The organism is Sulfitobacter sp. (assembly GCF_036960155.1).
GTDB lineage: Bacteria > Pseudomonadota > Alphaproteobacteria > Rhodobacterales > Rhodobacteraceae > Sulfitobacter.
Genome location: NZ_JBALWB010000007.1, coordinates 55,537 through 113,207, shown reverse-complemented (window position 1 = coordinate 113,207; position 57,671 = coordinate 55,537). Strand labels below are relative to the sequence as shown.

The window sequence follows — 57,671 nt, the reverse complement described above, 5'->3', positions numbered from 1 at the left end:
GTAAAAGGATCAACGAGATTGATTTTCCCGAAGGCGCATTGGTAGGAGCCGTGCGTAAGGGTGACAAAATAATCCGCCCCATGGGCGATACCCGCATTGATGAGGGTGATGTGATTGCCGTCTTCGTGCTGACCAAAGATGTTGCTCAGCTTGAACAGCTGATGCAAGTCTCCATCGACTTTTTCTAAAAAGGGGCCGCTGTGCGCCGTCCGAATAAACTCAGTCGTGATTTGACGCAGCTGCCGCTGTTTTTGCTGATGTTTGGCATTGGCACGGCGTCGATGCTGGTCCCTGCGGGATATGCGCTGGCGACAGACGCGCATGGGCCTAGTCAGGCATTTTTTTACGCAGGTTTACTGGGTGTTGTGACGTTTCTGCTGATTGGAATGGCCCATGCAGGGCGCGCCCCGCGTGAAGGCGCGTTGGGGCCATTGTTATCGCTCTTTTCGGCATTTGTGTTTCTGCCTGTCGTTTTTGCAATTCCATTTGTCGAAGCATTACCGACAACGAGATTTTTCAACGCCTATTTCGAAATGCTGAGTGCGCTGACCACCACAGGTGCCACGCTGTTTGAGGACCCAACACGCCTTAGCCCGACATTACATTTGTGGCGCGCGCAGGTCGGATGGATGGGCGGTTTGTTGATGTGGGTGGCCGCTGTTGCGATCCTTGCGCCGTTAAATTTGGGCGGGTTTGAGGTGACAGCGCAGGCTGAACCAGGTCGGCGTGAAACGGGCATGTATAGCACTGCACCGCTTGCGCCGCGTGAGCGGATTAAGCGCGCACTTGATACGCTTGGGCCGCTTTATAGCGGGCTGACGCTGCTGTTATGGGTCCTGTTGGTGTTTGCGGGACAGGAGCCCCTTGATGCGCTGTGTCATGCCATGTCTGTTATGGCGACATCTGGCATAACAGCCGGCGGTGACCCCGCATCAGGAGGCATCATTGCCGAAATAGTTATGGCAATGTTCATGCTCTTTGCGCTGTCTCGGCTCACATTTTCATCGGATACAATGACCGCAACTCAAGGTGGGTTATCTACCGACCCTGAATTTCGGATTGGCCTTGGGATTATCTTGCTGGTGCCATCGGTGTTGTTTGCCCGCCACTTCTTTGGCGCGATTGAGCTCGACAATGGCGAAACTATCACAGGGGCGATCAAAGCATTTTGGGGGTCGGTATTTACGGTAGTGTCCTTTCTGTCCACAACTGGGTTTGTGTCCGAATACTGGAGCGAGACACAAAGCTGGTCAGGTTTGGGCACGCCGGGCCTGATTTTGATGGGGCTCGCGTTGGTGGGGGGCGGCGTGGCCACGACAGCAGGCGGCGTAAAGCTGCTGCGCGTGTTTGCGCTGTATCGCAATGGCGTGCGCGAAATGGAACAACTGGTGCATCCTAACTCCGTTTCTGGGGCAGGGATCGCGGGCAGGCGGCTTCAATCGGGTGGGGCCTTTATTGCATGGATATTCTTTATGCTTTTTGCCTTGGCGTTTGCCGCTGTTACCCTTGCGTTGACGTTTGTTGATGTCCCCTTTGACGAGGCACTTGTATTGGCGATTGCGGCCCTTTCCACCACGGGCCCACTAACTGAAATGGGCGGTGAAGGTCCTATTGCGCTGATGTCGCTCACAGATGCCGCTAAGGCTATTCTGGCTGGTGCTATGGTTTTGGGGCGCCTCGAAACCCTCGCTATCATTGCACTGCTTACACCTGATCTGTGGCGCAGCTGACACGGCACCGCACGACACAGTGCAATTGCCTGTTTTGGGGGTGGAAACTTCCCCAAGGGCACTACATACTTAAAATATTATCGCCGACTGCGGCAAAAAATAAGAATAATGAGAGATCAAACTATGGCGTCTGACAGACAGAACCTTCAGGATGCGTTCCTGAATCACGTGCGTAAGACCAAAGTACCGGTCACAATCTTTTTGATTAATGGTGTTAAACTACAGGGTGTTATAACCTGGTTTGACAACTTCTGCGTTCTGCTGCGCCGCGATGGTCAATCGCAACTTGTTTATAAACATGCGATTTCGACAATTATGCCGAGCCAGCCGATCAGCTTATATGAGGGCGAAGACGCTTCTTGAGTAAAGAACAGTTCCAGGTAGATGAAACCGACGGCCCTGCGCAGACGCGTGCGTGGGTCCTTCACCCTGACATCAAAAATAACAATTCTCGGCGGGATTCCGCACCTGCTTTGGCAGAAGCTATTGCATTGGCCGAAGCCCTGCCAAACCTAGAGGTCGTTGGTTCTGACATTGTGCCATTGCGTACTGTGAACGCAGGCCATCTGTTTGGATCGGGCAAAATCAAAGAAATAGGCGTCCTGTTGCACGACAACGAGGTTGAGCTTGTTCTGGTAGACGGTCCTGTCACGCCCGTTCAGCAACGCAACCTTGAAAAAGCGTGGGATGTAAAACTGTTGGACCGTACGGGTCTGATTCTCGAGATCTTCAGTGACCGCGCTGCAACCCGCGAAGGCGTGCTGCAGGTCGAGATGGCCGCTTTGAACTATCAACGGACCCGCCTTGTGCGCGCTTGGACCCACCTAGAACGCCAGCGTGGCGGTTTAGGATTTGTTGGTGGCCCGGGTGAAACGCAGATCGAGTCGGACCGCCGCGCCATTGACGAGCAACTTGTTCGGTTGCGTCGTCAGTTGGACAAAGTGGTCAAAACTCGCGCGCTACACCGCGCGGCACGGGCCAAGATACCTTATCCAATTGTCGCACTTGTTGGCTATACAAACGCCGGAAAATCGACGCTGTTCAACAAGTTGACAGGCGCGAATGTCTTGGTGAAGGATATGCTTTTTGCGACACTTGATCCGACCATGCGCAGTCTTGAGCTGTTGGATGGTCCAGAAATCATTCTAAGTGACACGGTTGGATTTATATCTGACCTTCCAACCGAATTGGTTGCATCGTTCCGCGCCACGCTTGAAGAAGTGCTGGCAGCAGACATCATCTTGCATGTACGTGATGTGTCCCATGCGGGGACTGAAGAGCAAGCGCGCAATGTGCGCGACATCATGACATCCCTTGGTGTGCCCGAAGAGACCCGCAGTTTTGAAGTGTGGAACAAGCTTGATCTGCTGCCCGAAGAAGCGGCCGAGGCCATGCGCGAACGTGCTGCTCGCGATGATGGCGTGATTGCTATTTCTGCGATTACGGGTGAGGGCCTTGAAACGCTTCAAGAAATTGTGGCCACCACGTTGCAAGGCGCGATGCGCGTGGCTGATTTAACGCTTGGCTTTTCAGAGGGGCGCAAACGGGCGTGGCTGTTTTCACAAGATATCGTTGTGAATGAAAACCAAACCGAAGAAGGTTTTGAGCTGACAGTTCGTTGGTCTGCTGATGTTGAAGCCGCCTACCAGCGGCTTTAACTCAGACGCTTATGCGCCAGTAGCAGATGCAAACCGCCAAACGCCTGGGCGCAGCTTGTTCAGTCCCCAATCCCCAACCTGAATTCGGATCAACCGCAGCGTCGGCAGGCCAACATGGGCCGTCATGCGGCGCACTTGGCGGTTACGCCCTTCCGAAATTGTAATGCGCAGCCACTCATCTGGTACGGATTTGCGAAAACGCACAGGCGGATCACGCGGCCATAGATCTTCGGGTGGGTCGGTTTGCTCAACCCGCGCAGGTCTTGTCATGCCGTCCTTAAGGCTGACGCCTTTGCGCAATGCCTCCAACGCTTGTGCGTCGGGTGTGCCCTCAACCTGAACCAGATAGGTCTTTTCCAGCTTGTATTTGGGGTTGGATATCCGCGCCTGAAGCGGGCCGTGATCGGTCAAGACCATCAACCCTTCGCTGTCACGGTCCAAACGGCCTGCTGGGTAAAACCCTTTTTCATCGATGAAACCCGATAGGGTCGGGCGCGGCGATCCTTCGCTGCCCTTATCGGTGAACTGCGACAAAACCCCATAGGGTTTGTTGAATATGATGACGCGGTTGCTCATGGTGCTTGCGGGATCAAAAGGGTGACACCCACGGCGGCGGCCCGCGCAAGGTCTTGGTCTAGCGACATGGGGATGTATTCTCCGCGCCGCCACAGCTGGGCTAGATCATCGTAATGGCGTGACAGGAAATGCCCTGATTGCCCTGTAGAAGAGATAAACACCGAACTGTCAGGATCGGCAAAATCATACACGCCGCGGTATCCTGCTCCGTGTACGTTTTGGAACGGATCGGGGTCTGTGCCTTTTGTCAGGCCGCGCATCAATGTGTGATCTCCCCCTGAGGTGCTTTGACGGATGTTCACAAAATACCGCAATACGGGCATTGATCCTAACACTGGGTGGTCATGGGTTGCTTGGTGCGCATCCCCCCACCGCAAAGATTCGAGCGCGGTGCCGTATCTTTGAGAGATTTGCAGGAGTGCGTCATCTAATGCCAAGCGGGCCATATCTGCACAGGTTTCTAAAGGTGCCGACTGAAATACGTCACACCATGCTGATGCACCTCCGACATTGCGGAAAACCCGTTCGATGAACAGGGGTTCGACGTGGTTGAATTCTGATGTCAGTGGTCCCAACTCATCGCGCACTAGTCTGTCTTGGAGCATGCGCAACCATGTGGCATAGATCAGGGGTTCGGGCAGATGTTCGTTCATCTCACCGGACCAACCTGCCAACAAAGTCAGCGCACGTTGGCGCAGTGCTTCGGGTGTGCCAGCAGGAGCAGCTTCGCCAGTGAACCACAGTTCAGACCCAATAAGGGGTAACAGCGAGCGGGCGGTATAGCTGACAGTGTCCAGTTGCGCCTCGATAAAGCTGTCTCTGGTATGCACCTGACGGCCTTGCATCAAACGCTGCCAGCGTTGAATGCGCTGCGTATCACCCCAAAGGTATGAAATGTGGTTGGGAAAGGGGCGCTCAACCATTTTGTTGTTTGTATTCCCTAGGATGCCACCGGCCGGTGCCACAAATCCGGGGTTAGATGCATATGGCATCGTGCCTTGCCAGCGGTTGGTTGCGATCCATCCGGGGCTGGGCATACGGCCTTTGCTTTGGTGCATAGGATCGCGTTTTGGCACCGCTCCGATGGTTTTCATCGCTATCGTTGTATGGTCCACCAACGTAAGGTTCTGGGATGGGGCGGTGAATTTCTCTGCCGCGGCAATCCCTTCGCTAACGGTCTTGGCACGCATCAGCTCTATCGCGGCCTGAAGCGTCGTATCACGTTGGCTAAGCACCGTCCAATTCACCGATGCCACATGGCCGGGGGGCGTCACACTGGCGAGATTATAGTGGCTACCGGGCAGAACGGGGCCATTGTCCGTCCACCGCAACGTCAAGGTGACGGGATCAAGGTCTTTGACATTGATGATAGAGGCCCGCGTGCGGAATTTTTTGAAACCATCCGGCGTGCGATATTCTTCGCGGTTTGCGGGGTTTAACTCTTCGACATATAGGTCTTGGTCATCCAGATAGGAGGACGTCAGCCCCCAACCCAGATCGGCAGATCGCCCTGTAAGGATTGCAGGTACACCAGGAATGGTCGCACCAATCACGCCACCAGTCTGCAATTCCAGCCGCGCAAGATACCAGATCGAGGGGGCCGTGAACCCCAAATGCGGATCATTGGCCAGCAAGGTTCCGCCAGATGCAGAACGGGAAGGGGCCGCAGCCCAAGCATTCGATGCTCCCGCAAGGGCAGTACGTTTAAATGGGGACAGTGGATGGGGTTCATATGGCATCGTCTCAGCGAACCGCTGCGCGGTTGGAAACAGGCCTGCATATTTGGGCAAAGCCGCTACGCCTGTACCGGGGGCGTCCGGTAGGATGTCGCGGATGCGGGCCTCATCGGGCAGCGCAAGGGAGACGCGCGCGCGCAGCACTTCGGCATCCAAATGGCCCGACAACTGCATGCCCATAAGTTTCACAATGGCGATACTGTCGGCTGGTCGCCACGGCGCCATCGGTGCATTGAATATGAACATTTCAGGCGCACCGCGCCCCAATGCGTCAGCGTTGATTTGATCCAGTCGGGCATTCACACCAGAGGAATAAGCACGCAGCGCATTCTGTGTGGTTGGGTCCAGTGCCTCCATTGATGCCACAGAAAGCGCATAGATATCAAAGCGACGCATCAGTTTATCAACATCCAGCGTGCTTGCGCCAAACACCTCTGACAATCGCCCCTGCGCGGTTCTGCGCATGGTGGTCATCTGCCACAAACGGTCTTGGGCATGGGCAAACCCTAGGCCAAAGAACACGTCTTCATCCTGTGCTCCAAAGATATGGGGCACGTTCGCGTTATCACGCACGATCTCTACGGGACGCTCAAGGTTGGGCACTTCGATTTCGGCGTTGTAATCGGGCAATGACCGTGAGGCTAGCCAGTAAATCAGGCTCACAACCACTACGCTAAAGACCAAAAGGGCTGCGGCCAGACGAATAAGCCAGCGAAATACTAATGCCATGTAATAACCCTCCGAAAACGCCTAACCTACAGTTTGACCCAGCGGGCCACGGTGTTAGGTATGGGCAGCAATAGCGCAACATCAAAGCAAGGAAAAGCACATGGCGAAGCTGGCGTTTTTAGGTCTAGGCGTAATGGGTGGGCCGATGGCTGCTCATCTGCAAAAAGCGGGTCATGAGGTAACCGTTTATAACCGGACAACCTCCAAATCCGAAGAATGGGTCAAGGCCAATGGCGGCGCATTTGCAACAACACCGCGCGGCGCGGCTGCTGGTGCAGATTTTGTGATGGCTTGCGTGGGCAATGACGACGATTTGCGCTCGGTTACGTTGGGGGATGATGGCGCATTTGCGGGCATGCAGGCGGGTTCGGCGTTTGTCGATCACACTACAGTTTCTGCCGCAGTTACGCGTGAACTTTATGCGGCTGCTGCTACTGCGCAGATCAGTTTCATTGATGCTCCGATTTCAGGCGGACAAGCGGGCGCTGAAAACGCTGCATTGTCGATCATGTGTGGCGGAGACAGCGACGTGTTTGAGCGCGCATTGCCGGTGATGGAGGTTTATTCCAAAATTTGCCGTCGCATCGGGGACAGTGGTGCAGGCCAAATGACCAAGATGTGCAACCAGATTGCCATCGCTGGCGTTGTTCAGGGCTTGTCTGAGGCGCTTCATTTCGCTGAGAAAGCTGGCCTTGATGGCCGCGCCGTTGTTGAGGTGATCTCTCAAGGGGCTGCGGGCAGCTGGCAAATGGCCAACCGCTATGAGACGATGCTGGACGATGAATTTGAACACGGCTTTGCCGTTGATTGGATGCGCAAAGATTTGGGCATCTGTCTGGATACCGCCGATGAAACCGGCGCAAGCCTGCCGCTGACGGCATTGGTGGATCAATTCTACAAAGATGTGCAGAAATTGGGTGGCGGCCGTTGGGACACCTCAAGCCTGATCCAGCGTTTGCGCAAGATGGGCTAAGGTTATAGCCTTGTTACAGAAAGTGGCGCCACCGATGAGTGGCGCCATTATCGTTTAAGGGATGATGCGGGTGTATTTGCTGCCCTCTAGGGTTGCGCCGAGACGCAAACCTGCGCGGCCAAACACAACTGCCAGAACAGGCGATAGGATCGTATTGGTATCTGCGTTCACGCTGTCACCGCGATCTGAGATGACATATTCAACGTTTGCACCAGCGGCCCAACCCGGTGAGCGGCGGAAGTCGCCTAGAGCGTCATTGGTCATGAAAAACAAGACATGTGCATATTGCTGCGCACCAATCTGAAGGCCGCCAGTCGCTTTGGTGACCGAGTAATAGTCAACCGTCGTATTATTCACGCGTAAAGCGCCACGCCCGTATCCGCCGCCAAATCCAAGACCCGCTTCGGTCACAAGCGGCATGACCAGCATACCGTTAGATTTATCAGCCAAAGTGCGCGTATTAGGGTAGGTGCGATACATCTCTGCCAGCGTGGTAGCCACGCGCGCGTCGATAGTGCCTGCACCCTTTGAGCCAATGCCGTTGCCGCATGCGGCCAAAGCGCCAGTAGATGCCGCCGCACCCAACGCAAACGCGCGGCGCGATAAAGTTTTATTTGTCATGTGTCTGCCTGTAATAAATGTCACTGCACTGATGCCAGTATTGTCTGACTTGGCTATACAGTAGGCGTTTTTTCGCCCTGTGTCATGGGCTTTTGATCCATGCGCGAAAAGATGCTGTGTTTATGGGATCACTTTCCAGTTACCACTTGAGCCTCGTAGAGGTCCATGGGAGCTTATTATGATTACACATTATAAAGACGTTCGCCTTTTTGAGTGGTTGCCCAATTTATGCCGCGTCATATCCGCGATGTTCATCTGTTCGGTAATATACGTATCTTCGGCACTTTCCGATCCTCATGCTCTAGCCACATTAGAGACAACCGTCCTCGAGCTAGAAGAAAGACTTGATGCGCGCATAGGCGTTTTTATCCTTGAAAGTGGGTCGGATTGGCAATGGGGGCATCGTGAAAACGAACGTTTCCTAATGGCCAGTACCTTTAAATCCGTACTCTGCGGTGCTGTCCTTGATCGCGTAGATCAAGGCGACATCTCATTGAATGAACGGATCGAAATCCATGCCCAAGATATACTGTCCTATGCACCGATCACCGAAAAGCATTTAGGTGCGTCTCTTTCTATTGGTGAACTGTGTCTGGCAACGCTCAACATGAGTGACAACACAGCCGCCAATTTGTTGATAAACCGCTTGGGTGGCACCGATAAGATCAACGCATTTTTACGCAAGGCAGGAGATACCGTGACGAGGCTGGACCGGATCGAGCCGGACCTGAATACCTTTTTGCCTGAGGATCCACGCGATACTACATCCCCAGCAGCAATGCTCTCTACTTGGAACAACATGCTATTGGGGGGCGGTTTGACCAGTGCGTCTGGTGCGCAGTTGGCAGAATGGATGAGTTATGGAGGCGTTACGGGCGCACTCATTCGGACTAGCGTTCCTGAGGGGTGGCATGTGGTAGACAAATCCGGTGGAGGACGAGAGTACACTCGGAATCTTGTAGCGATGATCACTCCGGCTGACAAAGCACCAGTATTTGTTGCAATTTTTGTTTCGGACACGGCGGCCGATTGGTCAACGAGAAACGCAGCCGTTCGAACAATTGGTGCTGCTGTGATAGACGTTATTCAGGCGCGGTAACTTCCCAATTGAGGCACACGGCGAATATCTAACGGAGTGAAAGCCGAGCCGTCGCAATGAAATTTTCTGTGTCCACTTATTGCCTCTAGGTGAATTTGCGAAACAGCTTTGTCTGATCAAACATATCCTCCAGTACTTCCATGCGGTCTTTTGTATCGCCCCACGTCAGGTTTTGTACGGTCGAAATCATAGTTTCCAGCAGCAGCAGGGGGGTAACCGCAGAATCCCACGCTGATGGAACAACAATTCGGTGCCCAAAACTGATTTCGGCCAACTGATGCACGGGCGATTGCCACTGGTCTGTAAACAGGATCACGCGTGCACCTTTTGCATGAGCCATTTCAGCCAGCTTTAGGGTGTTATTCTCGTATCTGCGCATGTCAAAGATGATGAACACATCGCCTTCTTTCACATCCAGCAAATAGTGTGGCCACGCGTTTGATGTGGATTGGATATGTGTGATCTGGGATCGAATGACCTGCATATGGAGAAACAGGTATTCTGCCAAAGTATGCGTCACACGGCCCCCAACAATGTAAAGATGGCGGGTGGTGTCTGCGGTCATTTCGCAGGCTTTATCAAACTCTTTGGGGTCAATCTGACCCAATGTGTTGCGAATATTATCGAGCACCGCGTCGGTAAAACGATTGAGCAGATGTTCTGATGGCGCGCCCTCGGCCCATGTATCATGTTTGGTGATTGGGTTTTGGGCCTTGGCCTTCAGCTCCTCACGCAGTTCCGCCTGAAATTCGGGATAACCGTTAAAGCCAAGTTTTTGCACGGTTCGCGCAACTGTTGGCACGGATACCTGTGCGCCTTTAGCCAGCGCGCTGAGTGTCCCCAAGCCTGACGCCGGATAGTTTTCAAGGATAGATTGCGCAAGTTGACGCTCTGCTCGCGTGAGGTTTTCGAGCTGGTTTTGGATACGATCCGAAATCGTAAGGTTCGTTTCAGTCATTGCGCGCCCTCACATTTGGTTAAAAAAATAACAACCAAGGTGTAGTTGGTAAATATTTGTCACAATTTTGTTGACAGAATCTAACTTTGGCAAGAAGATTATCTAAATGGGGGTGCTATGTCGCAAAATATTATTGATCTGTCAGAAAACTGTGTCTCGGTAGACAATGCGGCAGGATCATCTTCTGTGATACTGGTTTGTGAACATGCATCGCACCACATCCCGGATGTGTTTGACGGGCTAGGGCTGCTTGATACGGATCGACAAAGCCATGCTGCTTGGGATCCGGGGGCATTTCCTGTAGCGCAAGAACTGTCGCAGCGTTTGGATGCAACGCTGGTTTCTAGCCGCGTTTCCAGATTGGTCTATGATTGCAACAGGCCGCCCTCCGCAGCAGATGCGATGCCAACCCTCAGCGAGGTTATTGAGGTTCCCGGCAATAGAAACCTGAGTGCGGATGAACGTGCGGCGCGCATTGAAAACTATTACCAACCTTTTTTCAATAAGTTGCAAGGTGTTGTTCAGGCAACTTCGGACCCGATCATTGTGACTGTGCACAGCTTTACGCCTGTTTATCATGGTGATCTTAGATCAGTCGAAGTCGGTATATTGCACGACAGTGATACGCGGCTTACCGATGCTATGATGCAAACTGCCAAGGCGCATACGTCGGCAAACGTGCAGATTAATCAACCCTACGGACCTGAGCACGGCGTGACCCATACGTTGAAAGAGCATGCAGTGAAATTTGGCCATATGAACGTGATGCTAGAGATCAGAAACGATCTGATAGAGACACCTGAGCAGCAAAGAGACATTGCTGCCGTTCTGTCGGGGTGGATCGTTGATGCCATTGCCCATACGGGCATGGGAGGGGACGTAGAATGTCAGGCATGATGCGAGGCTATATTCGAGCGGTGGATGGTGCAAATTATCGCCTCGGACGGATCATGATGTACGGCATCTTTGTTCTAATGGCGATTTTGCTGTGGTCCTCGGTGAGTAAGACCTTCTTTCTGCCGTCTTTGTGGACGTTGGAGTTGGCCCAGTTCACCATGGTCTCTTATTATATTCTTGGCGGGCCGTATTCGATCCAACTTGGATCAAACGTACGGATGGACTTGCTGTATGGCGAATGGTCTCTGCGCAAAAAGGCTTGGTTTGACCTGTTCACCGTCTTATTCCTGATCTTTTATCTCTGTGTTTTGCTGTACGGCGCGGTAGCCTCAACCGCCTATTCGCTGGGGTATTGGGGATCTGAACCATTTTCGTTCTTTGGTGGATTGATCACTGGTTCAGAAGAGGTCGGCCGGATGGAGCGCTCATCTACCGCATGGCGCCCGTATATGTGGCCAGTCAAAACAATCATGGTCTTGGGAATGTTCCTGATGCTGCTCCAGTGTATTTCGGAACTCCTCAAGGATGTTCTGCGCCTGAAAGGTGAAGCGATCTGATGTCGTATGAATTGATCGCCACGCTCATGTTTTCGTCCATGATGCTGATGTTGCTGACTGGGCAGCGGGTGTTTGGGGCCATTGGATTTATTGCCGTGGTCGCGGCGCTGCTGCTTTGGGGCGACAGGGGCGGATTTGACATTGGCTTTTCGGCTGCGATGAAGCTGATGAAATGGTACCCGCTGCTGACATTGCCGATGTTCATTTTTATGGGCTACGTGCTGTCGGAAAGCAAAATCGCGGATGATCTGTACAAGATGTTCCATGTCTGGATGGGGGGGCTGCGCGGCGGTCTGGCCATCGGGACTATTGGCCTGATGGTGCTGATTTCTGCGATGAACGGCCTTAGCGTGGCGGGCATGGCGATTGGCTCAACCATTGCGCTGCCAGAGCTGCTAAAGCGTGGATATGACAAGCGAATGGTCACGGGGGTGATCCAAGCGGGATCAAGTCTGGGTATTCTGGTACCACCCTCTGTTGTGCTGGTCCTTTATGCGATGATTGCGCGCCAACCTGTGGGCCAATTGTGGCTGGCGGGGGTAATTCCTGGCTTGATGATGGCAAGCATGTTCATCATCTATATCGTTGTGCGCTGCCGGATTAATCCTGTCCTTGGGCCTGTTCTGAGTGAGAGCGAACGCAATATCCCGCGCGCAGAAAAGATGCGGCTTTTGCGGGCTGGTTTGCTGCCGATTATCATCTTTGCGGTGATGATGGTGCCGTTTGTGAAGGGCTGGACCTCCCTTGTCGAAAGCTCGGCTATTGGGGCGATTGCTGCCTTTGTTGCTGCAGTTCTTAAGGGCCGGATGACGCGTGAAGTCTTTGAAAACTCGGTGCGTAACACGTTGGGCATCACCTGCATGTTTATGTGGATTATCCTTGCAGCATTGGCCTTTGGCGCGGTGTTTGATGGGCTAGGGGCGGTAAAGGCGATCGAGGGCGTATTTACCGATCGACTAAACCTCAGCCCGTGGATGATCCTGATCATCATGCAGCTTAGCTTTATTCTGATGGGTACATTTTTGGATGACACAGCCATGCTGGTTATCGTGGCACCGCTCTATGTTCCGCTGGTCGGCGAGCTGGGCTTTGATCTGATCTGGTATGGTATCCTCTATACGATCACGACCCAGATTGCCTATATGACGCCGCCGTTTGGCTATAACCTGTTCCTGATGCGCGCCATGGCCCCACCCGAGATTACGCTGCGCGATATCTATTCCTCGATCACACCTTTTGTGCTGATTATGGTCGGCGCTCTCATTTTGGTCATGGCCTTCCCGGGCATCGCCACATGGCTGCCGGGGTATGTATATGGCAACTGAGTCTCGCCTCATCCCCCTCGGTCCCGATATCTGGATCGTGGAGGGTACAACGATCAACTTCTACGGAATCCCGTTTCCCACGCGGATGACGGTGATTAGGTTGCAAAATGGCGATCTGTTCCTGCATTCACCGATAGAATACAGCGCCGCACTGGCCGCCGAGCTTTCGACGCTGGGGCGCATCCGCCATTTGATCTCGCCCAATTGGATTCACTACGCCTATATCCCGCAATGGGCCACGGCACTGCCCGACACCCTCGCTTGGGCTTCGCCAGGCGTCAAAGCACGGGCCGCAAAGCACTACGTCGAAATTGCCTTTGATCACGATCTGGGTGACGATGCGCCCGATTACTGGACCGACGAAGTTGAACAAATGATCGTCTGGGGCAGCCGGTTGCACAATGAAGTGGTGTTCTTTCACCGCAGCTCCGACACGCTGATCTTAACCGACCTGATCGAAAACATGCAGGCCGATAAAATGCCGCTTTGGCTGCGCCCGCTGGCCTATCTGGGCGGGATCGTCGCGCCCAACGGCAAGATGCCACTTGATATGTGGTTTTCGTTTTATGGCAACCGAGACAAGCTGCGCGCCGCTTTGGCGCAAATGCTGGCTTGGGCTCCCGAACGCGTCGTGCTCGCGCATGGCGATCTCCTTCGTAAGAATGTGCCGCAAAGGCTCCGCGAAGGATTCCGAAACCTTGAGCCATCGCCCAAGGCCGACCTAAAATCCAACTGAGGGAATTACACATGACAACCAGACGCAAGTTTATCCAAGGGGCCGCCGTTGCTGCCCCCGCCGCCGCCCTCGCCGCACCGGCGCTGGCCCAAAGCACAATCAAATGGCGGATGCAGACCTATGCAGGGGCCTCATTGGCCGCTGAGGTAATTGTTCCGGCGATCAAAATGTTCAACAAAATTGCGGGCGACCGCATGCAGATTGAATTGTTCTTTGCCGACCAACTGGTCCCAACTGGTGAGCTGTTTCAGGCAATGCAGCGCGGCACAATCGACGCGGTTCAGTCTGACGACGATTCCATGGCGTCCCCAACCGAAGTCACCGTTTTTGGCGGCTACTTCCCGTTTGGTTCACGCTATTCACTCGACGTGCCTGTCTTGTTCAACCAATACGGCCTGAACGAAATCTGGGATGAAGAATACTCCAAAGTCGGCGTAAAACACATTTCTGCCGGCGCATGGGATCCATGCCACTTCGCGACAAAAGACCCGATCCGCAGCCTGAAAGACCTTGAAGGCAAGCGCATCTTTACCTTCCCAACTGCCGGCCGCTTCTTGACCCAATTCGGCGTTGTTCCGGTGAACCTGCCATGGGAAGACATCGAAGTTGCCATGCAAACAGGCGAGTTAGACGGCATCGCGTGGTCCGGCATAACCGAAGATTACACTGTTGGCTGGGCCGACGTGACCAACTACTTCCTGACCAACAACATCTCTGGCGCATGGGCGGGATCGTTCTTTGCCAATATGGAACGCTGGAACGAGCTGCCAGATGACCTGCAAACACTGTTCCGCGTCTGTTGTGACCAGTCGCACTATCACCGTCAGTGGTGGTATTGGGGTGGCGAAGCAGACCTGCGTGTTAACGGTCCAAAACTGGAGCTGACAACCATCCCAGACGAGGAATGGGCAACTGTTGAAGCTGCTGCACAAGATTTCTGGGAAGAGATCGCGGCAGAATCCGAAACCAAACGTCGTGTTGTTGATATCTTCAAAAAATACAACGCGGACATGGTTAAAGCAGGTCGTCCGTACCGTTACGGCTAAATCTAATGCGTTGAGGGCGGGATATGCCCGCCCTCATCCTATCTAACAAAAGTGGAAATGAAATGCCCGGATTACTAAGTTTTGACGACCTGAAGGCACGTGTAGCAGACGGGTCAATTGATACCGTTCTTGCGTGTTTTGTTGATATGCAGGGTCGCTTGATGGGCAAGCGTTTTCATGGGGTGAACTTTGTTGAAACCTCATTTGAGGAAACCCATTGCTGCAACTATTTGCTGGCCACCGACCTAGAGATGGCAACGCCTGAGGGCTATGCCTCGACCAGTTGGGAAACAGGGTACGGCGACTATGTGATGAAGCCCGATCTGGCGACGATCCGTCCCGTGCCATGGCTGGAAGGCACTGCATTGGTGCTGTGTGATATTCTGGATCACCACAATCATTTGCCCGTTCCACATTCGCCGCGCGCCATTCTGAAAAAACAAATCTCGCGCCTTGAGGCGTTGGGGTTTGAGGCCAAAATGGCGACCGAGCTTGAGTTCTTTTTGTTCGAGCAAAGCTTTGATGAAATCCGCAAAAGCGGCTTTCGCGATCTAAACCCGATCAGCGGTTACAACGAAGATTATCATATTTTCCAAACCACCAAAGAAGAAGGTGTGATGCGGCCGATCCGCAATCACCTGTTCAACGCTGGCATACCCATCGAGAATTCCAAAGGCGAAGCCGAGGCTGGCCAAGAAGAGCTGAACATCCGGTATTCCCCCGCACTTGATTGCGCTGATTATCACTCAATCGCGAAACACGGGATCAAGGAAATATCTTGGCAGCACGGCCGCGCGGCTAGCTTCCTGCCCAAGTGGCACAAGGACCGTGTTGGCTCTTCTAGCCACGTGCATCAATCGCTTTGGAAAGACGGCGAAGCGGCATTTTTTGACAAATCCGCTAAACACGGCATGTCCAACTTGATGTCGCATTACATGGCTGGCCTGATCAAATACGCGCCTGATTATACATATTTCCTGGCGCCCTACATCAACAGCTACAAACGTTTTGCCAAGGGTACCTTTGCCCCAACCAAAACTGTTTGGTCCGTTGATAACCGCACTGCTGGTTTCCGTCTGTGCGGCGAAAACACTAAAGGCGTGCGCGTAGAATGCCGCATTGGTGGCTCTGATTTGAATCCCTATTTGGCGCAGGCGGTTATGCTGGCGGCAGGTATTAAGGGGATCGAAGACGCGCTGACATTGCCCGAGCCATCAACAGGCGATGTATACGCAGATGCAAAAGCTGCCGATATTCCACAAACCCTGCGCGCAGCAACTGAAACACTGCGCGGCTCGGCCTTCCTGCGGGAAGCCTTGGGCGAGGATGTCGTTGACCATTACACCCGTGCGGCAGAGTGGGAACAAGAAGAATTTGACCGTGTGGTGACCGATTGGGAAATCGCACGCGGCTTTGAAAGGGCCTAATAGAAATGACTATTCAATGTATCTCGCCCATCGATGGGTCGATTTATGCCACGCGCGAAACCTTGTCGCGCTTGGATGCGGACGCTGCTGTTGCACGTGCCAAAACTGCTCAGGCTGAGTGGGCAAAGCGCCCGTTGTCTGAACGCATTGCGTTGGTTCAAGCCGGTGTTGCAGCGGTCGGTGCCATGAACGACGATATCGTTCCTGAAATCGCATGGCAGATGGGCCGTCCCGTACGTTATGGCGGCGAATTTGGCGGCTTTAACGAGCGCGCCAGCTATATGGCGGACATCGCGCAGGACGCGTTGGCCGATATGGTTGTTGAGGACAGCGACGCGTTTCGCCGCGTGATCAAACGGGTGCCGCATGGCGTTGTGCTGGTCGTTGCACCGTGGAACTATCCGTACATGACAGCGATCAACACGGTTGCGCCTGCATTGATTGCAGGCAACGCTGTAGTGCTTAAACACGCGTCCCAAACCCCTCTGGTGGGTGAGCGGATGGCGCAAGCGTTCCACGTTGCGGGCATTCCTGAGGAAGTGTTTCAGAACGTATTCCTTGATCACCAAACGACATCCGATCTGATCGCGGCAAAATCATTTGGTTTTGTGAATTTCACAGGCTCTGTAGGCGGCGGCAAAGCGATTGAAGCAGCGGCAAGCGGGACATTTACAGGCATCGGTCTGGAGCTGGGTGGCAAAGATCCTGGCTATGTCATGGAAGACGCCAATCTGGACGCGGCCGTGGATACGCTTATTGACGGCGCGATGTTCAACTCAGGCCAATGTTGCTGCGGGATCGAACGGATTTACGTACACGAAAGCCTGTTCGACGCGTTTGTGGAAAAAGCAGTGGCGATTGTGAATGGCTATGTTCTGGGCAACCCGCTGGAGGCTGAAACCACGTTAGGGCCAATGGCGCATGTGCGTTTCGCAGATGAGGTGCGCGGCCAAACGGCTGACGCGATAGCAGCAGGTGCCAAGGCGCATATTGATCCCGCTGCTTTCCCCAAGGATGGCGGCGCGTATCTGATGCCGCAAATCCTGACAAACGTAACCCATGACATGCGGGTGATGCGCGAAGAAAGCTTTGGTCCGGTTGTTGGTATTATGTCTGTCAAAGACGACGCTGAGGCATTGGCATTAATGAACGACAGTGATTTTGGCCTGACCGCATCCTTGTGGACGCAAGATGCTGCGCGCGCCGAAGCAATCGCTGATCAAGTTGAGACAGGTACCGTGTTTATGAACCGCGCGGACTACCTTGATCCCGCGCTATGCTGGACCGGCTGCAAAGACACGGGACGCGGGGGCGGCCTGTCGGTAATCGGCTACCACAACCTGACCCGACCAAAATCATACCACTTCAAGAAAGCTTGACCCTATGAGCATCACTGCAAACTGGTCCTACCCGACCTCTATCCGCTTCGGCGCTGGCCGTATTTCCGAAATCGCAGATGCCTGCGTCACCGCTGGCATGAGAAAACCGTTGTTGGTCACGGACCGTGGCTTGGCCAACATGGCAATCACAACCAAGACCCTCGATCTGCTTGAGGCGGCGGGCCTTGGGCGTGCAATTTTTGCGGATGTAGACCCGAACCCGAATGAGAAAAACGCCGAAGCAGGCGTTAAGGCCTATAACGAGGGCGGTCATGACGGCGTTATTGCGTTTGGCGGCGGCTCTGGCCTTGATTTGGGCAAACTGGTTGCCTTCCTTGCAGGGCAAACGCGCCCGTTGTGGGATTTTGAAGATGTGGGTGATTGGTGGACACGTGCAGATGCTGATGCCATCGCGCCGATTGTTGCCGTGCCAACAACTGCGGGCACAGGCTCCGAAGTGGGCCGCGCATCTGTCATCACAAATTCGGTGACCGAAGAGAAAAAAATCATCTTCCACCCCAAATTCCTGCCGGCCGTTGTGATCTGTGATCCTGAGCTGACAGTCGGTATGCCAAACTTTATCACCGCAGGCACGGGCCTTGATGCCTTTGCGCACTGCGTTGAGGCGTTCTGTTCGCCGCATTACCACCCAATGTCCCAAGGTATGGCCCTTGAAGGGATGCGTTTGGTCAAAGAATATCTGCCACGCGCGTTTGCGGATGGCACTGATATTGAGGCGCGCGCGCATATGATGTCAGCCGCCGCGATGGGGGCCACTGCATTTCAAAAAGGATTGGGCGCCATTCACGCGCTGTCCCACCCGATTGGCGCGATGTATCACACGCACCACGGCACAACGAATGCGGTCTGCATGCCTGCGGTATTGCAGTTTAACAAACCGGCGATCACAGACGTGATTGGACAAGCCGCAAGGTATCTTGATATCGCAGGCGGTTTTGACGGCTTTTGTGCCTATGTCGATGATCTAAATGCATCCTTGAATATCCCAAAAAACTTGACCGAACTAGGAGTGAAAAACCCAGACATTGACCGCATCGTTGCAGGCGCGCTTAGCGATCCCAGCACAGGCGGCAATCCGGTTGAGATGACAAAAGAGAATACTACGAAGCTATTGCTTGCGTGTATCTAAAACTTTGGGGATGTCAGTTTTCTGACATCCCCATAGCTATGTTTATGTTATTTATCATAATGCTAAAGCTTGCTTTTGATGTAAGAAAAAACCTCAGCGCTGCCTGAGTATTCCGCCCAGACAACAGCGGGCGCGTTGTGATGGATATCTCTGATCTCCAGATCGGCACCAGCCTCAACCAGCACCTTTACGGCCTCTAGATGCCCTTCAGCGATGGCTGATTGAAGGGCTGTGCAATGAGAATGTCCGCCCGGTGGGTTGTACCGATTAGGATCAGCCCCTGCAGCCAGCAGCGCGGCCACAGCATCCGCGCGGTTGTTCTGCGCCGCCAGCGCCAGACCCAGCTGAAGTTGCCCAACATCCGCCGTTTCCAAAAGCCGTGCGACATCCTCCATCCGGCCGAGTGCCGATGCGGTTGATAGATCAAGCGGCGCACCACGGGCCAACAACGCCTCAACAGCGTCAGTTTCACAGTGGGCGAGCGCAGATTGAATGCCCGCACTGGGATCAGCGCCATAGTCACACAGCAGATCAATCAGTGCGCCTTGAACGCCGTGTTCGCGCACGATCCGGCCAGACGCGACCAGCATTACCGTTTCATCAAGTGACTTTTGGTTTTCCTTAGCACCCGCATCCAAAATGATCCGCGCGATTTTGACGATGTTGTCTGGCAGAGTTTCATTTCGAAAAGGGTTCTCTGCGATGAACTCAATCAAGGTGGGTTCAGAGAAATAGTTACCGCCTTCAAATATCATCTTCTGGTGAACAAGCTGGGGATGATCCGCCAGATGTTTTTGCAGCAACACCTCGTGGCCTTCGTCCAAAAAGTCGAGGGCTTGGCGGAATGTATCGTCCGTTATCCGCTCGTTGTGGTTCAGCGGGGCATCATGACCATTGGCCTCGGCCACAACGGCCTTTAGGCGCGGCCAACTTGGATACCCGTATTCACGGGCAATCGACAACAGTGCATCGCTCAAGCTGAAGGTTTGTTTAGATATCACAGCGTCGGTTAGGCCAGCCATTTTAGGATGGAATTCGCGTATCCGCTGATAAGCGCTCAACTTTCCTGTCCGGAAATCAGATAGCAGGTCTTTTGCTTGATGCTTTAGGTGATTGATATCCGCAGATGCGGGGAGCCATTTTGTAGGCATGGAACTTTCCTTTTTAAAAATGCTCAATGCCTGCATAGCGAGCTAAAAGGTCAGTTCATCTGACAAGTAGATTTTATGAGTGAACTTCTGTTCTTTCCGCAGACTGGAGGCATCTCAAACACCAAGGCAAGATTTGCACATCTATTTGAAAAAGTAAATCAGGCGCATTGTCAGCTCAATGCGCCCGCATTCCACCATTTATGTATTCATCAACTTGGCAGCAGCAGGCGCGAAATACGTCAGGATGCCGTCACAGCCTGCGCGTTTAAACGCCATGAGGCTTTCCATCATTACGCGTTCCTCGTCGATCATGCCTTGGGCGGCTGCGGCTTTGATCATGCTGTATTCACCAGACACCTGATAGGCGAATGTTGGCGCGCCGAAGGTGTCTTTTACTCGGCGGCAGATATCCAGATAGGGCAGGCCGGGTTTGACCATAACCATATCCGCGCCCTCAGACAAATCACGTGCCACAAGGCGCAGGGCCTCGTCGCTGTTAGCCGGATCCATCTGGTATGTCTTCTTATCCCCAGTTAGGGCGCCCGACGCACCCACGGCATCGCGGAACGGGCCATAAAACGCCGAGGCGTATTTTGCCGCATAGCTGAGGATCATCACGTTTTGGTGTCCACCGGCTTCTAGGGCGGTGCGAATGGCACCAATACGCCCATCCATCATGTCAGAGGGGCCAATGATATCTGCGCCAGCACGCGCCTGTTCGACCGCCATCTTCACCAGTGCTTCAACTGATTTATCATTGACGATTTCACCGTCCACAACAAACCCGTCATGGCCGTTGATATTATATGTATCTAGCGCGACATCCGTCATGACGACCAGTTCCGGCACAGCTGCTTTGATTGCACGAATTGCGCGGTTGGTGTGGTTGTCAGGATCCCATGCGCCCGCGCAATCCTCTGTGCGCTCTTCAATACCTGTGTAGGGAAACAAACATATCGCCCCAATTCCAAGATCATAAGCCTCAATCGCGACCTCAACGATCTTATCCACCGAGCGGCGCATGACGCCGGGCATTGCGGGGATTTCCTCAACGATATTTTCGCCCGCACGTACAAACACTGGCCAGATCAAATCGGCTGGCGAAAGGTGGTTTTCCCGCACCAATCCACGCACGCCCTCGTTTTGACGGACACGGCGCAAACGAGTTGCAGGGTAGGGCGCTTGGATGGGCTGCATGGGAAATCGTCCTTTGGAATAATCTCTTTCAGAGTTCGCATGTATCTTTGATTTGCTCAAGAGGCATCAAGGGGTAGGAATCGCTGGCTGGCCCCGCTATGACACGTAAAACGAGTTATGCGGATTAAACATTGGACTGGTATCAAACCCTCTTTGAGCTGATCGACATGCGCTCCTTCTCGAACCTCTGGTTCTGGATTGTGCTGGCGGTTGTGTGGTCAACAACCAGCCACTATGGCCTTGGTGTTCCGTTTGATATGGTGCTGCGTGCAAAGCGGCATGGTGGCCAGTCTGAGATCGATCTCGAAGACCTTGTGCGCATCAACACAAACCGTTTGCTGTTTATTGCGCAGATGTCTGGGTTGTGGATTGCGGGCTTTGCCTGCTTCTTTCTGACTATCCTTGGATTGCTTGGATTTGTGTATGGAAATGAATTCGCCCAATCGGTGGTTTTATTGGCGCTCCCGCTGTCTGTTGTGGGATTGCTCAGCCTGTCGACCGCGCGTCTGATCCAAGAAGAAGATGCGCGCGGCGAGCAGTTGTTAAAACGTTTGATGCGTCATCGTTTGTATAGCCAGATCATTGGCATGATCTCGATCTTCGTGACTGCCATGTGGGGTATGCTGCAGAACATAGGCGGCGGTATCTTTGGCGGTTGACACTTTACTGCTGAACGCCACATCACATATCTTATGAATTCATCTTCACACATTACGCTGTCGGGTGCTCCCGAAGGGTTCGACGCCAAGTTGCTTTTGGCCGAACTTGAAAAATCAGCAACGCCTCTGATCCATATTGCGCGCGATGATAAACGCATGGCCGCGATGCAAGAGGCCTTGCGGTTTTTTGCGCCAGATATGCCCGTGATCGTTTTTCCGGGGTGGGATTGTCTACCCTATGACCGTGTCTCACCCAATGCGGATATTTCTGCTGCGCGCATGGCGACATTGGCAGGCCTTGTGCATGAGATGCCCAAGCGTTTCATTCTGCTTACCACTTTGGGGGCCGCCACACAGCGCGTGCCTGCACGTTCAATCCTACGCGACGCCGCATGGAGCGCCCAAGTAGGCGCGCGTGTTGATGAAAAAGGTCTGCGTAATTTCCTTGTGCGCATGGGGTTTGTCCAAAGCCCCACAGTGATGGAGCCGGGCGATTATGCCGTGCGGGGCGGTATTATTGATATCTATCCACCCGGTGATATGGGGCCTGTACGCCTTGATCTGTTTGGCGACGTGTTAGATGGCGCGCGCCGTTTTGATCCTGCAACCCAGCGCACCACTGAAAAGCTGGAGCTGGTCGAACTTGCGCCCGTCTCCGAGGTTATCTTAGACGAGGCGGCGATCACACGTTTTCGCCAAAACTACCGGATCGAATTTGGTGCGGCGGGTTCGGATGACCCTCTGTATGAGGCAATCTCGGCTGGGCGCAAACATCAAGGCGCCGAGCATTGGCTGTCGCTTTACTATGATGAGCTTGAGACGCTGTTTGATTACCTGCCAAAGGCGAGTGTTTCGCTGGATGATCAGCTGACTGCGATGCGACTTGCGCGGTGGGACAGTGTTGCGGATCAATACGAGACACGCAAAATCGCCATGACGCACCGCTCTAAGATGGACAGCGTCTATAAACCCGCGCCTGCTGAAGGGCTGTATCTGGATGATGAAGCGTGGGAGCTGGCCATCGCGGACCGCCGCGTGCTTCAGCTAGCGCCATTGCCACAGCCGACGGGCCCGAATGTTTTGGATGCGGATGGCCGTATCGGGCGCAATTTCGCACCAGAACGCCAGCAGGAATCTATTAGCCTTTTTGGGGCCTTAGCGTCCCATATTAAAGCAAAGATGGAGCTGGGTCCGGTTCTGATCGCGAGCTACTCAGAAGGCGCGCGCGAGCGCCTGACGGGATTGATCGAAGACGAAGGCCTTGCCGAAGCCGTCCCTGTACCCAACGCAACACGTATCGGTAAACGTGGGCTGCATTTGGCTGTTTGGGCGCTGGAGCACGGGTTTGAAGCACCGCTCACTAAATCCACCGATCCTGCACGCCTGACCGTCATTTCTGAACAAGACGTTCTGGGGGATCGCCTGATCCGCCGTCCAAAACGCAAGCGGCGGGCCGAGAACTTTTTATCAGAGGTGCAAAGCCTCACGCCTAACGATCTGGTGGTCCACGTGGATCACGGCATTGGGCGCTATCTGGGCATGGAGGTGATCACCGCAATTGGCGCTGCGCATGAGTGCCTCGTTTTGGAATATGCCGAAAGATCAAAGCTGTATCTGCCTGTTGAGAACATCGAACTGCTCAGCAGATATGGCCATGAAGAAGGCCTGCTCGACAAGTTGGGTGGCGGTGCGTGGCAATCCAAAAAGGCCAAACTTAAAGAGCGCATTCGCGATATGGCGGACAAGCTGATCCGCATCGCCGCCGAGCGCGCCCTACGCCGCGCGCCTGTGCTGGAGCCACCCCCCGGTATGTGGGACGCATTTTCGGCGCGCTTCCCATATCAGGAAACTGATGACCAGCTGAGCGCTATTGGCGATGTGATTGACGATCTGACATCGGGTAATCCGATGGACCGTCTTGTGGTGGGTGATGTTGGCTTTGGTAAGACCGAAGTAGCGATGCGCGCGGCCTTTGTTGCGGCGATGTCTGGCGTACAGGTGGCCGTAGTTGCGCCCACCACGCTGCTGGCGCGCCAACACTACAAAAGCTTTGCCGAGCGTTTCCGCGGTTTCCCGATTGAGGTGCGCCAACTGAGCCGGTTTGTCAGCGCAAAAGACGCCACCCTGACGCGGGATGGGATCACAAAGGGCACAGTTGATATTGTCATTGGCACCCATGCGCTGCTGGCAAAAACCATCAAATTTAGAGACCTAGGCCTGTTGGTTATCGACGAAGAACAGCACTTTGGGGTGGGGCACAAGGAACGCTTGAAGGCCATGCGCACCGATGTGCACGTGCTGACGCTGACCGCCACGCCGATCCCGCGCACGTTGCAATTGTCCCTCACTGGGGTGCGTGACCTTAGCATTATCGGCACGCCGCCTGTGGACCGCCTAAGCATCCGCACCTACGTGAGCGAGTTTGACACCGTCACCCTGCGTGAAGCACTGCTGCGCGAACATTATCGAGGTGGTCAGTCGTTTTATGTGGTGCCGCGCATCAGTGATCTCCCCGAGATTGAGGCGTTCCTGAAGGCACAACTTCCTGAATTGAGCTACGTTATTGCCCACGGCCAGATGGCCGCAGGTGAGCTGGATGACCGCATGAACGCCTTTTATGACGGCAGCTATGACATCCTGCTGGCGACGACGATTGTCGAAAGTGGCCTTGATATTCCGACGGCAAACACGATGATTATACACCGCGCGGATATGTTTGGCCTTGCGCAGTTGTACCAGATCAGGGGCCGTGTTGGGCGTTCAAAAACCCGCGCCTATGCCTACCTGACCACTAAACCACGTGCCAAGCTGACAACGCTTGCTGAGAAACGCCTGCGCGTAATTGGATCACTTGATACACTGGGTGCTGGTTTCACACTGGCATCTCAGGACCTTGATATTCGTGGTGCGGGCAACCTACTGGGCGAAGAGCAATCAGGCCAGATGCGTGATGTGGGCTTTGAGTTGTATCAATCCATGCTGGAGGACGCGATTGCCAAGATCCGCTCAGGCGAGCTGGAAGGCGTTGTCGATAATGACGGCCAGTGGGCGCCGCAGATCAACCTTGGCGTGCCTGTCTTGATCCCTGAGGCGTACGTGCCTGATCTTGATGTGCGCCTTGGCCTGTATCGTCGCCTGTCCGAGCTGACTACCAAGGTTGAGCTGGAAGGCTTTGCTGCCGAGCTGATTGACCGCTTTGGCAAGCTACCGCGCGAAGTGAATACACTGATGTTGGTTGTCCGGATCAAAGCGATGTGTAAACGGGCGGGCATTGCCAAGCTTGACGGCGGACCAAAGGGCGCGACGATCCAGTTCCACAATGACAAATTCGCCTCGCCCGAAGGGCTGGTTCAGTTCATTCAAGACCAACGCGGCCTTGCCAAGGTGAAAGACAACAAGATCGTTGTGCGCCGTGATTGGAAGACTGACACGGATAAGATCAAAGGTGGTTTTGCGATTGCACGCGATCTGGCCGAACACGTCATTGCGAAACAAAAAGCTGCTAAAAAGGCAAAAGCGAAGGCGACTTAACCAGTCGCCTCGCGCTGCACGGCTTTTGCCATCCACAACATACCTGCAAAAGCGAACACTGCCAGAACCAGAATGGAAACGAATAGCATCCGTTCATTGCCGGGGAACATGGTGCCAATCGGTGCAGAGACCATGACCGCGCCGATGGTTGCAAATGCCCCCATTACAGAGGCCGCCATGCCAGCGATATGGCCCATAGGCTCCATCGCCATTGCATTAAGATTGCCGATTGTCATACCCGCCTGAAAGAAGATGCAAGTTTGCCAAAACACGAAGAAATAGAAGCCATAAACGCCAGTTCCCATGTCGAAGAGGGCGAATGCGCCTGACAGTAAAACTTGAATGCCTAAGGTCACAGTGACCAATCGGTGCATCCCGAACCGCACAACCAGTAGTGCATTCAGCAGACTGGCCGTTCCTGCGACCAAGGCGACTGCGAAGAACCAAAACGGAAACTCATCGCCGCGGTCATACACCATGTCATAGACCTGTTGGACCAGCATAAGCGTTACAAACAACATCGAAGAGACGAGCGTTTGCACAATGACAGACATCCGCACAATCGGATGTTTTGCCATCTCTTTTACAGCAGAAAACATAAGGGGCAGGCGCAGTGGCCTGCGGTTTTCGGTGGGCAGGGTTTCGGGCAAGCGCACAGCAACCCACGTGGACAAAATCAAAGAAAACACGATGAAGGCCGCGAATATTGCGCGCCAGCCTGCCAGTGAGATGATCACTGAGCCAAGCAGCGGGGCAACTGCCGGAACAAGGGTAAAGATCATCATCACAACTGATACAACCTGTGCCATTTGACGGCCTGCGAAGCGGTCGCGGATCACCGCAATGCCAACAACGCGTGGGCCTGCAGCCCCCAATCCCTGGATGGCGCGCCCAAGCAATACCATCTCTAGGCTTTGGCTGGCCCAAGCCAGTGCGGCACCTAGGATATACAATCCGCTGGACACCAGAATGACCCGTTTACGTCCAAACGCATCAGACAGTGGTCCTGTGAAGAACGTACCCAAACCGAGACCAAACAGGAACATACTCAGAATAAGGGGTGCATTTTCAGGGGCATCGGGAGACAGCTCAAGGCCGATTTCGGGCAAAGCGGGCAGCATCGCATCAATGGAAAATGCAATAGAAGCCATCAGCATGGCCATAAGAGCCACAAATTCTGTGCGGCCCATTTTAAACGTATCTGTTGAAGGGGGCACGCGGCGCTCCGATGTGCAAAGTAAGAAAATAATGTATTTCTTATGCAGGAGTAACTTCGGGGCGCAGCATTGGCAATCGCAAAGAGATTTTCAGTTAGGGATCAATACCCTGAGGCAACCCGAACCCCTTGTTCTGGAACCGCATGGAAAGGCCTGCGCGCGCCAATGATTTCTGAACGCGGCACATAGACTACCTGCGTGACGTCCTCAAACTGGTCAAACTGGCCTGTCCACGCCTCGTCCATGGCAAAGACAGATACGTTGTAGTTCACGATGTCGGTGTATTTCTGGTCCCAGTCCTGCTCAGCAATGACACGGCTGACAAATCGGCAGCTTTCCAGCATCAGGCGGCGTTGAGAATATGACGTGACGGCTGGCACGCCCATCTTTTCGTTATACGCGTCGGTGGAACAGCCTACGATCAATTCTGATCCCATCATCGACAGTCGTTGTAGCAATCGCGCATGGCCCTGATGAAACAGATCAAACGATCCATAAGTAAGCACAACACGCGAAGACATAGGGGACACCATCGATAGGACCTTTCTCAATTCACCAAACCCCGCGCAAACGCACGTCATGAGCGGTAAGGCGACAAAACTGTCGCTCACTGAGTAGAAAGGGGGCGTTCCAATGGAACGATTTTCTGATCACTGCCTGCATACCTGCTCAAAGGTATTATTATAGATGAGGCTTTTTGCCTCTTACCTTATTTTCTAAGGCAGAGCGGCCCTGCCGCCTAGGTGTTTTTGACGGCAGAACTGGTATAGAGGCCCTTTTGCAACAGGATCAGGATGATTTTGCTATGTCGGCAATTACCTGTGCCCAAAGCTCGGGTGGCTGTGCGCCGGGTACTGCGTGGCGGCTTCCGATGATGAAAGTCGGTACTGAATTAATGCCCATTTGACGGCTGTGGGCATCGCGGTCGCGGATGTCTTGGGCGTCTTCCTCGGTTGAAAGCAAACGCGCGACAACTGACGCGTCCATCTCGATGCTGTCAGCAATATCCGTGAGGACTTCGGTGTCACCAATGTCGCGGGTGTCCACGAAATAGGCCTTGAACAGGGCCGAAACAGCCGCAGTTTGACGCCCTTCAATACCTGCCCAGTGGATCAAGCGATGCGCGTTCAGTGTGTTTGGCGTGCGCTTCATCCCCTCAAAGTTGATATTGAGGCCCGCTTTTTCAGCGCTCTCCACGACAGGCGCATAGGCCTTTACAGCGCCATCTTTGCCGCCAAATTTTCCCTCAAGGTACGCGCGCCGTCCCATTCCCTCGGCGGGCATGTCGGGATTAAGTTGGAAGGGATGCCACTCAATCTGGAATGGATGGTTTGGATGTGCAGCAAGGGCGCGGTCCAGATGTGCCTTGCCGATATAGCACCAAGGGCAAATCGGGTCGGACATGATATCAAGCTTGACGGGTTCGGTCATCGGGAGGCCTCATATTGCTGGCGCAGCGCACGGCGCAAGATTTTACCATTCGCTCCCATAGGAAGCTGCGGCAGATGGATGAAAAGACGCGGCTTTTTATAGCGCGCCAGATTGGCTTCGGCATACCTGCGCAGGGCCGCTTCGTCCAGTGGGGCGGCAGCAGTATAGAAGGCCGCGATCACGTATACGTCTTGTTTGACCGCAACTTCGGCGGCGCCAACCGATGTTATGCCGTCAAACCGCGCAAGGCAGGATTCGACCTCAACGGGGGAGACACGAAATCCGCCTGCATTCATCATATCATCGTTGCGACCCAAATATGTGATCTGGAAATCGCTATCCATGCGGCCTTGGTCGCCTGTCAAAAACCAATCCCCTAGCATTTTTGCAGCTGTTTCATCGGGGGCCCCAAGATATCCCAACATAAGGCCGGGATCACTGCGATGGACCGCGATTGTACCTTCCTCGCCCATTTTAACAGGGCCGTTTGCATCCAGTAATGCAATTCGGCGACCCTGTTGTGGACGCCCTAAAACAGTTGGAGCGACGGGGTGATCCGGTCCTGCAGAAATAAAGGTCGAGCATTCGGACATGCCGTAAGCTTCAAAAACCGACGTTCCTGTGACCTCTTCCCAGAGGATGGAAACGGCGGGAGGTAGTTTTTCACCGGCACTCAGCCCGTGGCGCAGGTTGGGCATTTCAGGGATGTCGGTTTGATTCAACAGTTGTCGATAAACACCTGGGGCGGCTGCAAAAATAGTGGCACCGTGGCGCGCAATGAGTGCGGGCAGCTCTTGTGCAGTTGTACCAGCGGTGGGGATCAACGCAGTTGCACCCACGGTCCAAGGGTCCATCAGGCCTGTGCCTAGTGTATAGGTCCAGTTGAACGCCCCTGCGTGTAACATTCTGTCCGTTGGGGCCAGCCCATACCAGTCTTTATGCATCATCTTGCGAGCCCATATGGCGCGGTGTGCATGAACAACGGCGCGGGGTTTGCCAGATGTGCCAGAGGTATAGATGATGTAACCTTCGCGATCAGGATCGCCCATGTGCCATTGTGCAGGTGGCAGTTGGCGCATCCGGCGCAAGGTGGGCAATTCAAGGATGCGTGGATCATCAGGGCAAGCGACATTTGGGTCGCGTAAAATGAGCGCGGGATTAAGCGTTGCAATCATGGGCGCAACTTCACGTTCCGTGAGGGCAGATGCCGTTGGTACAGGAACCATCCCCGCAGCCAATGCGCCGAGATAGGCCAGCGGAAAGTCAACCGTATTGCCAAGTCGCATTAGAATTCGGTCACCGGGTTTTGCGCCCGCCCGCAACAGGCCGGTTGCAGTCCCTAGAACCGCAGCCTTTAGCGCGCCATAGCTCCAATCCTCATCTCCCAGAATCGAAAGCGCTATTTTGTCGGGGACTAACTCTGCTTGGCCCAAGACATGAGCGGCCATGTTGAATGGTTTGGGGCAGGGCGGCGGTGGACCTTGGTCAAAAATCGAGTGCATTTGCATCGCTAGCGCGCACTGCGGCGCGTTGCAAGGTACTGACCACGCCGCTATAGAGAGGGCTATGACTAAAGATGCTGCAAAATCCATGATCCAAATTGCCCGCGAAGACGGTGCGGCCCATACGGTACCGCCTGTTAACTTAGGGGCACGTGTACGCGAGTTGCGTAAGGCGCGGGGCTGGACGCTGGAACAGGCGGCTAGTCAGGCGGGACTTGCCCGTTCGACATTGTCAAAGATTGAAAATGCGCAGATGTCACCGACCTATGATGCGCTGAAAAAATTGGCCGTTGGCCTAGAGATTTCTGTGCCTCAGCTGTTCACGCCGCCAGCGGCAGAGCAGATCAACGGGCGAATGGCGGTCACCAAATCGGGTGAGGGCGCCGCCCAAGCCACCGCAACCTATGAGCACGAATTACTGGCTGACAGTCTGCGTAAGAAGAACATGTTGCCCTACCGCGCGCGTATCCGTGCGCGCCAGATGGAAGAGTTTGATGGTTGGGTGCGCCATGACGGCGAGGAATTCCTGTATGTCCTCACCGGAGTGGTTAAGTTGTATACTGAATTTTACGAACCGATCGAGATGCGCCGCGGCGATAGCGCCTATTATGACGCTGCGATGGGGCACAACGTAATCTCGACCTCGGATGAGGATGCGACAATCTTGTGGGTTACATCACTTACCTAGTAGCGCCTTGAGGCTAAAGTGGCCAATCACCACTGCTACCAGCTGCATCACAATGAAAATCGCGATATGGCCCGGGTAAATACCTGCAAACGTATCTGACCAGCCACGCGCAAAGGTCACAGCTGGATTGGCAAAACTGGTAGATGACGTGAACCAATAGGCCCCCGTGATGTAGATAGCGACCAACTTGGGCACGGCATCAGGGCGTGCGCGCAGCCCACCAAAGATTACAAACAACAGGCCAAGCGTCGCGATGATTTCTGAAAACCATTGCGCCCCCCCAGTACGGTGCATCGTTTGGCTGATCTGCAACACGGGTAAATCAAACATCACATGTGCGGCCCAGACCCCAAGTACCCCGCCCATAACCTGCGCTAGAACAAAAAAGCCCAGCATCGCCGCGCTGAGCTCACCGCGCAAAAAGAACGCAAGACTAACCGCAGGGTTAAAATGCGCGCCAGAAATATGGCCCAGAATGGTGATGATCACAAAAAGCATACATCCCGTGGCAATGGCATTGGCCAACAACGTAATGGCATCATTTCCCTGTGCCAGCGCAACACCCATGATCCCCGATCCAATAACCGAGATGAGCAACATCGCTGTGCCGATAAGTTCTGCAAATACTTTTTGTTTCATGGCAATGTGCTACAGGCCTGCAACTTTTCTTGCAACGCTGCGACTTCAATATCCGCACAAAGACCTTCAGTAAATTTGGCAGCACGCCGCGCTAGGATGTCATAGGCATCTTTAAAGGCGGCTGGTATGTCTTCGAGAGATGCGGCGGCGGGGTCTTCGACCCCCCAATGCGCGCGCGCAGGTGCACCCGGCCACATCGGGCATGTCTCATTGGCGGCCGAACCGCATACGGTAATGACAGCATCCATTTTTGGGGCATCAGGTAGTGCGAAAATATCCCAGCTTTTTGAAGAAAGCCCAGAAACATTAAACCCTTCGGCAGCCAACAGACGTAGTGATTGTGGATGGACCTTACCAGCAGGCTGGCTGCCCGCTGAAAAAGAGGTGATAACGCCGTTCCCCAGCCGCGAAAGCAGGCATTCAAGGAGAATTGAGCGGGCAGAGTTGCCAGTGCACAGTACAAGTATATTCATAGGCCCTGCCTTAAGGCATCAATGATACAGTTTCATGACAGCGCAGGCTACCTGTGGGTTGACCTTATTTGCTATCGTCCCACCACCACGTTTCAGGCATCCACTGAGAACCATCACCGTAGATTGGCAAATATGAAGGGTACTTCATTTCCTTTACATGGGCGACGCGCCCCTCGGTATAGGACCAGAACGGAATGACAAAACGGCCCGCCGTCAGAATGCGGTCCAGGGCGCGGGTCGCAGCAATGAAATCGGCGCTATCACGGGCATTCAGCATGGCATCGATCATGGCGTCGATTGCAGGATTACGCGCGCCCATCAGGTTTCGTGATCCGGGCAAATCTGCGGCATCCGATCCCCAATAGAATTTCTGCTCATTGCCGGGGCTCAGCGAAAGGGCGCGGCGGAAGGTTGTGATGTCAAAATCAAACTCGCCACTGCGTGAGAAATACTGGGCGTCATCCACGGCTTCGATGTCTGCAGCAATACCCAACCGCTCAAGCGCGCGGATGAATAGCGACGCGATTGCAATGTCTTCCGTGCTTCCCTTTGGGATTAGGATCGTAAAGCTGACAGGGGTGCCATCGCCGCGCCGCATTGTACCTTCTTCGACCATATATCCGGCCGCTTCCAATTGGGTCATCGCCGCACGGATACCCGCGCGATTGCGTGCAGACCCATCCGAGACAGGCAAATCATAACCCTCAATTGTGCCAACGGGCAGGGTATCTTGGTAGGGAAGCAGCAGTTCGGCCACACGGCCCTGCGCAGGCCCTTCTTCTTTGCCCAATACGGAATTGGAGAAATACGAAGTAATCCGCGGCTGTGCATTTCCCGTAAGCGTATCGTTGATATACTCGAAATTGAACGCTTGGATCAGCGCATCCCGCACCCGCCAATCATCAAACGGCGCGCGGCGTGTGTTCATCACAAACCCCGTCATGCCGGATGGCTTTTGATGCGGGATGACGGATTTGACTATCCTGCCGCTCGCAATAGCGGGGAAGTTATACTGGCTCTCCCAGCTCTCTGCGTTGAATTCACGCACAGCCGAGATTTCACCCGCCTTGAATCCCTCAAACAGAACCTTCGAGTCACCGTAAAAATCCAATTTGATGCTGTCAAAATTATGCGTGCCGGTCCGAAAGGCAATATCCGCGCCCCAATAGTCAGGGTTCCGGCTGAGCTGAACATACCGGCCCGACTCATATTTCGTGACGGAATAGGGGCCCGATCCTAATGGAATCTCCTGAACAGGGGCACTGACAATATCGCGGCCTTCCCACTGGACCTTGGATAGGATGGGACGCAACCCAGCCAGCAAGGCAAGCTCGCGGTTGTCATTGTTAAATGTCAGACGCACAGAGCGATCACCGGTTTGTTCGATGCTTTCAATCTGACGGTACAGACTGTGGTATTTTGGATGCCCAATTGTTCCAAGCATCTCAAAGCTAAAGATCACGTCTTCTACAGTCAGTGGACTGCCGTCCGAGAATGCTGTGCCTTCACGCAAGGTGAACTCAACCCATGTGCGGTCTTCGTCAGTTTCGACGGTTTCAGCGAGCAGTCCGTACAATGTGAACGGTTCGTCCCAAGAGCGCCCCATGAGGGTCTCGTGGGTAAAGTAGGCCAACTGCCACGGCGCGGTGCCTTTGCGTACAAACGGGTTGAGGCTGTCAAAGCCCCCCGTGTTGCCCAAAGTAATCGCGCCACCCGACAATGCATCCGGATCCGCATAGGGCAAATGTGTGAAGTCCGCTGCCAAAGCAGGCGCACCATACATTGCGATCGCATGTTGCGGTTCAGCCTGTGCACTGATTCCCCAAAGAATCAGTGAAGAGAGGCCCGCAAATCCCCGTGCTCTCGGGAAAAAATCTATAGCCATTTTAGAAACAATCCTGCGCTGCCCTTTTTTTTATTACTCAAACCTCTAACGGGGTCCGGCGGGAGGCGCAAACTTTATGCTTGGCGTTTGGCCTATAATTCCTTATAAAGACCTTACTGCTCGATAGGTTTCTTGCCTGTATGAAACCTGCCTCAATAACTTGACGCCCGCCTTGCGCGGGCGTTTTTTTTTGGCAGATGGTTCGCGATCGCATTTCAACACAGTTTGGAACAAGGTGTTTGGGGGGAATTGATCGCCGTTTATGCACCTTTCGCAGTTGCAGCATTTTCGATAACACCCAACAAACACATTTCAGGAGAACGACAATGGCTCTTACCTATGACCTGACTGGCAAAACTGCCATCATCACTGGCTCCAATTCTGGCATTGGCTTGGGGATCGCGCAGCAACTTGCCAAGGCAGGTGCCGATGTTGTGCTGAACTCATATACTGACAACGACGAAGATCACGCGTTGGCAGAAGCGATTGCCAAAGAAACAGGTGTTAAGGCGCGCTATATCAAAGCGGACATGTCCAAAGGCGATGAATGCCGCAAGCTGATTGAAGACGCAGGCGTGTGCGACATCCTGATCAACAACGCAGGTATCCAGCATGTTGCGCCGATTCCTGATTTTCCAGCGGCTAAATGGGATGCAATCATTGCGATCAACCTCAGCTCGGCGTTTCACACCAGTGCGGTTGCGCTTCCGATGATGCGTGCGGCGGGCTGGGGGCGGATCATTAACGTGGCCTCAGCACACGGCCTGACGGCGTCGCCATACAAATCAGCTTATGTCGCAGCCAAACATGGCATCCTAGGCCTGACAAAAACAACGGCGCTAGAAACAGCCGAAGAAGCAATCACGGCAAATGCCATCTGCCCGGGCTATGTCTTGACCCCACTCGTCGAGAGCCAGATCCCAGACACGATGAAAGAATACGACATGAGCCGCGAAGACGTGATCAAGAATGTCATGCTCAAACGTCAGCCCAGCAAGGAATTTGCGACAGTTGAACAGATGGGCGGGACGGCTGCGTTCTTGTGTTCCTCAGCTGCGGATCAGATCACAGGTACATCCATTAGTGTTGATGGCGGTTGGACCGCTCTTTGATCCACTAGCGCGGTCCTGTTAGGGCCGCGCATTTTTCTCCGATAACAAAGGCGCATGCACATGGCTAAGACCACCAAAAAGATCAATCTTGCCCTTCAGGGCGGCGGTGCGCATGGAGCGTTTACATGGGGCGTCTTGGACCGTCTTCTTCAGGAAGACGACATTGAGATTTGCGCGATGTCTGGCACATCTGCTGGTGCGTTGAATGGTGCGGCGTTAAAGGCTGGCATGACAACTGGCGGGCGCCAAGGCGCGCGCGATAATTTGGAATGGTTGTGGTTGCAGGTTGCTGGCGTCTCTGACCTGCGGATGGGCGATTGGATGGCCCCGTTTGGCCTTCAGGTTCTAGGCAAACAGATCGAAAACAGCATGACATATGCCATGGGCGATGCGGTGTCGCGTATGGTGTCGCCTTATGACTATGGCGCATTCTACAAGAACCCCCTGCGCGAAATTGTTGAGAAATTCGACTATGATCGCGTGTGCGACACCCATGCGCCGCTGTTTTATGTGGGGGCGACGCGTGTTCGAAATGGTAAAATCCGTGTGTTTGAGGGCGACGAGATCGGCCCCGACGCCCTAATGGCCTCGGCCTGTTTACCAACCGTGTTCCAAGCGGTTGAGATGTTTGACAAAACCACCGGCCGAGAAGAAGCGTTTTGGGATGGTGGTTTCACGGGCAACCCCGCGCTATTCCCGCTGTTTGATCCAAAACTGCCGGAAGATATTGTCATCATCAATATCAATCCACTTGAGCGGGACACGGTCCCGACATCCCCACAAGAGATCCAGAACCGCATCAATGAGATCAGCTTTAATTCAAGCTTGTTGCGTGAATTGCGGGCAATCGATTTTGTGCAACGTCTGATCGAAGACGGTACTGTCGACTCAGACAAGATGAGCAGCGTGCGCATTCACATGATTGCGGATGATGTTCTAATGGGGCAGCTTTCGGCGGCGACCAAGGTTGTTCCAAATCCTGCAATCATTGGGCAGTTGAAAGCAGCCGGGATAGAAGCAGCAGAAGCATTTCTGCGCGACGGGGTTGATAATATCGGCAAGCGCAGCAGCGTTAATCTGCGCGAGATGTTCGCCTAAGCGAGGTCGCGCAGATCGGCGATGGGTTCTTCGCCGTCTTCAATCGCTTTTGAGTTAGGGTAGACAAGCCCTGCGGAGATCACCAGTTTCGCCGAGTCTTCAACGGACATGTTCAGTTCGATCACGTCGCGTTTGGGCAAAAACAGTAAAAATCCGGATGTCGGGTTTGGTGTTGTCGGCAAAAATATAGACATCATTACATCGGAAGGGTCTGATTTTTCAGCTATTTCGGCCTTAGCCTCGGTTGAGATGAACCCAATCGCCCAAATTCCCTTGCGGGGGTATTCGATTAAGCAGGCGGTTTCAAAGCTGCGTTCGCTTTGGGCAAAAATCGTCTCAGAGATTTGTTTAATGCCCGAATAGATCGAGCGCACAACAGGTGTCCGCTCAACCAAGCTTTCGGCGGCCCGAATAAATGAGCGCCCGATAAGCCCTTTGGCGATCCATCCCATCAAAATGGTGAACAGCAAAAAGATAACCACGCCAATGCCGCGCACGTTGATCTGGACCGTTGGATCAAGTCCCAAAAGGTCCTGTATCAACCGGTCAGGGTGATATTTGAACGGCACCAACGGCAGTACAAATCCATCAATCCAGCCCACAACGCTCCAGATGAGCCAAATCGTAAGACCAACAGGTGCGATCACCACCAGGCCGGTCAGGAAATTACCCCGTGCACGGCCAATTAAACTGCGCTTGGGGGGCGTTACGGGATCTGGATCAAAAGGGGTATTCATTAGGTCGGCTGCGTCCACATGGTTTGTCGTGTTAACATATAGCTATGCGTTGCTGAGAACAGTAACAATGGGCGCATACTCTGATTTCTATGCTGTGGTGCGTAATTTGAGGGCAATCTGCGCTGCAAGACGTGCATTATTGCGAACCAACGCGATATTTGCCTCCAGCGAGCGGCCTTCGGTCAGCTCAAATATGCGTTGCAGCAGATAAGGGGTGACACCTTTTCCAGTGATCCCTGCATTGGCGGCATCTGCCTGTGCGGTTGCAATGATGGGGGCCATTATCGTCGCGGGAATTTCGGCCGCTTCGGGGATTGGGTTTGCAATCAGCTGACCACCGGGAAGGCCAAGTGCCGCGCGCATTTTGTGGGCCTGCGCGATTTGGGCAGGGTCATCCATGCGCAAGGGCGATTTCAGCTTGGAACCACGCGACCAGAAGGCAGGAAATGCGTCTTGGCCATAGGCGATAACAGGGACGCCTTGCGTTTCCAGCACCTCTAGGGTTTTGGCTACATCAAGGATGGCTTTGGCACCTGCTGCGACAACAGTCACAGCTGTTTGCGCCAGCTCCATCAAATCGGCAGAGATGTCAAAACTGTCTTCGGCGCCTTTGTGAACGCCGCCAATACCGCCCGTCGCAAACACGTGGATACCAGCAAGCTGCGCGGCAATCATTGTTGCGGCAACTGTAGTTGCACCGGTGCCACCCGTTGCAATGCACGCGGCCATGTCCGCACGGCTGAGTTTTGCCACACCTTTGGTCTGGGCCAAACTGCTCAGTTGGTCTGCGTCCAATCCGATGTGCAACGTGCCATCCATCACCGCAATGGTCGCCGGAACAGCACCCGCTTCGCGAATGTCACCCTCAACAAGACGAGCAACTTCGATGTTTTGCGGATATGGCATGCCGTGGGTGATGATGGTGCTTTCCAAGGCCACAATTGCAGCACCTGAGGCGCGGGCAGCAGTGACTTCGGCGGAATAAGCGATAGGGATCATATGGTTGTTTCTCCGGAAACATAAAGGGCAGCGGCCGATAGGGCATCATCCAGCGCGGATTCGGCGGGTTGGCCACGTAACTCAGCGGCGATATGCGCCGCCATAAATGTATCGCCTGCACCTGTCACGCGTGTGACCGAAACGGGCGGTGGTGTTTGTGTAACTGTCTGCTCAGGACTGGCAGCAGTTGCCGGCTTGCCGCCGTCGGTGACAATAGCCCGCGCCGCGCCGCGTTCCAACAATGTTTCAGCAGCAGCGGATGAACTGTCAAAATGCATTTGGCACAGCAGACCTGCTTCTTCGAGGTTAACATAAAGCGTGCCGCGTCCTGTTTGTACAAACGGGCTGAGCCGCAGTGCCTTACCCGGTGATGCAGGGGCCACGCGCAGATCAGCCTGCGCCAACAACGGGCTGCGCGCCATTTGAGATAGAAGAGCGATCGTGAGGTTTCCATCTAGGGCAACCGCACCTGTATAGGGCTGCTTGGCGACCTCAAGGGGGCGCAAAATCTTGTCGCCTGCTGCTTCTAATGAATGTGCGTCAGCTATTGCTGCAATCAAACCATTGCTGCCCTCAATCGCCATGTATTGATCTGTCGGTAAATCGTCGGAGCGATAAATCAGGTCAGTTCCAAGGCCGCGTGCATGGCAAGCCGCAATCAGGGCGTCGCCGTCCGCATCTCGACCGACCGCACTTAACAATGCAGGATGCAGGCCAAATCGGCGCAGCGCCATGGCAATATTCAATGCAACACCGCCGGGCAGGCGGGTGATACGGCCTGGCATATCAGAGCCTTGCCGCATGGGCGCATCAGAGCGGCCAATCACGTCCCAAAGAACGGAGCCAATACATAAGATTTCAGGTTTGTCAGTCATGTGGTTGGTTTTGACGCCATGTGCCCAGACGCGCAAGCAGTTTGCAGATCAGTTTGCAGGAACCGCAAACGTCAGCGTCGCCCAAAGCGTTTCCCAAACAGGTCCGGCCTCAACCGTGGGCTCCCCTTTTACGGGACGCAGGACAACAGCATCCAGCATATAGTCCATTCCCCCTTGCACAGGTATCGCTGCATGACCCTGATCGTCGGTTCTGGTAATGGTGACAATCACTTCATTATTTGTGTCACGGGCATATACCTCAACCTGAGCATCGCTGCGCGGCGCGCCGTTATACAAAAGGGATACATCCAAAGTGCCGTCAAAATCCGCATCATACGGATTATCGAGGGCGATAAATTCGGTCACCAGCCCAAACTCACGATCCGCACCAGCGCCACTTCCTACTGCAATCAATGATTTGGAATGGCGGGTGTAGGTCTCTTTGAAGTTCTCTTGTGCCCAACCACGTGCAGCGTGGATCGCAAAAGCGTCTTGGAAATCTTTATGTTCGACAAATTTCACAAATTTCGCCCACTCGCGATATGTCAAAATAGACGGCGCTGCTTCGTGTGTGAGAATCATCAATCCGTCTTGTTCAGGGGCAGGCACCTGGATTGCTGGGCGATCGCCCATGCGGCCCATGATGGGGGTTGTCCGCATACCCATCGTAACATCAAGCCGAGTGTTGCGTTTTTCGAAAAACGATTGAGCAGTGCCAGCAAATAACTGCCCGTTTCGCAGGTCAGCCACAATTGGCGCATCCTTTTTCACTTGAAACTCGGACGGTTCAATCCAAAACTCGTGGGCAATGGCCATCGGCGCGTATACGAGGGTGGCACAGATAAATGTACAAAAACGGGTGAGTTTCATGAAACGGTGTTCCTTGTTGCTGGTTGTTAAGCTGGCGTTTGCGCTAGTGATGTCAAGCACAGTTGCCCACGCGCACGAAGTTGTGCCGACAATTGCCGACCTAACAGTGACTGATGCGCGTGCAGAACTGACCTTGCAGATTAATCTTGAGGCATTTCTAGCGGGCGTTGATTTGGATGTCGTTCAAGACACCAACGAAGCCCCCCAAGCAGATGACTATGACACGCTGCGCGCTTTAACGCCTGAAGCCTTGGCCGAACGTGCGCCCCAACTATTGAAGGGGTGGAATGCGCTGCCTGTGATCAGCGTGGATGGTGTGGCTTTGGTGCTGGAAACGGTCGACGTAGATGTGCCTAGTGGTGTGAATGAAGAACTCCCGCGGATTGCCGTATGGCAGTTGACTGCCGATGCGGCGGTTGGCGAAAAACTAACAGTCACATTGCCTAAAGGCGGTGGTGATATGGTCCTGCGTCAACAGGGCGTTGAGGCCCCATTTACCGGATTAATCAGCGGTGGCAGCAGTGCGGAAATAACACTGAGTGGTGGTGACGCTTTGAACGGCTGGCAGACCTTTGCGGAGTATATCCCCGTTGGGTTTGATCACATTCTGCCCAAAGGGCTGGATCATATCCTGTTTGTGTTGGGGCTGTTTTTCCTTTCAACCCACTTACGTCCGCTGGTCTGGCAGGTTTCGGCATTCACCTTGGCCCATACTGTCACTCTTGCACTTGGTGCGATGGGGTGGGTGAACGTTCCTGCCAGTATCGTCGAGCCCCTGATCGCGGCATCCATTGTCTATGTAGCGGTTGAAAATATCTTTACCTCGGGCCTTAGCCCTTGGCGACCAGTTGTGATCTTTTGCTTTGGGTTGCTGCACGGGTTGGGCTTTGCCTCCGTCTTGGGAGAGTTCGGCCTGCCAGCAGGCCAGTTTGTGCCCGCGTTGATTGGGTTCAACATTGGCGTGGAGCTGGGGCAGTTGACCGTGATTGCGATCGCGTTTGTACTGGTAGGCTGGGCCATTCGTAAAATATGGTACCGCCGCGCAATCGCGATCCCCGCGTCCTGTGTGATCGCGGCGGTGGGTGCGTATTGGGTGATTGAACGGACGTTACTGTAAGGGGTTAGCTTACTGCTGACCACAACGTGTTAAGGGCGGCCAAGGGATCTTCTTGGCTCCAGATCTCATTGCCGATGCCGAAAAAGTCGGTTTTGGAGGAAAGCGCGGCGATCATTGCGAGGTCCAGCTGGCCCTCGGCAACGCAGGGCACTTCGATCACTTCGGACCACCACTGGAACAAATCGCCTTCAGCGACTTCGCCGTCATCCAGCGCGGTCGCTTGGACGGGGCCAAAGGCCACGTAGTCAGCGCCCGCTTCGCCAGCACCCATTCCGTCATGGCGTGATCCGCCGCAATAGCTGCCTACAATCGCATCAGGGCCTAGTACTTTGCGTGCGTGGCGCACGGAGCGGGCTGCATCAGATAGGTGAACACCATCAAGGCCGAGACGTTCGGCCAGCAACGTATGATCTGCAATCACCAGCGCAACTTCGCGTGCATCAGTCACAACGCGCAATGTATCTGCGGCGCGGGCTAGGTCGTCTTCGTCGCGTGTGGAAAGGGCAAGGCGCACACAAGACGTTGCATGGGCGTCCAGAATTTTACCCAAAACATCGGGAAAGCTCTGCAAATCCAGCTCTGGTGGTGTGATGAGATAAAGCTGCGGCTGTTCTGGTGCGTTTGACATGGGTCATATCCTTTGGATGCGTGACGTGTGACTAGCTTAATCCGGCGCAGGATGGAAACTGAAATCCTCTGTCTGCATCATATTGGCAAGGGCAGGGGCGCGGGGTATGAGGTCAGTATGACAGTTCAGACACCTTCCGCCCCCAGCTTTGTCCTTGTGCGCCCTCAAATGGGTGAAAACATAGGGGCCGCTGCCCGTGCCATGCTTAATTTTGGCTTGGATCATATGCGTATTGTTGCCCCGCGTGATGGCTGGCCCAATCCGGCGGCGGTTGCGATGGCATCTGGTGCGGGGCGTGTGCTGGATCATGCGCGTGTATCCCCTGATTTGCCCGACGCGTTGGCGGATTGCAGTTTCGTCTTTGCAACCACCGCGCGCGACCGTGATTTAACCAAACCCGTCTATACTCCTGAGGCAGCGATGAAGCTGGCCGCTGAGAAGATCGCAGCTGGCGAACGCGTTGCCGTATTGTTCGGGCCAGAACGCGCAGGCCTTGAGAATGACGACATCTCGCGCGCCAACGCAATTGTATCGGTGCCGGTAAATCCTGAGTTTGCCTCCCTCAATTTGGCGCAATGCGTTTTGTTGATGGGTTATGAATGGATGCGTCAGCAGGGCAATCACACACCCATTGTACATGAAATGGCAGGCACTGATTGGGCAGATAACTCAGAGATCGAGCATTTGGCCAAACATTATGAAGAACGCATGGAAGACGCGGGTTTCTTTTACCCCGAACACAAGGCCGCCTCGATGAAGACCAATCTGCGCAACATGTGGAGCCGTTTGCCGTTGACACGTGCGGATGTGCAAATCCTGCATGGGACACTTCGGCAAATGGTCCGCTGGAAGGAACGCGGCTAGACGCTATATAGTCTAGCAAGTACCACAAAGATACGAACCCAACGGAGGGCATATGGCCACCAATCGGAAGCTATTTGAAGAAGTCGGCGCGGACACGGCAAAGCCTGTCGCCACAAAAGGTGTGATCGATGCGGGGCGCGGCGGCGCACGCGGCGCGATCCGTATTTGGCTGATGATCCTGTTTGCGTTGGTGTTCCTGATGATCCTTGTTGGCGGAGCCACGCGCCTGACCGACAGTGGTCTTAGCATCACGGAATGGCGTCCATTCACGGGGGCGATGCCACCCTTGAACGCAGTTGACTGGGAATCCGAATTTGCGAAATATCAAGAAATAGACGAATTCCGCCTGCAAAACAGCTGGATGACGCTTGGCGATTTTAAATTGATTTACTGGTGGGAGTGGGGCCATCGTCAGTTGGGCCGTGTGATTGGCCTTGTCTGGGGACTGGGCTTCTTTTGGTTCTTGCTGCGCCGCCAGATCCCTACAGGCTGGACGCCGCGACTATTGCTGCTTGGCGGGCTTGGGGGCCTACAGGGCGCAATTGGCTGGTGGATGGTTTCCTCTGGTGTGACCTCGGGCACAGCTACAACGGATGTGCACAGCGAACGGCTGGCGACGCATTTGGGGCTCGCCTTTGTTATTATGGGGTTCATCACATGGTATGCCCTTAGTCTTGGCCGCCCTGAACGTGACCTGATGCAGGCGCGCCGCGCCAAAGAGGCGAAGCTATACGGGCTTTCCACTGGTTTGCTACATTTTGCGTTCCTGCAAATCTTGATCGGCGCATTGGTTGCGGGCATTGATGCTGGGCGCACCTATACCGATTGGCCGCTGATGGCAGGGCAATTTTTCCCACCCCAAGCCTTTGAACTTGAGCCTTTGTGGAAGAACTTTATCGAAAACCCCGGATTGGTGCAGTTCATTCACCGCATCACAGGCTATCTGCTATTTGCCTTTAGCGTAGTGGTTTGGCTGCGCGGTCGCGCATCGGCGCACCCCAATACCCGCTTTGCGTTTAACGCGGTGTTTGCCGCAATCGTTCTGCAGGTGGTGCTGGGCATCACAACAGTTCTTTACGCCGCGCCTTTGACCCTCGCCTTGATGCACCAAGGCTTGGCTGTGCTGTGCTGGGTCTTGATCCTGCGCGCGCGCCACCTTTCCCTTTACCCTATCGCGACTTCGCTCAGAGGAGCCACCAAATGACCGCTTATGATGACCTGATGGAATTCACCCGTGACACGCAGGCCTTGGGGCAGGTGGCAGGCCGCTTGGGCTGGGACCAAGAAACCATGATGCCGCGCGGTGCTGCGCCCCAGCGCGCCGAGGAAATGGCCGCAATGGAAAGCGTGCTGCACGCGCGCCGCATTGATCCACGTGTGGGTGAGTGGCTAGAAACGATTGACGGGAAATCGCTGGACGACGTTGGCCAAGCAAACATGCGCCACATCCGCCGCAGTTTTGAGCGCACGAGTAAAGTGCCAGCGGCGCTAGCCACCAGATTGGCAAAACTAACGTCAGCAGCGCAAGGTATCTGGGCTGAAGCGCGCGAAGCGGATGATGTCAGTGCCTTTGCTCCGACATTGGCTGAAATCATCATGCTCAAGCGTGAAGAAGGCCATGCGTTGGCGGCGGGTGGTGATGTCTATGACGCGATGCTGGATGATTATGAACCGGGAACGTCAGGCGCTGATCTGGAGGCGATGTTTGGTGCAATGCGCCCCGTCCTGTCAGAACTACGCGCAGCGATCCGCGAATCCAAAGGGCCAACGCCGCTAAAAGGTACTTTCGATGAGGGCGCGCAGATGAAGTTGACACGCCTGCTGGCTAAGACATTTGGCTATGACATGGCGCGCGGTCGTGTCGATAAGGCTGTGCATCCGTTCTCATCGGGTTCGGGCCTTGATGTGCGCATCACCACGCGCACCAACCCTGCCGATCCGTTCAACTGTTTCTATTCCACGATCCACGAGGTCGGCCATGCCGCCTATGAGCAGAACATCAACAGTGACTATCTGCTGACCCCGCTGGGCAATGGCGTGAGCATGGGCGTGCATGAAAGCCAAAGCCGCATCTATGAAAACCAGATTGGCCGCAGCCGTGCGTTCACTGGCTGGTTGTTTGGCCAGATGAAAGACGCCTTTGGCGATTTCGGCGTGAAGACTGAGGACGATTTCTATGCCCTCGTGAACCGCGTTGGCGATGGATACATCCGCACCGAAGCGGACGAGCTGCAGTATAACCTGCACGTCCTTCTACGCTTTGATCTGGAACGCGCATTGATGTCGGGTGATCTGCAAGTGAGCGAACTTGAGTCCGCGTGGAACGACCGCTTTGAGGCTGATTTTGGTTATGCCGTTGATAAGCCGTCCAATGGTGTTTTGCAGGATGTACATTGGTCCGTTGGCCTGTTCGGGTATTTCCCGACGTATAGCTTGGGCAATGTCTATGCGGGCTGCCTGAACGAGGCGATGCGCACTGCGTTGCCAAATCTGGATAACCAGCTGGCCAAGGGCGACACATCCTCAGCCACGGCATGGCTAGGCAAGAATGTACAAACGCACGGTTCGTTGTATGAGCCACGCGATGTGATTGAGCGTGCGGCAGGGCAAGCGCCCACCGAGGCACCGCTGCTGGGATACCTCAAAGAAAAATTTACCGGTATTTACAACCTCTGAACGCCTACACATACGGACAAATAGCCGCCTCAATTTGAAGCGGCTATTTGATTAAAATGGTTCCTGAGCAGTCTCTATGACTGCTTTGAGCACAATTCGCCTGATGCTGCACTCCGCTCCGACGACGGGTTTGTACAGGAAAGTTGACCTTGAATTTTTCGGCAGAATACGGGTAAGAAAATTCCCCTCAGACGGAAATTCAACGATCGGAAATAACTACAATCGAGAATGTTCAATGATCTTGAAGTGTATTGCTTCAATCTAAAAACGTAATCAATTCTTCGATACATCGAGCAGAAAAATCGCCTTTCGTTGGCACGTTCTTAAGGACGTGCGGGCAAATATCTGTGCCTTAGCCAAAGGTGGTTTGTGGGGCACGGATGTTTACTTTCAACGCTGAAGACAATGAATTTGCGGCTTCCACTGGAAGTAATGTAAATAACGGATACAACGGCTCAAACACGAGCCAGCTTGACTACCCTCCAACCTCGTCAAGAGACCTATCGATAACGTCCGGTAGTAATGACGACGATGCCAGGCTGTTTGAGGTAGGTGAAACATATACCGTGCAGTGGACTGGCGGGCCCAGCGGCGGTGCCTACATTGAGAATGCTGTCGTAATTCGGTCCGACTCTTTCTCTGAAAGCAGCGGTGCAATCATATTTGAAGGCACGGACGAAAACGGTGATCTCACACAAGTCGTTTGGTCTCCAGGATTCGATTTGGAGCAATGGTACTGGGATAATTTTGACGGCGGAAATTCACCAGGTTTCTATACGACGGATCAAATTGATGGTGACCACCGTTATGTATGCTTTACTGAAGGAACGCCGATATCAACACCAGTAGGCGCTGTTCCCATTGAGAATTTGGCTGTTGGAGACTTGGTTCACACAGTTGACCATGGACTCCAGCCAATCTTATGGAAGACTGACCGACGAGCTCCAGGTGTAGGCAAATCTGCTCCCATAAAAATCGATGCAGGCACATTTGGCGCGACTGCGCAGGTTAAGCTATCACCGGATCACCGCTTGTTGATAAGGGGGGGCGCCGTTGAACTTCTTTTTGGTTCTCAGGTTGCCTACGTTCCAATAAAGGCCTTGGTTGGCCAGTGCGGGATATCTAGAATTGAAGTCCCTCTAGTGAGATACATTCACCTACTACTCCCAACACATGCTGCATTATTGGCAAATGGATTGCACTGCGAATCCCTTTTGGCGGGCGATGTTGCCCTTGGAAATCTCGGATCTGGCTTTCAAAAAGCATACAAAAAGCTCCAACCAAAATTGGGAGAACAGCGCGCAGCTTATCCCTGCCTCAAAGTTTATGAAGGTCGCCTTTTGGGAGGGGCAACATCAGTCAGGATGCATGCCTAGATTGCATTCAAAAATGATCTAATGTTTGCTTTTTACTGGGAGCTACCACGCGCCAACGGCAGCAAAATCCGCAAAGCCGACATAACAATGGGGTGTACCTCTAGAAACACTCGGGCAGTTTTCGAAGAGTGAACTCGATCTAGCCTCCGTTGGCAAAGAGTCTTACATTGCTATTTTGACCCTACAAATTAAAGAGCCGCCTCAAATTGAAGCGGCTCTTTATTGATTTGAGGGTAAAAAGGCTTACTCGGTCGTATCGCCTTCGACTTCGCCCTCAACAACATCTTCATCACCTTGATCGGCAATCCAAGCAACGGACACGACAACTTCGTTTTTGCCAGTATCAAACACCTTCACACCGCCTGCACTACGTGAGCGGAACGAAATCCCCTCAACAGGCACGCGGATCGACTGGCCCTTGGAAGTGGCGAGCATGATCTGGTCTTCCATATCGACGGGGAAGGAGGCCACGATCTGGCCGCCACGCATGGCTTTGTCCATCGCAGTCACACCCATGCCACCACGTCCACGCAGTGGATAATCATGGCTTGAGCTGAGCTTACCAGCGCCGCCAGCAGTAATGGTGAGGATCAAGTTTTCGGACGCTGACATTTCGGCGTAACGCTCTTGTGCCAGTGGCATATCGGCGTTGCCTTCTTCTTCGTCAACGCTATCCGCATCATCAGCCAGACCCGCCATCGCGCGGCGCATCTTGAGGTAGGCGGCGCGTTCATCGCTGCCCGCGTCAAAGTGGCGAATGATGGACATTGAGACAACTTTGTCGTCTCCGCCCAGCTTGATGCCGCGCACACCAACCGAGTTACGGCTGTTGAACACACGGACATCAGTGGCCCGGAAGCGGATTGCGCGGCCCGAGTTGGTCACCAGCATCACATCGTCATCATGGCTCGCGATGCGGGCATTGATGAGGGTGGTGCCCTCATGCTCGTCCTCAAACTTCATCGCGATCTTGCCGTTGCGCATGACGTTGGTGAAATCAGACAGTTTGTTGCGGCGCACGGTGCCTGCGGACGTGGCGAATACCACCTGCAGGTCGTCCCATTCTTTTTCGTCACGGTCCACAGGCATGATCGCAGCAATCGAAACACCTGTCGGGATCGGCAGGATGTTCACAATCGCCTTGCCTTTGGACGTGCGGCTACCTTGCGGCAAACGCCATGTCTTGAGCTTGTAAACCATGCCATCCGTTGTGAAGAACAGCAGTTGCGTGTGGGTATTGGCTACAAAGAGGGTCGTGACGACATCCTCTTCTTTGGTGGCCATGCCTGACACACCTTTGCCGCCACGGCGCTGGCTGCGGAAATCGACCAATGGAGTACGTTTAATGTAGCCACCAGAGGTGACAGTCACAACCATATCGGCGCTTTCGATCAGGTCTTCGTCGTCCATATCGCCAGACCAGTCAACGATCTCGGTGCGGCGTGGAACAGCGAATTTTTCTTGTATTTCAACCAGTTCTTCACGGATGATCGCCATGATCCGGTCTCTGGACCCTAGGATTTCCAGGTATTCCTTGATCTTGCCAGCCAGCTCTTCGAGTTCGTCTGTGACTTCTTTGACACCAATCTGGGTCAAACGCTGCAGGCGCAGCTCAAGGATCGCACGGGCCTGTGTTTCGGACAGGTTATAGGTGCCATCGTCGTTTGCCGTATGTGTCGGATCATCGATCAATGCGATGTAGGGCAAAATGTCTTCGGCAGGCCAGCGGCGCGTCATCAGTTTTGAACGCGCTTCGGCTGCATCCGCAGAGGAGCGGATGGTGGCAACAATTTCGTCAATGTTGGTAACGGCCACGGCCAAACCACACAAGATGTGGCTGCGTTCGCGGGCTTTGCGCAGCAGGTGGGCCGTACGGCGTGCTACTACTTCTTCGCGGAAATCGATAAAGCATGTCAGGAAGCGGCGCAGCGTAAGTGTTTCTGGACGCCCCCCGTTTAGCGCCAGCATGTTACACCCGAAATAGGTCTGCATGGGCGTAAAGCGGAACAGCTGGTTCAGCACAACTTCGGCGGTTGCGTCGCGCTTTAGCTCAACAACAACGCGCACACCATTCCGGTCGCTCTCGTCTTGTACGTGGGCGATGCCCTCAATCTTTTTGTCGCGCGCGGCCTCTGCAATCCGCTCGATCATGGTGGCTTTGTTCACCTGATAGGGGATCTCGTCTATAACGATGGCCCAGCGGTCCTTGCGGATTTCCTCGATGCGCGTTTTGGAACGGACGATAACGCTACCGCGCCCTTCAAGATACGCTTTGCGTGCGCCAGTGCGGCCCAGCATCATCCCACCCGTTGGGAAGTCAGGACCGGGGACATACTCAATCAGCTGCTCAGACGTCAGATCAGGCTCTTCGATCAGGGCCAGACAGGCATCAATCACTTCGCCAAGGTTATGGGGCGGGATATTTGTAGCCATACCAACCGCAATACCCCCCGCGCCATTAACAAGCATGTTGGGAAAGCGGGCAGGCAGAACAGTAGGCTCACGGTCTTTGCCGTCATAGTTGTCCTGAAAATCAACAGTTTCTTTGTCGATATCAGCCAGTAAGAAAGCAGCGGGTTTATCCATGCGCACTTCGGTATAGCGCATAGCGGCGGCGTTATCGCCATCCATCGAACCAAAGTTGCCCTGACCATCCAAAAGCGGCAGGGACATCGCAAAATCCTGTGCCATCCGGACCAATGCGTCATAGATCGCACTGTCACCGTGTGGGTGGTATTTACCCATCACATCACCGACGCCGCGCGCCGATTTACGGTAGGCTTTGTCATGCGTATTGCCAGCTTCATGCATGGCATAAAGAATGCGGCGGTGAACAGGTTTTAGACCATCGCGAAGGTCGGGAATCGCACGAGAAACGATAACCGACATGGCATAGTCGAGATAGCTTGTGCGCATCTCATGCTCAATCGTCACCGATGGCCCGTCATAAACAGGCCGCACGGGAAGGTTTTCGTCTTCGTTTTCAGGGGTTTCCGGCGTGTCGTTCAATGTCTGTCCCAGCTTTGCTGATGTCTTCTATATATTGGGTCTTAGTATAGCGCGAAGCCCAGATAAGGTGCAATGCCATTGCGCAGGCGACACCTAATTGGCGGCATTTAACTGCGTACATAACTTCGAAGAAACTGACCAATCTTTGTCTCTGTCTGGTCTGACGCCACGTTACACTGCCTATACCTGTTTGCGCCGTTAAGCTGCCCCCAAATCGAGGAGAAACACCCATGCAACGCCTATTGACCGATCACAAGAACATCACCGAGACCAGACTGGAAACCGTACCTTCCGAGCTGCTGGGTTCAGGGCAGGCCCGTTTGAAGCTGAGCAGTTTTGCACTGACGTCCAATAACGTAACGTATGCGGCTTCGGGGTTTGCCATTGGGTATTGGCATTTCTTCCCGACAGGGATTGAGGGGCAGGGACTGGTTCCAGTTTGGGGCACTGCTGAGGTTGTTGAAAGTAACAGTGACGATTTAGCGGTTGGTACGCTTTTGTACGGTTTTTATCCGCTGGCAGAAGAATTGGTCATCACACCCCAATCCGACGGGCATGGCGGGTTCGTGGACGCGGTTGCGCACCGCGCCGAGCTGCCGGCGGTCTATAACCGCTATACCCCAGTGCGTGCGGGTGACGCTGACCAAGACCACATACGCGCGCTTTTGCAGCCTCTGCTCGCGACCTCATATCTGTTGTTTGATTGGTTGATGGACAATGATTGTTTCGGCGCAAAACAAATCATCATCGGCAGTGCATCTTCCAAAACAGGGCTGGGCTTGTGTAAATATCTGGCTGAACCCGAAGGGCGCGAATATAAAATCATTGGCCTCACGTCTGAGGGTAATCGCGATTTTGTTCAGGGGTTGGGCGCATGTGATCAGGTCCTTACTTATGACGAGATCGCGCAGTTGCCATCTGAGGATTCGGTTTATGTAGATATGTCTGGCAATGCGCAGGTTAAGGCGCAGGTGCATTCAACGCTGGGCGCGCATCTGAAACACTCATCAGCGGTGGGGATCAGCCATTGGGACCAGTTCCAACCGCAGGTTGTTCTTGAGGGCGTAAAGCCACAGTTCTTTTTCGCACCAGCCCAAATCGCCAAACGTCGCGAAGAATGGGCCCCCGGCGTTATCGAAAAACAAATTACCCAAGCATGGAAGCGACTGGCCAAAGATGCCTCTAGCTGGCTGGACGTTCAGGTCCATGGCGGGATCGGGCAGGCGGCTGATGTCTACGACGCCTTGGCAAGCGGGAGTGCTAACCCCCGCGATGGTCACGTTATTCGGTTAAGCGTAGATTAAGCCGAGCAGCTGGCACCGCCAAGAACGCAGAACTTGGAACAGTGAGGATGGTTGAGCGCGACATCGCGCTCGGCCTCTTCCAGCGTTTCACCCAGTTCAAATTCGGGGGCATAGGGCAGAAGGGTACAGGCCAGCACAGCAGGCTTGTCCGCGCCGCGCCGTTTGACCACCATACGTGAAGACGAACACATTACTGCATCAGGGGAGACATCCAAGATGCTCCAACATGCAGTGGTGATTTCGGGCACTTCGACGTTTTCATCCATCTCAGGAAATAATACAGTCATACCCGCATTTTGCGCATCGATATTAAAGTCATGCTCGGCATAGAATTCCGCATACCCGCGGCGGCTGTCTGCATCACTGTCACCAAATACTGAACGCCCTGCGACGGCCATGGTGAAACCGTTTTCAGATAACCACTTCATGCCTGTTATGGTCTTGTCGAATGCTCCTGATCCACGTTCGGCATCGTGTAGCTCTCGGCTGTAATGATCTACGGAAATGCGCAACGTCAGCTTATCGGGGTAGGCGGCTTGCAGGCGCAGCAACCCTTCACGCATTTTTTTGCGCATCATTGGCATCATCGCATTGGTAAGAATCAACACGTTATATCCGCGCTCTAGGGAGGCCTCGGTGATGTCGATCATCTGGGGGTTCATGAACGGTTCGCCGCCAGTAAAGGCGATCTCGGACACGTTCCATTTGCGGTCTTCTAGTTGGTCTAGATAGTCCCGCACCTCTTGGGCCGTGATGTAAACCAGCGCATCATTTGTTGGACTGGACAGGATGTAACAGTTGGCGCATTCGATGTTGCACAGGGTTCCAGTATTAAACCACAACGTTTGCGGATTGCTCAGCGCAACCGTCGCGCGCGCTTCACCCTTGGCAGTAAGGGTTGGATTCGTAAATTTACCTTGATTGGCCAATGCGAGATCTTTCACATCCATGCCCTCCTGTACTCGTTCCTAGTCTTCTAGATGGGGTATGTGGTCCGCAAAGACAAGAAAACACCTTTTTGGCCATTTGCACACTGTTGTGAAGTCGTGTCACAAAGAATGTTTGCGCTAACACAAAACTATTGTATCAGAGGTCCCGAGACGGTTCCTCCGGTGCCCAACCACTGGTAGGATAGCCAAATAGAGTTTGAGTATCGAAAACGTGCTGCCATTGGCGGTGCGAAGCACAAGAGGCATTATCCATGGTTTCACGCGTCATTCCTGTTGATCTGTTTGATCTGGTAATTTTTGGCGGCACTGGCGATCTTGCAAGGCGCAAGATTTTGCCTGGGCTCTTCCATCGCTTTTGCGTAGGCCAAATGCCGCCCGAAGCGCGCGTGATTGGTGCGGCGCGCAGTGACCTTGATTCTGACGGGTATCGCCAGATGATCCGCGAGGCGATCACCGAATTTGGGGGTAAACAGGCCAGCGATTGCGATCGACTTGAAGCGTTTCTTGCCCAGTTGGAATATGTGACCATTGATGCGCGCGGCGAACAAGGCTGGAAAGAGCTTCAGACGCTGATGGCCGGAAAAGAACGGATTGAGGCCTATTACTTCTCCGTTGCACCAGCCCTGTTTGGAGACATTGCAGAGCGTTTGCAGAAATGGGGTATGGCGGATGATGCCGCTAGGATCGTTGTTGAAAAACCCTTTGGTCGTAACCTAGAGACCGCGCGTGCGCTGAACAAAACACTGGCGACCTATTTTAACGAAGATCAGATCTACCGCATTGATCACTACCTTGGCAAAGAAACTGTTCAAAACCTGATGGCCGTGCGGTTTGGTAATATGCTGTTCGAACCGTTGTGGAACAGCCAGTACGTTGATCACATCCAGATCACGGTGGCTGAAACCGTTGGTGTTGGTGGGCGCGGGGAATATTACGATAAATCGGGAGCCATGCGCGATATGGTGCAAAACCACCTGATGCAACTGTTGTGCCTGATTGCAATGGAACCACCTGCGCGGTTTTCACCTGATGCGGTGCGTGACGAAAAGCTAAAAGTGATACGCGCGCTTGAGCCTGTTGCTCCTTACCACATCGTGCGAGGCCAATATCAGGCGGAGCCCTGCAACGAGGCTGAAAACCCCGGCTACCGAACAGCCGTTGAAAACCCACGCTCGCGCACAGAAAGCTTTATCGCGCTGCGCACCGAGATCAGCAATTGGCGGTGGGCTGGTACGCCATTTTATCTGCGCACGGGCAAACGGCTTGCGGCGCGCTCGTCCGAAATCACTGTTGTTTTCAAAGACACCCCGCATAGCATTTTTGGGGATGAGGCAGGGCGTCACCGCAATGTTTTGTCCATCCGCCTGCAGCCCAATGAAGGCATCACCCTTGGCGTGACCATCAAGGAACCAGGCCCGGGCGGTATGCGCCTGATCGACGTGCCCTTAGATATGAGCTTTGCCGAGGCGGTGAATTCGGAGGATGTGGATCACGTGGATGCCTATGAGCGGCTGATTATGGATGTGATCCGTGGCAACCAAACCCTGTTTATGCGCGGCGACGAAGTTGAGGCCGCGTGGGCGTGGACAGATCCGATCATTGAAGGGTGGGAGGGGCGCAATGATGTTCCTAAACCTTATGACCACGGCAGTTCCGGCCCAACGGATGCCACCGAACTGATGCGCCGTGAAGGTCGCGAATGGCGCAAGTTGACAGAGTGAACAAGGTGACGAAATGAACATGATCGAATACCCCAGCCGCGACGCGCTTATGGAGGATGTCGCGATTGCGCTTGCTGCTGATTTACGTGCCGCGCTTGAGCAAAAAGACACCGTGAGCTTTGCTGTACCTGGCGGCACAACGCCCGGTCCGGTTTTTGACGCACTCTGCGCCATCGATTTGGACTGGTCGCGCGTTCATATTCTACTAAGTGATGAGCGTTGGGTGCCTGAACGCAATCCGCAATCCAACGCCGCGCTGATACGCAAACGCCTTTTGACGGGTCATGCTGCCACGGCTCAGTTCACTCCCTATTTCAGGGCCGATATGGATAGCACCAGCGCGGCAAGTGCCTTGTCTGTTGAATTGTCAGGTTTGGCACCGATTGATGTTTTGTTGCTGGGCATGGGCGCAGACATGCACACGGCGTCTTTGTTTCCGGGATCAGACGGGTTGGCGGATGCATTAGCTGAGGATGCGCAGATGCTGTTGCCCATTTCCATCGAAGGGCAAGATGTACAGCGTTTCACCTTAACCGCGCCCTTTTTGCGCAGTGCAAAGGCAACACATGTGCTGATCACTGGCGAAGATAAACGCCAAGCCATTACACAGGCGCAAAACCTGTCTCCTGCTGAAGCGCCCATTCAGACTGTCCTCTCCAACGCCACCGTTCATTGGAGCGCAACATGACCCATTGGAAAACCCTGAGCGAACAACACGATTTAGCTGCAGAGCGGCGTATTTCAGACCTGTTTGATGATCCCAAACGCGCGCAGGCGTTTGCGACACAAACTGGGGACATGTATTTTGATTATTCCAAAACCAACATCGATCCACAAACCCGCGAAACGTTGCTGGCCTTGGCGCGTGATAGTGACATCGAGAGCAAACGCGAAGCAATGTTTTCCGGTGTCCACATAAACGAAACCGAGGACCGCGCAGTATTGCACACAGCCTTGCGCAACCTAGATGGCGGCCCTGTGATGGTTGACGGCGTAGATGTTATGCCAGCCGTTCTAGACACACTTGCCGCCATGCGGACATTTGCAACCAAGGTGCGTAGTGGCACGTATACTGACGTTGTTAACATCGGCATCGGCGGTTCGGATTTAGGGCCTGCAATGGCCGTCAGGGCGTTGTCACCGTATCAGGACGGCCCAAGGTGCCACTTTGTTTCAAACGTGGATGGCGCTGATATCGCAGATACTCTTCGGGTGTTGGACGCAAAAACAACGCTTGTGATTGTGGCCTCAAAGACATTCACCACCATCGAAACCATGACAAACGCTCGTACAGCGCGCGCATGGATGTTGGATCATGGCGGTGACCCAAAGGTTCAATTTGCCGCCCTTAGCACGTCTGAGGAAAAGACCGCCGAGTTTGGCATCAATCCGGCGCATGTCTTTGGTTTTGAAGATTGGGTTGGCGGGCGTTATTCGGTTTGGGGGCCCATTGGCCTGTCTTTGATGATCGCCATCGGACCCAAAGCGTTTGATGCGTTTCTGCGCGGTGCGCAGGCGATGGACACGCATTTCCGTGCCGCTGAGTTACATGAAAACATGCCTGTTTTACTGGCTCTGGTGGGCATATGGCACAACCAGATTTGTGGCAACGCCACGCGCGCTGTGTTGCCGTATGACGAACGGCTGGGCCTTTTGCCAAGCTACCTTCAGCAGCTTGAAATGGAATCCAACGGCAAAGGTGTTCAACGCGACGGCGCGGATAGCCCGCGCAACACAGGCCCCGTTGTCTGGGGCGCGGCCGGCACAAACGGCCAGCACGCGTTTTACCAGCTGATCCACCAAGGCACGCGTGTGATTCCTTGTGAGTTCCTGCTTGCCGCGCAAGGGCACGAGGCCGAGCTGGCCCATCATCACCAGTTGCTGGTCTCCAATTGCCTTGCCCAATCAAAGGCGTTGATGCTGGGCCGCTCCCTTGAGGAAGCGCGCAAAATCGCTGCCGACAAAGGCTTTAGCGGGGATGATCTGGAACGCCAAGCGCGCCACCGCGTGTTCCCCGGCAATCGCCCTTCAACCACGTTGCTGTATCCCCAGCTTGATCCGTTCACGTTGGGACAGATCATCGCGCTTTATGAACATCGTGTGTTTGTTGAGGGTGTGATCCTAGACATCATCTCGTTTGATCAATGGGGCGTTGAGCTGGGCAAGGAACTGGCAACATCCCTACAGCCTGTTGTTGAGGGAACTCGAGATGCATCAAATGAGGATGCTTCGACAGCCACGTTGGTGGATTTCATTCACCGTCACCGCGACTGATCTTGAATTAGGGCAGGGCGCTCACTGGGGCTTATTGTCTGCTGATCGCTTGTCGGTTGTGCGCCCACGCTCCAAACGGCTCTTACAGAAAACTTCGAGCGCGAAGTGATCGCGGGCCAACAGGCGCTGTGTTGACGGCAGGTGCGTTGGCGTACCGTATGGGTTGATGCGTGGCACCAACTGAATCCACCTTTAATCGTAAGCGGTTTGGGTGCTGAACAGACAGCAATGGCGCGATTAAACCACCAGATGACGCCTGCGGGCTTTCCATGTGCGCAAGCTTAGCTATTGTGCCCTTAATGATAATTCGGGGCAGTATAAAATGAGCGATGATCCACTTGTAATCTTTACCCCTTCTGGAAAGCGGGGTCGTTTTCCTATTGGAACCCCAGTCCTGACTGCAGCGCGCCAATTGGGCGTCGATCTGGATTCGGTTTGTGGAGGTCGTGGCATTTGTTCCAAATGTCAGATCACGCCCAGCTACGGCGAGTTTTCAAAGCATGGTTTGACCGTTCAAGCAGACGCCTTGTCCGAATGGAACAAGGTCGAAGCGCGCTATGACGAAAAAAGGGGCCTGAAAGAGGGGCGCCGTTTGGGCTGTCAGGCAACTGTTCTTAAGGACGTCGTCATTGATGTGCCCGCCGAAAGTCAGGTGCACAAACAAGTGGTGCGCAAACGTGCTGAGGTACGTGACATCACGCTCAACCCGTCGACAAAGTTGTTTTATGTCGAAGTTGTTGAACCTGACATGCATGAACCCTCTGGCGACCTTGAGCGGTTACAACAGGCGCTGCTTGAGCAGTGGGAAGTAAAAGACGTCACCGCTGATCTGCACATCTTGCAAATCATGCAGCCCATTCTGCGCAAGGGTAAATGGAAGGTCACCGTTGCGGTGCACCTTGGGGATCACGAAAACAAACCGCGCATCATGCACATCTGGCCCGGGTTTTATGACGGCACAATTTACGGCGTTGCGGTTGATCTTGGTTCGACCACCATTGCGGCGCACCTGTGTGATCTGCAAACCGGAGAAGTTGTCGCCTCGTCCGGTGTGATGAACCCACAGATCCGCTTTGGCGAAGATCTGATGAGCCGCGTCAGCTATTCCATGATGAACGACCGCGGTGCCGAGGAAATGACACTGGCGGTGCGTGAAGGCATGAACTCGCTGTTCACTCAATTGGCATCCGAAGCCGCAATCGACAAGCAGTTGATCGTGGACGCGGTGTTTGTGTGTAATCCAGTGATGCACCACCTCTTCCTTGGGATTGATCCGTTTGAACTGGGGCAGGCGCCGTTTGCCTTGGCCACGTCCAATGCCATGCGCCTGCGCGGCCGTGATATGGACCTCAATATCCACGAATCCGCCCGTGTTTACATTTTGCCGTGTATTGCGGGCCATGTTGGTGCGGATGCCGCCGCTGTAGCGCTGTCCGAAAGCCCACAGACCTCGGATGATCTGGTGCTGGTTGTTGATGTAGGCACAAACGCTGAAATCCTGCTGGGCAACAAAGAAAAAGTGCTGGCGTGCTCTTCCCCTACGGGACCAGCATTTGAGGGCGCGCAGATCAGCTCGGGCCAGCGCGCAGCGCCTGGTGCCATTGAGCGGGTTGAGATTGACCCCGTCACCAAGTTGCCCCGCTTCAAGGTTATCGGTTCTGATCTGTGGTCAACTGAAGAAGGCTTTGACGCCGCTATTGCCCAAACGGGTGTGACGGGCATTTGTGGGTCAGGCATCATCGAAATGGTCGCCGAAATGCGCATTCACGGGATTGTGGATGCCCCCGGTTTGATTGGCACGTCTGAGCAGACAGGATCCCCCGCCGTATTCCCTGATGGGCGCACAAACAGCTTTCTGGTCTATGATGGCACTGAAAACGATGGTCCAAAAATCACAGTCACCAACCGAGACATCCGCGAAATCCAAATGGCAAAGGCTGCGCTATATTCAGGTGCGCGTCTGTTGATGGATAAATTTGGTGTCGATAACGTGGACCGCATTGTGCTGGCTGGGGCCTTTGGTGCGCATATTTCAACCAAACACGCGATGGTTCTGGGCATGATCCCTGATGCGCCGCTGGATAAGGTCACGTCCGCCGGCAACGCTGCAGGGACTGGCGCGCGGATTGCTTTGCTCAACAGCGAAGCCCGCAGCGAGATTGAGGAAACTGTGCGCCGTATCCACAAGATCGAAACCGCGATTGAGCCACGCTTTCAGGAACATTTTGTAAATGCCTCGGCTATACCAAACGCGGTTGAACCCTTTCCGATCCTCAACTCTATTGTCACGCTGCCAACTCAAACCTTTAATACTGGTGGCGGTGAAGGGGGCGGCGGGGGGCGGCGCAGGCGCCGCAGTTAACGATGCATGACTTGGCTTAAGTCAAAGTTTGAGACTGAAGGACGCGTTTGGATCAGGAATGCGCTTTCCGAGGAAACCCTCGGTGAGCTTGATGAGATCGCATCGCTGCAGTCAAAAGCTGGTCAGCGGGTAAACCCCTCGGTTGCATTGAGTCAGGTCTTTACTACTGAAGGATCACTGATGCGTGCCATTGCGATGCTCGATCAACGTGCCCATCCTGTACGGACTGTTGCATTCAACAAATCGGAAGGCACAAATTGGGGCGTGCCGTGGCACCAAGACCGGTTCATCGCGGGGGCGCATCGTTGTGAAATCGACGGCTATGAAAATTGGACAAATAAATCAAGTACGTGGCACTGCGAACCTCTCCAATCTGTGTTGGACGAAATGCTGTTTGTCAGGGTTCATTTAGACGCCACAGATCGAGAAAATGGCGCAATGGAAATTGCAAAAGGCAGCCATAGACATGGGATTGTTCCTGCAGCAGATGCCGCAACAATTGCACACCAGCACGAGATTGAAAGCTGCGATGCGGATCGCGGTGATATCCTGATCCTAAAGATGCTCACCTTGCACGGATCAAAACCCTCAAAAATCAAAACTGACCGACGCGTCTTGCGCATCGACTTTGCTTCAACTGATTTGCCTGCACCCCTTAAATGGACGTCTTGACCATAGCATTCCAAAATTACGATTGACGGCTTGTGTCCCCTTAGTTATCCCCAAACA

General features: G+C 54.0%; 50 protein-coding genes (1 of these 50 running past the window's edge). 30 read left to right on the top strand and 20 right to left on the bottom strand.

The genetic code is table 11. The features are described from left to right. The 4 genes from trkA to hflX form a co-directional block, all read left to right on the top strand. Nucleotides 1-188, top strand: the end of a protein-coding gene (trkA, locus tag V7775_RS15755; RefSeq protein ID WP_335752860.1) for a Trk system potassium transporter TrkA. It extends 1,189 nt beyond the left edge of the window; only the last 188 of its 1,377 coding nucleotides appear in the window; its start codon lies off the left edge, out of view; the stop codon is at nucleotides 186-188. 12 nt (nucleotides 189-200) lie between these two features. Further along, nucleotides 201-1,730, top strand: a complete 1,530-nt coding sequence (locus tag V7775_RS15750) for a TrkH family potassium uptake protein (protein ID WP_443070137.1) — start codon at nucleotides 201-203, stop codon at nucleotides 1,728-1,730. A gap of 123 nt (nucleotides 1,731-1,853) precedes the next feature. Further along, nucleotides 1,854-2,093, top strand: coding sequence for an RNA chaperone Hfq (gene hfq / locus V7775_RS15745; RefSeq protein ID WP_007119530.1), 240 nt, complete (start codon nucleotides 1,854-1,856; stop codon nucleotides 2,091-2,093). Further along, a complete protein-coding gene (gene hflX / locus V7775_RS15740) occupies nucleotides 2,090-3,388 on the top strand; it encodes a GTPase HflX (protein WP_335752859.1) in 1,299 nt (432 codons plus the stop codon). The genes hfq and hflX overlap by 4 nt, the downstream gene beginning before the upstream one ends. Nucleotides 3,389-3,397: 9 nt before the next feature. Here the strand turns inward: hflX and V7775_RS15735 are convergent, their stop codons facing one another. Both V7775_RS15735 and V7775_RS15730 read right to left on the bottom strand, forming a co-directional pair. Next, the gene (locus tag V7775_RS15735) at nucleotides 3,398-3,964 is read right to left on the bottom strand and encodes a pseudouridine synthase (RefSeq protein ID WP_335752858.1); all 567 of its coding nucleotides are present in this window, start codon (nucleotides 3,962-3,964) and stop codon (nucleotides 3,398-3,400) included. Then, entirely contained in the window at nucleotides 3,961-6,429 is a 2,469-nt protein-coding gene (locus V7775_RS15730; protein WP_335752857.1) for a penicillin acylase family protein, read from the bottom strand. Before V7775_RS15730 ends, V7775_RS15735 begins: the two co-directional genes overlap by 4 nt. 70 nt (nucleotides 6,430-6,499) lie before the next feature. Between V7775_RS15730 and V7775_RS15725 the strand changes: the two genes are divergently transcribed. Beyond that, a complete protein-coding gene (locus V7775_RS15725; RefSeq protein ID WP_335752958.1) occupies nucleotides 6,500-7,402 on the top strand; it encodes an NAD(P)-dependent oxidoreductase in 903 nt (300 codons plus the stop codon). Between the two features lie 54 nt (nucleotides 7,403-7,456). Here the strand turns inward: V7775_RS15725 and V7775_RS15720 are convergent, their stop codons facing one another. Next, nucleotides 7,457-8,023 (bottom strand): YSC84-related protein, encoded by a 567-nt coding sequence (locus tag V7775_RS15720; protein WP_335752856.1) that lies wholly within the window; start codon nucleotides 8,021-8,023, stop codon nucleotides 7,457-7,459. A gap of 178 nt (nucleotides 8,024-8,201) precedes the next feature. Between V7775_RS15720 and bla the strand changes: the two genes are divergently transcribed. Continuing rightward, entirely contained in the window at nucleotides 8,202-9,122 is a 921-nt protein-coding gene (bla, locus tag V7775_RS15715; RefSeq protein ID WP_335752855.1) for a class A beta-lactamase, read from the top strand. Nucleotides 9,123-9,207: 85 nt separating this feature from the next. Here the strand turns inward: bla and V7775_RS15710 are convergent, their stop codons facing one another. Beyond that, a complete protein-coding gene (locus tag V7775_RS15710; RefSeq protein ID WP_335752854.1) occupies nucleotides 9,208-10,080 on the bottom strand; it encodes a MurR/RpiR family transcriptional regulator in 873 nt (290 codons plus the stop codon). A gap of 117 nt (nucleotides 10,081-10,197) precedes the next feature. Here V7775_RS15710 and V7775_RS15705 point away from each other — a divergent pair, with 117 nt between their 5' ends. From V7775_RS15705 to V7775_RS15670, 8 genes are all read left to right on the top strand, one after another. Beyond that, nucleotides 10,198-10,977 (top strand): N-formylglutamate amidohydrolase, encoded by a 780-nt coding sequence (locus V7775_RS15705; RefSeq protein ID WP_335752853.1) that lies wholly within the window; start codon nucleotides 10,198-10,200, stop codon nucleotides 10,975-10,977. Next, on the top strand, nucleotides 10,965-11,534 hold the full coding sequence (locus tag V7775_RS15700; protein ID WP_335752852.1) for a TRAP transporter small permease subunit: 570 nt from the start codon (nucleotides 10,965-10,967) through the stop codon (nucleotides 11,532-11,534). Before V7775_RS15705 ends, V7775_RS15700 begins: the two co-directional genes overlap by 13 nt. Next, the gene (locus V7775_RS15695; RefSeq protein ID WP_335752851.1) at nucleotides 11,534-12,859 is read left to right on the top strand and encodes a TRAP transporter large permease; all 1,326 of its coding nucleotides are present in this window, start codon (nucleotides 11,534-11,536) and stop codon (nucleotides 12,857-12,859) included. The genes V7775_RS15700 and V7775_RS15695 overlap by 1 nt, the downstream gene beginning before the upstream one ends. Continuing rightward, entirely contained in the window at nucleotides 12,849-13,595 is a 747-nt protein-coding gene (locus V7775_RS15690; RefSeq protein ID WP_335752850.1) for a DUF4336 domain-containing protein, read from the top strand. Before V7775_RS15695 ends, V7775_RS15690 begins: the two co-directional genes overlap by 11 nt. A gap of 11 nt (nucleotides 13,596-13,606) precedes the next feature. Continuing rightward, nucleotides 13,607-14,641, top strand: a complete 1,035-nt coding sequence (locus tag V7775_RS15685) for a TRAP transporter substrate-binding protein (RefSeq protein WP_335752849.1) — start codon at nucleotides 13,607-13,609, stop codon at nucleotides 14,639-14,641. Between the two features lie 62 nt (nucleotides 14,642-14,703). Further along, nucleotides 14,704-16,068: a glutamine synthetase family protein gene (locus tag V7775_RS15680; RefSeq protein WP_335752848.1), complete on the top strand. Its 1,365-nt coding sequence runs from the start codon at nucleotides 14,704-14,706 to the stop codon at nucleotides 16,066-16,068. Nucleotides 16,069-16,073: 5 nt separating this feature from the next. Then, nucleotides 16,074-17,447, top strand: a complete 1,374-nt coding sequence (locus V7775_RS15675) for an aldehyde dehydrogenase family protein (protein ID WP_335752847.1) — start codon at nucleotides 16,074-16,076, stop codon at nucleotides 17,445-17,447. Nucleotides 17,448-17,451: 4 nt separating this feature from the next. Further along, nucleotides 17,452-18,597: an iron-containing alcohol dehydrogenase gene (locus tag V7775_RS15670; protein WP_335752846.1), complete on the top strand. Its 1,146-nt coding sequence runs from the start codon at nucleotides 17,452-17,454 to the stop codon at nucleotides 18,595-18,597. 62 nt (nucleotides 18,598-18,659) lie between these two features. Here the strand turns inward: V7775_RS15670 and V7775_RS15665 are convergent, their stop codons facing one another. Further along, nucleotides 18,660-19,748, bottom strand: coding sequence for an ankyrin repeat domain-containing protein (locus V7775_RS15665; RefSeq protein WP_335752845.1), 1,089 nt, complete (start codon nucleotides 19,746-19,748; stop codon nucleotides 18,660-18,662). 198 nt (nucleotides 19,749-19,946) lie between these two features. Further along, nucleotides 19,947-20,945, bottom strand: a complete 999-nt coding sequence (gene hemB, locus V7775_RS15660; RefSeq protein ID WP_335752844.1) for a porphobilinogen synthase — start codon at nucleotides 20,943-20,945, stop codon at nucleotides 19,947-19,949. A gap of 131 nt (nucleotides 20,946-21,076) precedes the next feature. On the opposite strand from hemB, the gene V7775_RS15655 reads away from it, so the two are divergent. Both V7775_RS15655 and mfd read left to right on the top strand, forming a co-directional pair. Continuing rightward, complete coding sequence (locus tag V7775_RS15655; RefSeq protein ID WP_335752843.1) at nucleotides 21,077-21,604, top strand: component of SufBCD complex; 528 nt, start codon at nucleotides 21,077-21,079, stop codon at nucleotides 21,602-21,604. 33 nt (nucleotides 21,605-21,637) lie between these two features. Further along, entirely contained in the window at nucleotides 21,638-25,135 is a 3,498-nt protein-coding gene (gene mfd / locus V7775_RS15650; protein ID WP_335752842.1) for a transcription-repair coupling factor, read from the top strand. Here the strand turns inward: mfd and V7775_RS15645 are convergent. The 4 genes from V7775_RS15645 to V7775_RS15630 form a co-directional block, all read right to left on the bottom strand. Next, on the bottom strand, nucleotides 25,132-26,325 hold the full coding sequence (locus tag V7775_RS15645; protein WP_335752957.1) for a multidrug effflux MFS transporter: 1,194 nt from the start codon (nucleotides 26,323-26,325) through the stop codon (nucleotides 25,132-25,134). The two genes, mfd and V7775_RS15645, sit on opposite strands and share 4 nt — an antisense overlap. Nucleotides 26,326-26,453: 128 nt before the next feature. After that, nucleotides 26,454-26,873, bottom strand: a complete 420-nt coding sequence (locus V7775_RS15640; RefSeq protein ID WP_335752841.1) for an adenylyltransferase/cytidyltransferase family protein — start codon at nucleotides 26,871-26,873, stop codon at nucleotides 26,454-26,456. 268 nt (nucleotides 26,874-27,141) lie between these two features. Then, a complete protein-coding gene (locus V7775_RS15635; RefSeq protein ID WP_335752840.1) occupies nucleotides 27,142-27,783 on the bottom strand; it encodes a DsbA family oxidoreductase in 642 nt (213 codons plus the stop codon). Beyond that, a complete protein-coding gene (locus tag V7775_RS15630) occupies nucleotides 27,780-29,285 on the bottom strand; it encodes a class I adenylate-forming enzyme family protein (RefSeq protein WP_335752839.1) in 1,506 nt (501 codons plus the stop codon). The genes V7775_RS15635 and V7775_RS15630 overlap by 4 nt, the downstream gene beginning before the upstream one ends. Nucleotides 29,286-29,349: 64 nt before the next feature. Here V7775_RS15630 and V7775_RS15625 point away from each other — a divergent pair, with 64 nt between their 5' ends. Continuing rightward, nucleotides 29,350-29,973: a helix-turn-helix domain-containing protein gene (locus V7775_RS15625; protein ID WP_335752838.1), complete on the top strand. Its 624-nt coding sequence runs from the start codon at nucleotides 29,350-29,352 to the stop codon at nucleotides 29,971-29,973. Here V7775_RS15625 and V7775_RS15620 read toward each other — a convergent pair. The 3 genes from V7775_RS15620 to V7775_RS15610 all read right to left on the bottom strand — a co-directional run bounded on the left by V7775_RS15620 (nucleotide 29,962) and on the right by V7775_RS15610 (nucleotide 32,970). Further along, a complete protein-coding gene (locus tag V7775_RS15620) occupies nucleotides 29,962-30,612 on the bottom strand; it encodes an MIP/aquaporin family protein (RefSeq protein WP_335752837.1) in 651 nt (216 codons plus the stop codon). The genes V7775_RS15625 and V7775_RS15620 overlap by 12 nt on opposite strands. Continuing rightward, on the bottom strand, nucleotides 30,609-31,085 hold the full coding sequence (locus V7775_RS15615; RefSeq protein WP_335752836.1) for an arsenate reductase ArsC: 477 nt from the start codon (nucleotides 31,083-31,085) through the stop codon (nucleotides 30,609-30,611). The genes V7775_RS15620 and V7775_RS15615 overlap by 4 nt, the downstream gene beginning before the upstream one ends. 64 nt (nucleotides 31,086-31,149) lie before the next feature. After that, nucleotides 31,150-32,970, bottom strand: a complete 1,821-nt coding sequence (locus V7775_RS15610; RefSeq protein ID WP_443070136.1) for an extracellular solute-binding protein — start codon at nucleotides 32,968-32,970, stop codon at nucleotides 31,150-31,152. Nucleotides 32,971-33,296: 326 nt separating this feature from the next. Between V7775_RS15610 and V7775_RS15605 the strand changes: the two genes are divergently transcribed. Both V7775_RS15605 and V7775_RS15600 read left to right on the top strand, forming a co-directional pair. After that, nucleotides 33,297-34,082: a 3-hydroxybutyrate dehydrogenase gene (locus V7775_RS15605; protein ID WP_335752835.1), complete on the top strand. Its 786-nt coding sequence runs from the start codon at nucleotides 33,297-33,299 to the stop codon at nucleotides 34,080-34,082. A 60-nt stretch (nucleotides 34,083-34,142) separates the two neighbouring features. Continuing rightward, nucleotides 34,143-35,180 carry a patatin-like phospholipase family protein gene (locus tag V7775_RS15600; RefSeq protein WP_335752834.1) on the top strand — a complete coding sequence of 346 codons (1,038 nt, stop codon included), beginning with the start codon at nucleotides 34,143-34,145 and terminating at the stop codon, nucleotides 35,178-35,180. On the opposite strand, the gene V7775_RS15595 is transcribed toward V7775_RS15600, so the two are convergent. The 4 genes from V7775_RS15595 to V7775_RS15580 all read right to left on the bottom strand — a co-directional run bounded on the left by V7775_RS15595 (nucleotide 35,177) and on the right by V7775_RS15580 (nucleotide 38,661). Then, nucleotides 35,177-35,917 carry a DUF502 domain-containing protein gene (locus V7775_RS15595; protein ID WP_335752833.1) on the bottom strand — a complete coding sequence of 247 codons (741 nt, stop codon included), beginning with the start codon at nucleotides 35,915-35,917 and terminating at the stop codon, nucleotides 35,177-35,179. The genes V7775_RS15600 and V7775_RS15595 overlap by 4 nt on opposite strands. A gap of 87 nt (nucleotides 35,918-36,004) precedes the next feature. Beyond that, the gene (locus tag V7775_RS15590) at nucleotides 36,005-36,916 is read right to left on the bottom strand and encodes a pseudouridine-5'-phosphate glycosidase (RefSeq protein ID WP_335752832.1); all 912 of its coding nucleotides are present in this window, start codon (nucleotides 36,914-36,916) and stop codon (nucleotides 36,005-36,007) included. Continuing rightward, nucleotides 36,913-37,791, bottom strand: coding sequence for a PfkB family carbohydrate kinase (locus V7775_RS15585; protein WP_335752831.1), 879 nt, complete (start codon nucleotides 37,789-37,791; stop codon nucleotides 36,913-36,915). Before V7775_RS15585 ends, V7775_RS15590 begins: the two co-directional genes overlap by 4 nt. 48 nt (nucleotides 37,792-37,839) lie before the next feature. Beyond that, nucleotides 37,840-38,661 (bottom strand): DUF4198 domain-containing protein, encoded by an 822-nt coding sequence (locus tag V7775_RS15580; protein ID WP_335752830.1) that lies wholly within the window; start codon nucleotides 38,659-38,661, stop codon nucleotides 37,840-37,842. Between V7775_RS15580 and V7775_RS15575 the strand changes: the two genes are divergently transcribed. After that, nucleotides 38,660-39,778: a HupE/UreJ family protein gene (locus V7775_RS15575; protein WP_335752829.1), complete on the top strand. Its 1,119-nt coding sequence runs from the start codon at nucleotides 38,660-38,662 to the stop codon at nucleotides 39,776-39,778. The two genes, V7775_RS15580 and V7775_RS15575, sit on opposite strands and share 2 nt — an antisense overlap. Nucleotides 39,779-39,782: 4 nt before the next feature. Here the strand turns inward: V7775_RS15575 and V7775_RS15570 are convergent, their stop codons facing one another. Then, a complete protein-coding gene (locus V7775_RS15570; RefSeq protein ID WP_335752828.1) occupies nucleotides 39,783-40,406 on the bottom strand; it encodes a thiamine phosphate synthase in 624 nt (207 codons plus the stop codon). A 117-nt stretch (nucleotides 40,407-40,523) separates the two neighbouring features. On the opposite strand from V7775_RS15570, the gene V7775_RS15565 reads away from it, so the two are divergent. The 4 genes from V7775_RS15565 (at nucleotide 40,524) to V7775_RS15550 (ending at nucleotide 45,322) form a co-directional block, all read left to right on the top strand. Beyond that, on the top strand, nucleotides 40,524-41,270 hold the full coding sequence (locus V7775_RS15565) for an RNA methyltransferase (protein WP_335752827.1): 747 nt from the start codon (nucleotides 40,524-40,526) through the stop codon (nucleotides 41,268-41,270). A 52-nt stretch (nucleotides 41,271-41,322) separates the two neighbouring features. Continuing rightward, nucleotides 41,323-42,474, top strand: coding sequence for a heme A synthase (ctaA, locus tag V7775_RS15560; protein WP_335752826.1), 1,152 nt, complete (start codon nucleotides 41,323-41,325; stop codon nucleotides 42,472-42,474). After that, nucleotides 42,471-43,946 (top strand): carboxypeptidase M32, encoded by a 1,476-nt coding sequence (locus V7775_RS15555; protein WP_335752825.1) that lies wholly within the window; start codon nucleotides 42,471-42,473, stop codon nucleotides 43,944-43,946. Before ctaA ends, V7775_RS15555 begins: the two co-directional genes overlap by 4 nt. Nucleotides 43,947-44,326: 380 nt before the next feature. Continuing rightward, nucleotides 44,327-45,322, top strand: a complete 996-nt coding sequence (locus V7775_RS15550) for a Hint domain-containing protein (protein WP_335752824.1) — start codon at nucleotides 44,327-44,329, stop codon at nucleotides 45,320-45,322. A 243-nt stretch (nucleotides 45,323-45,565) separates the two neighbouring features. Here the strand turns inward: V7775_RS15550 and gyrA are convergent, their stop codons facing one another. Then, nucleotides 45,566-48,331 (bottom strand): DNA gyrase subunit A, encoded by a 2,766-nt coding sequence (gene gyrA / locus V7775_RS15545; protein WP_335752823.1) that lies wholly within the window; start codon nucleotides 48,329-48,331, stop codon nucleotides 45,566-45,568. 230 nt (nucleotides 48,332-48,561) lie between these two features. On the opposite strand from gyrA, the gene V7775_RS15540 reads away from it, so the two are divergent. Continuing rightward, a complete protein-coding gene (locus tag V7775_RS15540) occupies nucleotides 48,562-49,635 on the top strand; it encodes a DUF2855 family protein (protein WP_335752822.1) in 1,074 nt (357 codons plus the stop codon). Here the strand turns inward: V7775_RS15540 and V7775_RS15535 are convergent. Beyond that, complete coding sequence (locus V7775_RS15535) at nucleotides 49,632-50,579, bottom strand: radical SAM protein (RefSeq protein WP_335752821.1); 948 nt, start codon at nucleotides 50,577-50,579, stop codon at nucleotides 49,632-49,634. The two genes, V7775_RS15540 and V7775_RS15535, sit on opposite strands and share 4 nt — an antisense overlap. 257 nt (nucleotides 50,580-50,836) lie before the next feature. On the opposite strand from V7775_RS15535, the gene zwf reads away from it, so the two are divergent. The 5 genes from zwf to V7775_RS15510 all read left to right on the top strand — a co-directional run bounded on the left by zwf (nucleotide 50,837) and on the right by V7775_RS15510 (nucleotide 57,614). Then, nucleotides 50,837-52,306 carry a glucose-6-phosphate dehydrogenase gene (gene zwf, locus V7775_RS15530; protein WP_335752820.1) on the top strand — a complete coding sequence of 490 codons (1,470 nt, stop codon included), beginning with the start codon at nucleotides 50,837-50,839 and terminating at the stop codon, nucleotides 52,304-52,306. A gap of 13 nt (nucleotides 52,307-52,319) precedes the next feature. After that, nucleotides 52,320-52,994, top strand: a complete 675-nt coding sequence (gene pgl, locus V7775_RS15525; protein ID WP_335752819.1) for a 6-phosphogluconolactonase — start codon at nucleotides 52,320-52,322, stop codon at nucleotides 52,992-52,994. Then, nucleotides 52,991-54,580 (top strand): glucose-6-phosphate isomerase, encoded by a 1,590-nt coding sequence (gene pgi, locus V7775_RS15520; protein WP_335752818.1) that lies wholly within the window; start codon nucleotides 52,991-52,993, stop codon nucleotides 54,578-54,580. Before pgl ends, pgi begins: the two co-directional genes overlap by 4 nt. 322 nt (nucleotides 54,581-54,902) lie before the next feature. After that, the gene (locus tag V7775_RS15515; RefSeq protein ID WP_335752817.1) at nucleotides 54,903-56,942 is read left to right on the top strand and encodes an ASKHA domain-containing protein; all 2,040 of its coding nucleotides are present in this window, start codon (nucleotides 54,903-54,905) and stop codon (nucleotides 56,940-56,942) included. 6 nt (nucleotides 56,943-56,948) lie between these two features. Next, nucleotides 56,949-57,614 (top strand): phytanoyl-CoA dioxygenase family protein, encoded by a 666-nt coding sequence (locus V7775_RS15510; RefSeq protein WP_335752816.1) that lies wholly within the window; start codon nucleotides 56,949-56,951, stop codon nucleotides 57,612-57,614. Nucleotides 57,615-57,671 lie beyond the last annotated feature (57 nt).

Excerpts from the sequence above, each read along its gene's own strand:
- V7775_RS15685 (WP_335752849.1), top strand. The coding sequence starts at position 13,607 with ATGACAACCAGACGCAAGTTTATCCAAGGGGCCGCCGTTGCTGCCCCC.
- V7775_RS15610 (WP_443070136.1), bottom strand. The coding sequence starts at position 32,970 with ATGGCTATAGATTTTTTCCCGAGAGCACGGGGATTTGCGGGCCTCTCT.
- V7775_RS15615 (WP_335752836.1), bottom strand. The coding sequence starts at position 31,085 with ATGAATATACTTGTACTGTGCACTGGCAACTCTGCCCGCTCAATTCTC.
- V7775_RS15635 (WP_335752840.1), bottom strand. The coding sequence starts at position 27,783 with ATGACCGAACCCGTCAAGCTTGATATCATGTCCGACCCGATTTGCCCT.
- V7775_RS15710 (WP_335752854.1), bottom strand. The coding sequence starts at position 10,080 with ATGACTGAAACGAACCTTACGATTTCGGATCGTATCCAAAACCAGCTC.
- V7775_RS15570 (WP_335752828.1), bottom strand. The coding sequence starts at position 40,406 with ATGTCAAACGCACCAGAACAGCCGCAGCTTTATCTCATCACACCACCA.
- V7775_RS15600 (WP_335752834.1), top strand. The coding sequence starts at position 34,143 with ATGGCTAAGACCACCAAAAAGATCAATCTTGCCCTTCAGGGCGGCGGT.
- V7775_RS15605 (WP_335752835.1), top strand. The coding sequence starts at position 33,297 with ATGGCTCTTACCTATGACCTGACTGGCAAAACTGCCATCATCACTGGC.
- V7775_RS15675 (WP_335752847.1), top strand. The coding sequence starts at position 16,074 with ATGACTATTCAATGTATCTCGCCCATCGATGGGTCGATTTATGCCACG.
- V7775_RS15585 (WP_335752831.1), bottom strand. The coding sequence starts at position 37,791 with ATGACTGACAAACCTGAAATCTTATGTATTGGCTCCGTTCTTTGGGAC.
- hfq (WP_007119530.1), top strand. The coding sequence starts at position 1,854 with ATGGCGTCTGACAGACAGAACCTTCAGGATGCGTTCCTGAATCACGTG.
- V7775_RS15630 (WP_335752839.1), bottom strand. The coding sequence starts at position 29,285 with ATGCACTCGATTTTTGACCAAGGTCCACCGCCGCCCTGCCCCAAACCA.
- hemB (WP_335752844.1), bottom strand. The coding sequence starts at position 20,945 with ATGCAGCCCATCCAAGCGCCCTACCCTGCAACTCGTTTGCGCCGTGTC.
- V7775_RS15515 (WP_335752817.1), top strand. The coding sequence starts at position 54,903 with ATGAGCGATGATCCACTTGTAATCTTTACCCCTTCTGGAAAGCGGGGT.
- V7775_RS15720 (WP_335752856.1), bottom strand. The coding sequence starts at position 8,023 with ATGACAAATAAAACTTTATCGCGCCGCGCGTTTGCGTTGGGTGCGGCG.
- V7775_RS15625 (WP_335752838.1), top strand. The coding sequence starts at position 29,350 with ATGACTAAAGATGCTGCAAAATCCATGATCCAAATTGCCCGCGAAGAC.
- zwf (WP_335752820.1), top strand. The coding sequence starts at position 50,837 with ATGGTTTCACGCGTCATTCCTGTTGATCTGTTTGATCTGGTAATTTTT.
- V7775_RS15690 (WP_335752850.1), top strand. The coding sequence starts at position 12,849 with ATGGCAACTGAGTCTCGCCTCATCCCCCTCGGTCCCGATATCTGGATC.
- V7775_RS15645 (WP_335752957.1), bottom strand. The coding sequence starts at position 26,325 with ATGGGCCGCACAGAATTTGTGGCTCTTATGGCCATGCTGATGGCTTCT.
- ctaA (WP_335752826.1), top strand. The coding sequence starts at position 41,323 with ATGGCCACCAATCGGAAGCTATTTGAAGAAGTCGGCGCGGACACGGCA.
- V7775_RS15575 (WP_335752829.1), top strand. The coding sequence starts at position 38,660 with ATGAAACGGTGTTCCTTGTTGCTGGTTGTTAAGCTGGCGTTTGCGCTA.
- V7775_RS15550 (WP_335752824.1), top strand. The coding sequence starts at position 44,327 with ATGTTTACTTTCAACGCTGAAGACAATGAATTTGCGGCTTCCACTGGA.
- V7775_RS15555 (WP_335752825.1), top strand. The coding sequence starts at position 42,471 with ATGACCGCTTATGATGACCTGATGGAATTCACCCGTGACACGCAGGCC.
- V7775_RS15735 (WP_335752858.1), bottom strand. The coding sequence starts at position 3,964 with ATGAGCAACCGCGTCATCATATTCAACAAACCCTATGGGGTTTTGTCG.
- V7775_RS15590 (WP_335752832.1), bottom strand. The coding sequence starts at position 36,916 with ATGATCCCTATCGCTTATTCCGCCGAAGTCACTGCTGCCCGCGCCTCA.
- V7775_RS15730 (WP_335752857.1), bottom strand. The coding sequence starts at position 6,429 with ATGGCATTAGTATTTCGCTGGCTTATTCGTCTGGCCGCAGCCCTTTTG.
- V7775_RS15695 (WP_335752851.1), top strand. The coding sequence starts at position 11,534 with ATGTCGTATGAATTGATCGCCACGCTCATGTTTTCGTCCATGATGCTG.
- V7775_RS15665 (WP_335752845.1), bottom strand. The coding sequence starts at position 19,748 with ATGCCTACAAAATGGCTCCCCGCATCTGCGGATATCAATCACCTAAAG.
- V7775_RS15595 (WP_335752833.1), bottom strand. The coding sequence starts at position 35,917 with ATGAATACCCCTTTTGATCCAGATCCCGTAACGCCCCCCAAGCGCAGT.
- pgi (WP_335752818.1), top strand. The coding sequence starts at position 52,991 with ATGACCCATTGGAAAACCCTGAGCGAACAACACGATTTAGCTGCAGAG.
- mfd (WP_335752842.1), top strand. The coding sequence starts at position 21,638 with ATGAATTCATCTTCACACATTACGCTGTCGGGTGCTCCCGAAGGGTTC.
- pgl (WP_335752819.1), top strand. The coding sequence starts at position 52,320 with ATGAACATGATCGAATACCCCAGCCGCGACGCGCTTATGGAGGATGTC.
- V7775_RS15510 (WP_335752816.1), top strand. The coding sequence starts at position 56,949 with ATGACTTGGCTTAAGTCAAAGTTTGAGACTGAAGGACGCGTTTGGATC.
- V7775_RS15670 (WP_335752846.1), top strand. The coding sequence starts at position 17,452 with ATGAGCATCACTGCAAACTGGTCCTACCCGACCTCTATCCGCTTCGGC.
- V7775_RS15565 (WP_335752827.1), top strand. The coding sequence starts at position 40,524 with ATGACAGTTCAGACACCTTCCGCCCCCAGCTTTGTCCTTGTGCGCCCT.
- V7775_RS15620 (WP_335752837.1), bottom strand. The coding sequence starts at position 30,612 with ATGAAACAAAAAGTATTTGCAGAACTTATCGGCACAGCGATGTTGCTC.
- V7775_RS15640 (WP_335752841.1), bottom strand. The coding sequence starts at position 26,873 with ATGTCTTCGCGTGTTGTGCTTACTTATGGATCGTTTGATCTGTTTCAT.
- V7775_RS15700 (WP_335752852.1), top strand. The coding sequence starts at position 10,965 with ATGTCAGGCATGATGCGAGGCTATATTCGAGCGGTGGATGGTGCAAAT.
- V7775_RS15540 (WP_335752822.1), top strand. The coding sequence starts at position 48,562 with ATGCAACGCCTATTGACCGATCACAAGAACATCACCGAGACCAGACTG.
- bla (WP_335752855.1), top strand. The coding sequence starts at position 8,202 with ATGATTACACATTATAAAGACGTTCGCCTTTTTGAGTGGTTGCCCAAT.
- V7775_RS15680 (WP_335752848.1), top strand. The coding sequence starts at position 14,704 with ATGCCCGGATTACTAAGTTTTGACGACCTGAAGGCACGTGTAGCAGAC.
- V7775_RS15705 (WP_335752853.1), top strand. The coding sequence starts at position 10,198 with ATGTCGCAAAATATTATTGATCTGTCAGAAAACTGTGTCTCGGTAGAC.
- V7775_RS15580 (WP_335752830.1), bottom strand. The coding sequence starts at position 38,661 with ATGAAACTCACCCGTTTTTGTACATTTATCTGTGCCACCCTCGTATAC.